This window comes from Aneurinibacillus tyrosinisolvens, from assembly GCF_001015055.1.
Lineage (GTDB): Bacteria > Bacillota > Bacilli > Aneurinibacillales > Aneurinibacillaceae > Aneurinibacillus_A > Aneurinibacillus_A tyrosinisolvens.
Genome location: NZ_BBWZ01000028.1, coordinates 1 through 57,671 on the forward strand (window position 1 = coordinate 1; position 57,671 = coordinate 57,671).

The following is a 57,671-nucleotide window of genomic DNA, read 5'->3' on the forward strand; positions in this document are numbered from 1 at the left end:
TAGATGGGTTTTATAATTTTTTTGCAAACGGTGTGATGGTTATCACATCTTATTTTTCTCTTTTGTCACTATAATAACGTTGTAAAGAAAAGCCAGGGCTTTGCTAGAAATGACAAAGGTGGAGATTGCGGGAGAGGAATATACACATAACCGCCAATACAGCCTATCCGATGCACCTGGTAAACCATACTACCGTATCAGTGTCAAACGCGAGGCTGGAGATGAGGTGAAAGCAGCAGGCGCCGTGTCAAATTATCTGCATACTCGGGTATATTGCTGGATAACATCGAGAATAAATTTAAATATAAAGCTTAAAAGGCACCCTTTGGGTGCCTTGAAAATTTCCCGGCTTTCAGCCTGGATCTACCATTTTGCCTGCTCTTTAAGCAGATTGTTTCCACTCCATACCTTCTTTTTTGATGTTGAAATTTTTTCCATATGCTGCATAATAACACAACGAAACAAAAACTGTACCACCGATGATATTCCCTAGATATACCGCAATAAAATTAGGCAAATATTCCGACCAGGTTGCATGGCCGGCAAAGATGGCAGCGGGGATAACGAACATATTCGCAACAACGTGCTGGAATCCAATCGCAACAAAGGCCATGACCGGGAACCAGATTCCAAGTGCTTTACCGGCAAAATCCTGACTTCCTAGAGCCAGCCAAACGGCCAGGCAGACCAGCCAGTTACACCCGATAGCAGAGATAAACGCCTGTAGAAAGCTATCGTGTAACTTTGCCTGCGCTATCGATACAGTTTTAGCCAGGAAGTGCCCATCTTCCGTTAACCCAACAACATGACCGAATAAGTAAGCAACAAAAACCGCGCCAACAAAGTTACCAATCGTTACGAAAAGCCAGTTTTTCAAAACTTGTGAAAACGTAATTTTTTTAGAAAACCAGGCCATCGAAACCGTCATCATATTACCCGTTACGAGTTCGCCGCCAGCTAGAACGACCAGAACAAGACCCACGGGAAACACGGAAGCTCCCAGGAAGCCAGCAAACGAACCCCACTCTTTAGGCACATTTCCGCTAACTCGAATATCTAACAAAAATCCGAAGGCAATAAAGGCTCCTGCCAGGAATCCAAGAATAAGAACCGGCAACAGAGGCAACTTTGCTTTCCTTTCACCTGATTCCGCGGCAGCTACAGCAATTTGTTGTGGTGAATAAAAGGACATAAATAACCCTCCAAATAAAATAAAAAAATAAAAAAACCACCACAAATGAGCACCATCTTTGTAGATAGGCCTACTTTATGCTGGTTAATTTTCCTACATGGTCCCTATAGGATAATCAATCAAACAAATTTACATTTTTAAATAAAATAAACGCAGAGTTTATACGTTTATTTCATTCGACACGTTCAATCAACAAAATACATCCTAACACTGGCTTTGAAAATTTGTCAAGATTGTGAACGAATAAAAATTTTCTTTTCTCCTTATACGATAGGTTTCTCAAAAATGAAAACAGAAACAGCCATGTCTTCTTCCACTTTAATATCGGAAAACAGATGAACCAATTTAGAACCGACAAGTTCCTCTAACCCGTCAGGCACGTGTTCTTTATATAATTCCTGGATCATGTGGGTTCTTGCATTATGGACCATTTGTCTGCCTTCCGATGTTTTGCCGATGAATTTCTCTACAGGGGTAAAATTTCCATGCATTGTAGTTATTGCCATATTTTCGACAAAATGAGTATAGATTCTCTCGGGTCCTTTTCCAAAGAAATCCTTTCTGACTTTTCGGATAATCTCGTTGAATGCAGCTTCTTTTTTTATCATCGTGTATTCCCTCCAAAATATAATATACAGCATACAGTTAAAATTAAAAAACGAAAATAAAACACTTCTGTCTTGTCTTTTTGGGAGAGAGGAGTATAATCATTTTGGACAATAAATCGACACAAATGGATTTCTTAATAATTTTTTGTTAAGATTCTATTTATTATTTTATGGCGGAATGACAAATTAGTAGGCGGATGCTAATTGATTACTCCACCACAACAAACACCTTTAGGGTGTTTGTTGTGGTGGATTTTTTTATTCCGAAGTAAAAAAGGAGAAACCCACTATGGACCAAAAGACGATAAAAATTTCTTTGAATCAGAAAGAGTATGAAGTAAGGCCAGGCGCAACTCTTTTAGAATCGATCAATCAGGCAGGTCTTGAACTTCCTCAAGTTTGTTATGTTCCGGAAGTGGATCCGATTCAAACCTGTGATACGTGTATCGTTGAAGTGGATGGTAAGCTCATGCGGGCTTGTTCCACCATTGCAATGAATGGAATGAATGTGACCTTATCATCCGATCGTGCAAAAGGGGCACAGACGGAAGCGATGGATCGGTTGTTGGAAAATCATATGCTGTATTGTACGGTTTGCGATAACAACAATGGAAATTGTACCTTGCACAACACCGTTGAAAAGATGGGGATCGAACATCAAAAATATCCGTACGAGCCAAAGGTAGATCCAACCGAAGTGGATATGTCTCACCCCTTTTACCGTTATGATCCAAATCAATGTATTGCGTGCGGCCAATGTGTAGAAGTGTGCCAAAACCTGCAGGTTAATGAAACATTATCCATTGATTGGGAGGCAGAGCGTCCCCGCGTTCTTTGGGATCAAGGATCTGCGATTAACGATTCTTCCTGTGTAAGCTGCGGACAATGTGTTACCGTATGCCCTTGTAACGCCTTAATGGAAAAGTCCATGCTTGGGGAAGCCGGATTTATGACCAAGATTGAAAAAAATCTTCTTGATCCTATGATCGATTTAGTTAAAGAAGTAGAACCGGGTTACAGCGGCATCTTTGCTGTATCTGAGATAGAAGCTGCCATGCGTGAAACAAGAACAAAGAAAACAAAGACCGTCTGCACGTTTTGTGGTGTAGGATGTTCTTTTGAAGTATGGACAAAAGGCCGCAAAATCCTTAAGATTCAACCAACTTCCAACGCTCCGGTAAACGCTATTTCAACCTGCGTAAAAGGGAAATTCGGTTGGGATTTTGTAAACAGTGAAGAACGCATCACAACCCCTCTTATCCGCAAAGGTGATGAATTCGTTGAATCCACCTGGGATGAAGCGTTAGACCTTGTTGCAAGCAAATTGGGTTCCATTAAAGGACAGTACGGCAGTGATGCCCTTGGCTTTATCTCTTCCTCTAAAATGACGAATGAAGAAAATTACTTGATGCAAAAGATGGCTCGCCAGGTATTTGAGACGAACAACGTGGATAACTGCTCCAGATACTGTCAATCACCTGCTTCCTGGGGATTGCAGCAAACAGGGGGGATCGGCGGTGACTCGGGAACGATCAAGGATATCGCATCGGCTGGTCTTGTTATCCTGGTGGGTTGTGCCCCGGCTGAAGGTCACCCGGTACTCGCCACTCGCATCAAACGTGCACATAAATTGCACGGACAAAAGTTAATTTCAGTCGATCTTCGTAAACATGAAATGGCGGAGCGTGCTGACTTATTCATTCGTCCAAAACAAGGAACCGATTATGTGTGGTTAGCTGCGGTAGCCAAATATATGATTGAGCAAGGCTGGCATGACCAAGCCTTTATTGAAAAACATGTGAATTTCTACGATGAGTACGCGCAAGGTCTTGAACGATTTACACTCGAATTTGCAGAAAAAGAAACAGGCATTAAGAAAGAAACATTGATTCAAATCGCTGAAATGATTCGCGATGCAGATGGAACAGCGATCTGTTGGGGAATGGGTGTTACCCAGAACATAGCAGGTTCTCATACCTCGGCAGCGATCGCCAACTTGCTTCTTGTTACCGGAAATATGGGCCGGCCTGGTGCAGGCGCGTACCCGCTCCGTGGCCATAACAACGTCCAAGGGGCTGCCGATATGGGAACGATGCCGAATATCTTCCCAGGATACCAATCCGTTGCCAACGATGAAATTCGAGTGAAATTTGAAGAAGCATACGGTGTGCAGATTTCAGGTACACCAGGTCTTGATAACATTCAAATGCTGGAGGCCATTGACCGTGGAGACTTGAAGGCCATGTATATTGCCGGGGAGGATATGGCCTGGGTAGATGCCAACTCCAACCACACCCAGGAGATGCTTGCCAAACTTGATTTTCTGGTTGTACAGGAAATTTTCTTAACCACAACCGCTCAATTTGCGGATGTTATTTTACCAGGTGCGCCATCCCTGGAAAAGGATGGAACCTTTACGAATACAGAGCGCCGTGTTCAGCGTTTATATCAATCTCTGGAACCACTTGGAGACAGCAAGCCTGACTGGTGGATTTTCTCGCAGGTGGCTAAACGTTTTGCCTATGACTGGAATTACTCTCATCCAGGTGAGATTTTTGCCGAGATGGCGAGTTTAACTCCGTTCTTCAGCCAGTGTAACTATGATGTATTAGAAGGATGGAACAGCTTTAGCTGGGGATCGCCAGATGGGAAAGATACACCCCTTCTTTATACAGACGGATTTAACTTCCCGGATAAAAAGGCACGATTCGCTTTGTTTGATTATGTACCACCGGTGGAATACCCGGCTGAGTTCGATTTGACGTTAAACAATGGGCGCCTGCTTGAGCAATTCCATGAAGGAAACTTAACCGGTAAATCTGAGGGAATTAATAAGAAATTGCCACAGGTTTTCGTAGAGGTTTCTCCGGAATTGGCGAAAGAGCGCGGGGTTGAGAATGGTTCACTCGTTCGTCTTGTATCCCCATATGGTTCAATTAAACTGGCTGCTCTGATTACGGACCGGGTTCGTGGAATGGAAGTGTATGTGCCCATGCACTCTGCAAGCCACGAAAATGCCGTGAACCTTCTTACCGGTAATGGATTTGACGTCGTAACGAATACGCCTGCCTACAAGCAAACCAAAGTTCGGATGGAAGTTATAAGCGTTAAGGGTGCAATTCCACTGCCAAAAACAAATCCACGATATAAAAAACGACACCCTCAAAACGGAGTAGAAGCGAACCGTAAGTGGAACCGTCCGGGATATGTCTCTTTGGTTGATTAATAAATAGGGGGTGTCATCATGGGGAAACCTATAAGCGTGATTAAAAAAACGTGAATGGAATGAAGAAGAAAAAAAGCAGCAATCACTAAACCAGCTAACAGATGGGTTGACAGAGAACGCGGAAGCGATTCAGAAAACAATGGCGATCGTCCGTGAACTTCATGACAGCGGAATTCTTGATGCAGCTGAGTCGATATTGAAAGCAAAGGAAAGTGTTGCAGAAGTTGTTCTAGGGCAGGTAAGTCGTAAAGAAGCCACGTCCCTGATTAATAATCTGATGGCTGCCGCCGGAGTTCTTACTGCAATCGACCCGGAACAAACAAAAAAACTGTTAGCGGGTGTAACGATTGGCCTGGAAGAAGCCAAAGAAAAGCAAGACCAAAAAGTCGGCGTATTCGATCTGGTTAAGGCGTTAAAAGATCCGGATATGAACCGGGCCATTGGTTTCGGGCTTCGTTTCCTAAAAGGAGTAGGGAAAGGGTTAAAGGAATAATCTTTGCTGACAGGAAGGCGGATGTTCCATCTGCCTTCTCTTTATTGGGGGACTTGTGGTGAGAGAATCTGTGACTAAAGCGTTTCAGTGGGTTCTGAATTTATCATTAATTGTTCTTGGGCTTGTTCTTGTTATTTTTATGGCTCGCGAAATTTGGACAATTGTTTACTATGCTTTCGAACCCGTGTTAGATGTTCGGAACATCTTGCAAGATATTCTGATGTTCTTCCTGTTTTTTGCTTTCCTTTCAACCATTGTTACGTATTTTAAAGAAAATTATCATTTCCCAATTCGTTATCTGCTATATATTGGAATTACGGCTACACTCCGCTTTATTATTGCCAATCGCGATAATCCAATCGAAAATTTAATTTTATCGGTTGTTATATTGGTGCTTATGATTAGCTACTCCTTAAAAATTCGTTCCCCTAAATGAACGTAAAAACGATTTTTCACCTGGCTAATTAAGCTACAAATGGGAGGGATTATGATGTCTACAACGGAAGCAGGAATGCCTGCTCTTTTAAAACCCGATTCCGGTGTAACCTTTCTTGCTGTTACAAGCGGAAAAGGCGGAGTCGGAAAGACAACGGTAACGATAAACCTTGCTGTTTCCCTCGCTAAACGCGGCAAAAAAGTGGGGATTTTAGATGCAGATATTTATGGGTTCAGCGTGCCTGTTATGATGGGGATTACGGAAAAACCAGCGATGAAGGGCCAAACCGCAATCCCTGTAATGAGTCATGGTGTTGCGGTCATGTCGATGGGATTCTTCTCGCCTGACAATGGACCGGTAATGTGGCGGGGCCCCATGTTAAATAAATGGATACGAAACTTTTTGGCAAATACAGATTGGGGAGAGCTGGATTATCTTCTGCTGGATCTACCTCCGGGAACAGGGGATGTGGCTATCGATGTGGCGGCCATGATTCCGCAGGCAAAAGAAATCGTAGTAACAACTCCTCATCAGGCTGCATCATATGTAGCGACACGGGCTGGGGTCATGGCCAAACATACGAAGCATGAGGTAGTCGGTGTTGTCGAGAACATGGCCTACCTTGAGGAAAAAGCGGGAACAAAATTATATCTATTTGGCAAAGGTGGTGGGGACCAATTAGCAGAACGTTTGCAGACAGACGTGATTGCCCGCATCCCATTCCAGCCTGCGGACGAGGCTTCCCCAACTTCTATTGCAGATGAAGATAGTCCGGTAGGAGAAGCGTTTGAATTATTAGCAGAAACAATGGATTTTACATTTAAACGATGATACGTAAAGAGAAACTTTTTGCTTTGTTGGATGTTCCGGATGAAGTGCGCGAAAAGTATAAGATGGTTGATTTCCCTACTGTAGAAGAGATAAATAAAGCAGCCGATTACCTGGGTGTATCTGAAGCTGATTTGTATTTTAACCCGAACGGGGATAGTGCAATCTTCCTTTACTATAAGGAGATTGTATTGATCGAGTTACCGGAACAATTAACGATCGAAGATTTAGAGCTGACTAAAATGAAAGCCAAAATTAAGCAGACTCATGCAAGTTTGCAGCAATTCATTAATCGAGATGAATGGAAACGATTGTTTTTATTCATCGATCAACGGATAGCAGCTCCGGCTTTTGATGAATTATTTAGTGAGATTCCAGAAGCTCAAAAGAAAGAAGTATTTCTAGCAATCAAAAAACGCTTAGGAACGTACCCTGTTTTAAGCAATGAGATAGCGCTGCAAATGATATCTAAAGGCTTGATTTAGTCGTGTTTGGCTCAAAGGAAGGTCCTGGCTTAGGCTTGGGGCCTTCTTTGTTACGTATTGTATTCGGAGAGAATAGGCTTGTGCCTAGTTGAATTCTGTATTGACACATACTTTTCTTTGATATATCATTAGCATGCAAAGTAAAAGCGAGATAAAGAAAATGATAAAGGTGATGGTGAAATGGATTTGTTTGAGAGTCATGGTTTTCTTGTAAATAGACTGGCCCATCTTATGGCGAATGAATTGGAAAGAAGGTTTAAAGTGCATGGGATAACACCTTCTCAATGGTCCGTTCTAGCTGTGCTTTGGCAGCATGAAGGGATAGCGCAAGTGGAGCTGCAGCAAAGACTCCGGCTTGAGGGGGCTACTGTAACGGGAATTTTACAAAGAATGGAGAAATCCGGGCTGATCCAAAGGCAAGTTGATAAAGCCGATAAAAGAGTACAACTTGTCTATCTGACGGACCGCGGTAAAAACCTTAAAGGTATATTGATTCCAGAGGCAAGGGCTGTCAATGAAATGGCACTTCAGGGTTTTACCAAAGATGAGCGTACATTTTTCATGAGATTGTTAACACGGGCTCTACAGAACCTAAACTTCTAAATCTCAATATTTTTTTAAGATTATTTAATTAGCATGCTAATTTAAAGATGGAGGGTGAGAATGATGAATAAAACGATATCTACAGATGTGTGCATTGTAGGGGGAGGACCCGCAGGAATGATTCTGGGACTTCTCCTGGCGAGTCAAGGGGTAGAGGTGACCGTTTTAGAGAAAAATGCAAATTTTGATCGGCAGTATAGAGGAGAGATTATGCATCCTCGATTTGTACAGATGATGGAGCAGATTGGGCTGCGCACGTTTCTTGAACAGTATCCTCACCTCAATCTTGAGGAAGGTGGGCTGTACCACAAGGATAAAGTGCTGGTGCCGATTCATTTTTCGGATTTAGTTCCGGAATTTCCCTATGCGTTTTGGATGCCACAGCCAATTTTATTGAATGCATTATACGACAAAGGAAAAATGTATCCTTCTTTTCATTTGCAGTTCCACTCATCGGTAAAGGAACTGGTAAAAGAAGAAGGACGCATTGCAGGAGTAAAAGTGGAAACAAAAGAAGGGCAAATGGAAATTCGGGCAAAAGTTACGGTCGGTGCCGATGGAAGGTTTTCACTCATCCGGAAGCTGGGTGGATTTGAAATGGAGTATGAGCATTATAACAACGATGTAGCCTGGTTTACCACTCCTTTACCAGAAGGAATGCCGAAACAACTGCAACTGGTTCTTACAGATTCTCATTTTTGCTTGGTTCTACCCAAATACCCTGACTCTATTCAAGGCGGCATTACCTTTAAAAAAGGGGAATGGAAAAAAATCCAGGAAAGAGGGGTAGCCCACTTTCGCAAAGAGTTGGCGGAAGCCAGCCCGGCGTTTCGGGAATTTGCTTACTCTTTGCAGAATTTTAAGCCGTTTACGATTTTGCAGGCAAAAACGATGTTTGTGAGGGAGTGGGCAAAGGATGGATGTCTTTTAATTGGTGACGCCGCCCACTGTGCTTCTCCGGCCGGTGGAATTGGAGTATCATTATCCACCGCCACAGCGATTGTAGCTGCCGATGTGATTTACGAAGCCCTGCAAGCAAGCGATGTTTCAGCAAGTAGGTTAGGTCAGGTACAACGCATTCGTGAGAAAGATATCCGTAATGTTCACCAACTGCAGCTAAAGCAAGAAAGTCTTCAGATGTCAAACAATCCCTTTGTAAAACGAATTCGTCCCTATCTCATTACTTTATTGGCAAAAACCTCTATTTTTAAGAAAAAACAGAAGGATGTATTTGTGATGAGCGATCCTCTTCCTATCCATCCACGGTTTAAACTTAATACTTCTTATTAGAAAAAGAAAGGAAAGAGGAGAATGAAAAAGATAAACAGACGGACGGTTACGGTGGCCATGATGGTGGCAACCGTACTGGCAGCGATCGAAAGCACGATTGTCAGCACAGCGATGCCGACCATTGTGAGTGAACTTGGTGGACTGCAGTTAATTAGCTGGGTAGTAGCGGTGTACTTGTTAACGTCCGCTGTAACGACCCCTATTTATGGAAAGCTAGCCGATCTTTTTGGACGTAAAATCATCTTTACGGTAGGTGCGATCCTTTTCTTACTTGGGTCCATGCTTTCGGGGATGGCCCACAGCATGACAGAGCTCATCTGGTTTCGTGCTTTTCAGGGAATCGGCGCAGGAGCCATCCTTCCGATCACCTTCACCATTATCGGGGATATCTATACCCATGAAGAACGCGCAAAAATCCAGGGTGTTTTTAGCGGTATTTGGGGAATTTCTGGTATATTAGGCCCCTTGGCTGGTGGTTTTTTAGTAGACTATGTATCCTGGAGGTGGATTTTCTACATCAATATCCCTTTTGGTATTGTAGCCATCATCATGTTATGGACGTCATTGCATGAGACGGTTGAGAAAAAAAGAAAGTATGTAGATTACCCCGGAGTTCTATCGTTTACGATTGGAATGACGGCATTGCTTTATGCACTATTAACCGGTGGCACCCAATATTCTTGGAGTTCAAACACAATCATAAGTTTATTTCTTCTTTCTGCCATCTCGCTGTGCTTATTTCTCTATATCCAAACGAAATCTCCCGATCCGATGCTGCCGCTGTCTTTATTCCGTATCCGTGTAATCGCCATATCCAATCTTGCTGGCTTTCTAGTCAGTGCCATCCTGATTGCCATTACCGTTTATCTGCCTCTTTGGATACAGGGTGTATATGGGCAAGGAGCGACGAACTCAGGGTTAACCCTTATCCCTCTGTCAATAGGCTGGCCTATCGGAGCTGCCGTTGGGGGACGGATCATGGTGAAGCTGGGAGGAAAAATGACTTCATGTATGGGTACATCAGCTCTATTCATCGGCTCGCTTGTTTTAGGATTCATCGGTAATGATACGCCGCATTGGGTGCTGACAAGTGCAATGTTCGTCATGGGACTTGGCTTTGGATTTGCCATTACCACATTTACGGTATCTGTCCAATCTGCCGTTAGCTGGCAACTGAGAGGGGCTGCTACAGCTTCGAGCACATTTTTGCGTACCTTAGGGCAAACCGTTGGCATTGCTGTATTTGGTACCTTGTTTAATCACAAAATAGCGGAATATCTATCTGCCCACCAAAATGTTTTGAAACAAGGTATGGATATGAATAAGCTTTTTAATCCTCACCTTTCTAGAAATATATCTGAAAAAGCTCTTGAGGTCATGCGAGAAGCCATTGCTGTAGGATTACATCAAATCTTTCTTTTGGTTTTGGGTCTTTCCATCATTGGGCTTGTAGTATGTATGGCACTTCCCCGGAAAGTTTGTTGATTTTTGGGAAGAGCTCAGCCAACTTCCGAATGGGAAAGTAAATATAAACAAGGTTAACGAAATTGGAAAAAAATACGAAAACATAAACGTGGGGGTACCTATTTTTTTGTTTTTACCACCGTACTCCCCAAAAATAAATAAGGGTCAAATCTGATAGTCTGCGATTGGCCGATAAATTAAAAGGGAAATTTTATTGTTCTAATGACGAGAACGCGCTCACTTGATGAGAAACTAACAAGAGCAAAGAAGATACAAGGATTAAGTGAAAAGGTCAGCATCGCAAATAATGCAAATGCAGATCTTTTCTTATCTGTTCATGCTAATACAGGTCTGCCTGATTCCTATGGTACAGAGAGTTTTTATACAACACCCCAAAGTGAAGAATTTGCACAAATGATTCACAAGCATTTAGTAAAGGCAACAAGCTTTGGTGACCGTGAATTAAAAAAAAGAAGTTTAAATGTAACGCGTAATACGAAAATGCCATCCGTTCTTGTAGAGGTCGGTTTTTTAACAAATCAAGTTGAAAATCATAAAATGTTTGATCCATCATTCCAACAAGGTGTGGCTAGAGAGCTAGCAGCTGGCATTACCGAATATTACGACAGAGCAGGTGACCAGGGAAACAACACGGACGTTTCCAGGCGAAATTAAACAGCCTGAGTCCAATTAAATTTCGGACTCGGGCTGCATAGGCGGGCTTCTTCTAACATTCTCTATTTGACAGAAGGAAGTTCAGTAACAACTGGCTGTTTTTTCTATCATTCAGTTCCGGAAGACAATCAAATGAAACAAATAAACGATAAATAAGGTTTTATTTACTATGGGAATGGGTACCCGTACGATCCGTAAGGCCTATCTTTATTATAAATAGTGTTAAGGTATCACCGTGTTTCGCAAACGATCCCGAATTGCTTCGCTCCCCATACGGTGCTTTTATGCATTCAAGCTGAGGAAGATATGACGGGTGAGCCATTGGGCGATTCTGGCCTTTAGAAATAAGAAAAAGGGAGAAAGCATATGCCTTTCTCCCTTCTTAACTGTATGAGTAAATAGGCTTGTTCAAGTATTTTCCATTCTGTGTTAAAATGAGATACTCACAATAGAATGGGCTCCTCAAGGGTGGCCGGCTCACTCCCCGATGAAAGGGGGTGATTTCTTTGACGGTATATCAAGCGTTGACGTTAATGGTTACATTCGCAACTCTTATCGTGGCTATACTGTCGTTTAACCACAAGAAATAGGCCTCCCTTGAGCCTGGCACACGAAGGAGAGGTCTATTTCTAAGGTACCTTATGAGCCGTCCCCATGCGGGAACTACTACTTGTGCGTGGACCGCAGCTGCAACTGCGGTCTTTCTTTTTATTATGTGTGCTCATGATTTACAATATACCATATTTTAAGCTTTGACTCTATAAATGAATATATTTTTATTACCGTATTAGATTACTACCCTTCAGGCTAAGCGGTGTAACCTGCCAGCAAGACTGTTATTTTATAAAAATGTTATTTCATACACAATAGCAGGAAATGCAAGGTTTGTATCGAATTTATCAGTATAGTAAATATTTCAAATTTTCAACCTGCAGTCAGGCAAAGCCGTATCCATGCTAGCAAGGCAAATAAAGCGGAGAGGTGGGCGATGATGTGTAAGGAACTGAATACCGCATTAGCCACGCTAAATGACAACAAAGTAAAGGTGAAAACCGAAAGTAGTTACTATGACGAGGCCAGAGATAAAGAAGACATGGCAGCATACTACCGCGCAATCAACTTTATGGCGGAGGACAAAAGCAGCTTATTTAAGGAACTAAGCGAACTAATCACACGTACGCATACGAATCAGCCTTCCTATGATGAAAGCAGGTATAAGCATTTGTACCTCTGGGTCGATTTGCAGAAGGATGGGAACATACACAGCATCTATTCAGGAGTCGTCCGAGAACCGGAACAGCTATTACAAGAAGACTACGAGACGGAAAAAAAGCGGGGTGAAGCGTATGAAAAGCTTATAGGAGCTTCCTCGTCGCCCGCTGACTTACAGGCGGCACACGAATTGAGCGCAAACATTGAGAGCGAGTATAAGTATAACTGTGAGCATGTGGTCCCGCAATCATGGTTTCATAAAGAGAGCCCGATGCGTGGCGATTTGCATCACTTATTTGCTTGCGAACCGGTATGTAATTCTGCCAGATCCAATCATCCCTACTATGATTTTCCAGACTATGAACCCGGGTCTAGCATGAGTATCATCCGAGACAGCTGCGGCAAGTACGAAGGTGATAGATTTGAACCGGAAAGCGGAAAAGGAGCCGTAGCCAGGGCCACCTTATACTTTCTGCTCCGTTATCCGGGAAAAATCAACCAGTACAGCGAAGAGGACATAAGAGTGTTACTAAGCTGGCATCGGAACTTTACAGTGTCTCCATACGAAAAACACCGGAATCAAGCAATTTTTGATGTACAGCATAATAGAAATCCCCTCATTGATTACCCCCAGTACGCGGACAACATTGATTTTAGCTTAGGCATATAAACTGGCATTTGATATGGCACCTGCTTTGTGAAAGCTAAAAATAAAGGAGTGTACGCTATGTCTTTCCATACCTATAAACCCGTTCAATCGTTTGTTCCTAATTACATTCTTGCCAATCTGTCCAGGGCTGGAGTTGAAGAGGCGAGGCTGAGCATTCACCAGAGCAGCCACAGCCGTGAAGCAAGGCGGAGCAATGCGAAAGAAACGAATGTTGGTGACATTATTACCTTTGCGCAATCTACTCGAAGCATGGGTGCTGTCGCTGTAAAGGTAGCCGCTGCCCGTAAAATTTACGACTGCGAAGGAAAATGGAAATTGAGAACCAAACTCGTACGCGAGGAGGGGGATTCTGCTGCTTCCGATGAATGCGTTAATCAAGTATACGATTTTGCCAGTGTTGTCCGTGAATACTATAAAAACATATTAAATCGTGATTCCATTGACAATCTTGGAATGGATTTAATTTTTAACGTGCACTACGGACAAGATTTTATGAATGCTTTTTGGGACGGGGACGAGATGATCTTTGGAGATGGAGATGGGAAGGTTTTCGTTAACTTCTCCAGTTCACTTGAAGTGATAGCACATGAACTGGCACATGGCGTTACGCAGCATACGGCCAATCTGGAATATATGGGCCAGTCAGGTGCGCTTAATGAGCATTTCTCCGATGTGTTTGGCAGCGCGATACAGCAACACGCGCAAGGGCAAACAGCAGATAATGCCGATTGGCTAATCGGCAATGAAATTATGGGACCGGAACTGTATGGTGAGGCGCTTCGCTCAATGAAAGAGCCTGGCACAGCCTTTGATAATAAGTTAATGGGCAAAGATCAGCAGCCAGCCCATATGAGAGACTATTATGCAGGGCCTGAGGATAACCAGGGGGTGCATATGAATAGCGGCATTATGAATAAGGCCTTCTATCTTACAGCCATGGAGATCGGGACAGATACGGCAGCGCTTATCTGGTACCATGCGCTTGAAAAGCTCTGGCCGACAGCGAAATTTAACGATGCGGTAAGCGTGATTGCAGAATCGGCCCGGCTGCTTACCCGCGATCAAAAGGTTCCGGCAGGCACAACACAAAATGTGCGGGCGGCGTTTAAAGAAGTAGGGCTGCCCCAACTGTAATGCAGATTGATTTTATGTGTACAGGGGGATTTGCTAATCTACGGTTATCATACCGGGCCGATACCGAGGATCTTCCATCGAACATTGCTGCGGAACTTGAACAGCTTGTTTATAATGCGGGTGTTCTAGACACTCAACCGGAGGAGTTACAGTCCGGTGCCCCCACTTTTCCTGACGTATTCGTTTATCGACTCTCCGTAAATAAGGGCAAAAAACGACAGTCACTGTCCTTCAATGATATGACGGCTCCCGATTCGTTTCAGCCGCTGCTGGCATTTTTGCGAGAGATTGCGCTTCAAGAAAAAAGATAGATAACATCCATATGTAAAGGAGTAGCTAGCTTTATTTAGGCCAGCTGCTTCTTTTATCTACATTTTGATTTGGTGTTTAAATTTTTATAATAAGATGATAGAATAAATATAATATTTTGAATAAGTAGATAAGTATACATGATTTACTTTAAGAATGGAAGAAGGTGTAGTAAAAGCAGCCCTATTTCTCGAAGCAGATGAACTACGGTGCGTTACAGGATCACCATTAGTAGTTGATGGCGGATTTACTGCACGATAAAAAATTGGAGGTGCTTATAATGGCTCATACTAGACAAGATGTAACATTTAAAAGCGAAGGACTTAATTGCAAAGGCTGGCTTTATCTTCCTGCTGAGGACCAAGGGCAAGAAAAACCAGCGATTGTGATGGCTCATGGATTTAGCGCTGTGAAGGAGATGCATTTACCCAACTTTGCAGAAAAGTTTACGGACGCGGGTTTTGTGGTTTTAGTTTTTGATTATCGATATACCGGGGAAGGAGAAGGAGAGCCTCGCCAACATGTTATACCTACCGAACAACATAAGGATTACCGGAATGCAATCACCTGGATTTCTCAACATCCAGAAGTGGATGAAGAACGTATTGGTATATGGGGATCATCCTACAGCGGTGGACACGTTTTACATATAGCAGCCATAGATCGTCGTGTAAAGGCAGTTGTTTCCCAAGTTCCATTGGTTAATGGTTGGAAAAATGCCCAAAGACTTATGAGACCAGATGTAATGGTGAATTTTATTAACGACCTCAATAAATATCGAAAATCCAGATACAATGGGGGGGAAGTTCAACACGTCGCTGTGGTTGCACCCGAAGGAGAACCTAGTGCACTGCCTACTCCAGATTCCTATGAATGGTTTACAATAACTGGTGATACTATTGCTCCAAATTGGAGAAATGAAGTAACGCTAGAAACGATGGAAAGTTTTCTAGAGTACAATCCTGCTGGGTTAATTGAAATTATTTCTCCAACACCGCTTCTTATGGTCGTCGCTGAAAATGATGTTTTAACACCCACAGACCTTGCTATTGAGGCGTTTGGAAAAGCACGTGAGCCCAAAGAGCTGGCAATTATTCCTGGCGGTCATTTTGATGCTTATACTGAACCTGGTTTATCTTATTCTGCTACACCAGCTGTGGAATGGTTTAAAAAATATTTGAAGAACAAGAAAGAACAGGGTGCGGAAAAAATGGGGGTATAGTTATGGGGCAGCTTGATGGAAAAGTTTCTATAACTGCAGGAGCTATTATCAGACTAAAAAGCAGTAGATAGGAAAGATCGAAACACCTGCTATTTGGCAGGTGTTTCTTTATATTTTAAAAGTAGGGGGAACTCGTGATAAAAATTTTCTTATCGTTGCTGTCCACAGACAAAATAAAAAAGGGAGCCTAAAATATCCGGCATTATTTCTTTCCATAATTCAATATATCTGTGATGCTCTTACTTCTTTGATGTAACAAATTTACAATTTCCTCTTTGCTTACTTTGTGTGTAATTCGTTCTTTAGGTCCTGACACAGATAGTGCACCTATTTGGTTCTCTGACAGAAAGACAGGAACCGAAATACATGCCAATCCCTCGCTTAATTCCTCATCTTCACTAGCAAATTTGAAGGATCTGATTTTTTGAAGCTCGCGTTTTAGCGTAAACGGATCGGTAATTGTGTTTTGTGTATAAGCCTGTAACGGTCTGTTCAATACGCTTTCAATGACACCCTCATCAGAATATGCCAACAATACCTTTCCCGAAGCCGTTGCATGTAACGGACCTCGCCACCCGACATAAGAAAGCATACGAAATGGGTGTGGTGATTCCTTCTTAGCGATATATCCAACATGGTATCCATCCAAAATAGAGAAGTGAGCGGTTTCTTCCGTTTCTTCAACTAGTGAAACCAAAAATGGATCAACCACTTGCTGTAGGGATGGAATAGCTAATGCTGCGTTTCCTAATTCCATTAAACGCAGAGTGAGCCGGTACTTCTTGTCAGAACCCTGTATCAATATATGATGCAGGATTAAAGTTTTTAAGATTCGATATGTTGTAGCTCGTGGAATCCCAATACGCTGGCTGATTTCGGTGGCATTCAAGCCTTCCCCGTTCTGGAATTGTTCTAGAATACGAATGGCATGAACTACGCTATGAACCCCTTCGGTGGATGACATGTTTCTACTCCCTTGACAAATTATAATAGGAATCTTAACATGATTATATCATTATTGATACTAAAGTGTCCATTATTGATACATAACGTTCATTCCTTCAAATAACATACAGAAAGGACCTGGAAATATGAAACGCGGCATTTTACTTTTGGTACTAGCCACCATTCTCTGGGGTGGCAATTACATTTGTGGACGGTTTTTGGCACCTGCATTACCGGCAACCTTACTTAATACCGTTCGATGGGCGATTTCAACTGTTATACTTTTTGGTTTGCTTTCCTTAAACAAAAAAAACATTCCTATTTTTACAAAATGGAAGGAGTTTTTGATACTAGGATTCTTCGGCGTGTTTGCATTTTCCACGTTAAATTACTTGGGATTACGATCCGTTAGTGCATCACAAGCCGGAATGATATCTGCTGGGATTCCAATCGCAATTCTTGCGTTTACTCCCATTGTTCTTAAAGAGAATATTAAGTTGAAGGCTTGGATTGGAGCTGTGGTATCCATACTGGGTGTCATCCTTTTAGTCCAGGGCAAACATACAGCTTCTTCTCAAAGTTCCCTTCTTGGAGAGATAGAAATTCTCCTCTCATGTTTGGCCTGGGGACTTTATACTGTCCTTGGTAAGCGGTACGGAAAACAGATGGATCCGCTAACGTTGACGGCAGGAGCCTCCTTCTACGGTACGCTTCTCAGTGCCTGAGTTGTATTGGAACGGTACAAGCCGATATGATACACATGACGGGGAATGCTTGGATCTGTGTCATTTATGTCAGCACATTCGCATCTGTGGGTGCTTATTTTGCATGGAACACAGGTGTTAAAATTGTGGGCGCTGGCCGCGCAGCACCTTATATCAACTTGCTTCCTGTTTGGACAGTTATATTTGGTGTGCTTCTGTTACATGAACAAGTTTCCCTGGTGTCCCTTGTAGGGGGAGTCGTAACAATCGTTGGTGCGGTTTTGGCAAGCTTATAGTGCGACTCCGTGGCGTGTTTCGCTATTAACAAGAACGACAGTTTCGTTAGTTACTAAATATTTTACAGCCGCTTGTTTAAGCGGCTCAGACTGTCGAGAAAGTCTCGACAATCTGAAAGTCTTGCTGTATCCAAATAGCAGGGCTTTTTGTCTATTTACTTTCATAAAAATCTGAATAATAATTCCATCATTTCCACATATTTTTCTTGACAATAACACTTTTAAATAATAATATACTTACATAAAGTAATGATGAAAGTCACCTAAACTTCGGAAAAGCTTTTTCATCTAGATTCATCCTTTGGAATCGGAAATCTGTTGTGGTTGGTGGTAAAAGTCTTTGCTTATAGAAAGGAATGAAAGTTAATGATAGAAATAACAGTTACAGTCAACTACCGTGGGCAAGATTACCAAACTAACGTTATTGTCAATAAAAGAGCCAGGAAAGAAGAAGTTTTACGCTTGGCCCAGGAACAAGTTACAAAACAGTGGACAAGGTGAAAAGAAACCAATTGGATTTTACCAATCCAGATTGGTTTTTTTTTAACATAATAAAGCATAATTTTTGGGGAAAGTAGAGTAACGGGGAAATAAAAAGTTTAGTTTATAAAGGTAGATAGAAGTGTAAGTATAACTTTCCCTTACTTTTTTTTATTAACAGGGGATTTGCAATTAAAAAAAGACAAGCAGTACGTCTTCTGGAAAGGAAGGTGCCATATGTACGAGAAATGGAACAAGCAATTTATTGGCGGTCAATGGAGAGAGGGAAACAGCGAGACTGTATATGCAGATAAAAATCCATATAATGATGAAACACTTGCTGAGATTCGGTTGGCTAATGTGGAGGATATTGATGAAGCCTATCGGTCGGCCAAAGAAGCACAGAGGGAATGGGGATTGGCAAGATAAAAAAGACAACCGCATCACTTCATTTCAGGAAAAAGATTTTATTATTTTACGTGCTGACTCTGCCACGGAAGCGTTATTACAAGCAGATAAAGCCTATGAGGTACGAATGATTTTAATCGAAGTTCCTACTGAAACAAATTATCCTCTTTATCCGAGAACATAAGATAGTTAAAAAGTAGGTCTAAGCCCTTACAATTTGATGAATGTTAAGGAATCAGTGATACTGTTTTAAACACCCAGATCTTCCGAAGACATTAATAGGGAATGTTGCAAGCCGGTTCAGAATCCTCTGAAGCCGGCTTGTTTTTCATTTCTGCTACTGTCATACCTGCCATATACATGATGTAACTATTAAATGAAAATAAAGCATGCGGACAATCGAAGTAAACAAAGCATATATTGACCCTGTACTTAGGTACAGGGTTTATAATGTATGTGCGGTGAAAAAAGTGCAATTTCGTATTGGGGAACTGGCTGAAAAGTGTAGCGTTAACAAAGAAACCATTCGATATTATGAACGGATAGGTTTAATCCCATCACTTGAACCTAAAAGAAGAGTGTCCTGAAAATAAAGATATTTATGGATGCCCTATAATTGAGACATTAATGAGAAAGTAATCTATTGTCTTTTGTAATAGGTACCAAACATAGTTAAACAAAAAGATCTATAGCTATAACGGGGGTTACCATGAATAAGCAGGAAATTGAACTACTTTCCCTTCTCTCCAAGATGATTGATGAATATCAGGGGAAAAATGAACCCCTGTATTGTTCCTTGAAAAAAATAAAAGACGATTTTTTCTATATTGATATAAATGAAAATTTATTAAAGGCTACAGGTCTACCAACAGAAATAATCGGGATGAATATATACAATCCTATTTTTCCCGGTACGTTTTCCGATCAACTTTATAAGATATGTGAGGAAGCATGGAGGGGAAAAGAGGTCTTTTATTATGTAATCCCTCCCACAAATAAAGATACTTTTTTCATTTGTGTGGTTAAACCAATCAAAAATGAGGGGAAAGTGACTGAGGTGAAAGGCTATTGTGCTCAAATGAATCGAAATGATTTTGACCAATTTAAAGGGTTGTTTGTCAATACGTGGCTATGTAAAAAGTTCGGTAGTATCAGAGGGCCCGGGTAAGGAGTGTAAGCTATGTTTAATTTCTAATAGTTTTTCGTGAATTCCGAAGTAATTTCTAGGTTCTCCAAAAAATTACGTTCTATAAAGGAATATTCGTTTTCCTCCTCAGTTGTTTAATTCGGTTCATTATTTATAAATCCCCTTGTAACTTCCTTCTTTTTAAGATGATGGTAACTTCTTCCGTTTTATTTTAAACGAAGAAAAATCTCTTTCATTCTCCATACTTTCTTCACAGCTATAAGATAAAAGGTTTTATAAATGAGTTTAATTGACGTTTTATTACGCCGCCTTTTTCTTTAAAAAGAAGGAGAGAAGAAGGGCAGCAATAAGAGCCAATCCACCATTAAAGTAGAAAGACGCTGCAGCTCCAAATCGCTCCCAAATAAAACCAGTAATTAGAGAAGCCGGTAATAACCCGATTCCTGTTATCATTGAGTATGTCCCCATTATTGTACCCTTTAGATCCTGTGGGGCAACATCGGCAACAAGCGCCTTTTCTACCCCATTTATCTGAAAGACTCCCCGCCGGATAAGAAAGAATGGACCCGACAAGATAAAAGGTTAGGTATAAGAGAAGAATATTTGATGTAGAAATCCCTACATTATTTTCCCCTTACAACACGCCTATAACCCTGTAGACTGGTATCCATGTGTTACGATTTGGTAGTTATTATTTAATTATAGAGGGTAAAAGTGATGATTTGTTGTTATTTGGAAATGAATGTGCTATACTACATGTAAAATTTAATTATGTAATGATATTTATCATTCACACATTTTTCTGCCATTACAGGAGAAGGATTCAAATCCCTTGAAGAAGGCCAGCGAGTAAGCTTTGACATTACCCAAGGCAATCGTGGCGCTCAAGTTGCCAACGTTGTTAAGTTATAAACCAATAACAAAAAGCTTACACGATAGATGTATGAGTTCAAGGCTGCTGACAACATCATGTTTGTTAGCAGCTTTTTTTATTATTGAAATGGATTAAATACACGCATTGTACTAAGCAATTCGGTTAAATATAAAAAATATACAACAAAGAGAAGGTGTTTTCGAGTATGACAACATTTCATGAATTAGGTATAAGTGAACCCATTCAAAGAGCGGTTACGGATATGGGTTTTGAAGAAACATCTCCAATCCAGGAGAAAGCCATCCCGGTTGCTTTGACAGGGAAAGATATTATTGGCCAAGCACAGACAGGTACAGGAAAAACGGCAGCCTTTGCTATTCCGATTTTGGAAAAAGTGGATACGACTAAAAAATATGTTCAGGCCCTTGTCATTGCGCCTACAAGGGAATTAGCCATTCAGGTTTCAGAAGAGATTAACCGTTTAGCGAAATATATGGGGATACGTTCTCTACCTATTTATGGGGGACAGTCTATCGATCGTCAAATTAGGGTGTTAAAAACACATCCGCATATTATAACCGGAACACCAGGCAGGCTGCTGGACCACATCAAACGGAAAACTCTGCGGTTAGATCGCACCTTTATGGTCGTACTGGATGAAGCGGATGAAATGTTAGATATGGGCTTTCTAGAGGATATCGAACGAATTCTCAAGGAGACCCCGGTGGAAAAACAAACCTTACTGTTTTCAGCAACCATGCCAAAACCGATTCAAAACCTTGCGGGAAAATTTATGAGCCATCCAGAAATTATTAAAATCCAGGCGAAAGAAGTCACATCTCCAGCAGTGGAACAAGTGTATTACGAGGTAAATGAACGTGATAAGTTTGATGTTCTTTGCCGTCTGTTGGATGTGGAAAATCCAGAATTAGCGGTCATCTTTGGGCGAACAAAAAGGCGCGTTGATGAATTGAGCGATGCCTTAAATAAAAGAGGATATCTTGCAGGTGGATTGCACGGAGACTTAAATCAGCGGCAGCGAGATGTTGTAATGAATAAATTTCGTGAGGGAACTATTGATATTTTAGTTGCCACAGATGTTGCTGCTCGGGGAATAGATGTTTCAGGAGTGACGCATGTCTACAATTTTGATATCCCGCAAGACCCGGAAAGTTATGTTCATCGCATTGGGAGAACAGGGAGAGCTGGTAAGGCGGGGGTAGCTGTCACATTTGTTACGCCTAGGAAAACAGGCCAGCTTCGGGATATTGAAAAAGCCACAAAAGTAAAAATTCATCGCAAATCGATTCCAACAATCGAACAAGCGATGGAGTCTAAACAGCAAATAGCATCAGAAAAGATAATTCAATTAGTTGAGGAAGGTGATTACTTACAGTTTAAGCAAACAGCAAGCGAATTGCTGAATCAGTACGATTCAACTACGTTAGTTTCGGTTGCCTTGAAGCTATTGACCAAGGAACAGACGGATGCAACTGTACAGCTTACTACCGAAGAAACACCACATTCCAAGAAGCCTGAAAGGAAAACAAGAAGGAATTATAATGGAAATAAAGGGTTTGCGGGAAGAAACACAAAAGGTAAGCGAGGGCGAACTTCTAGCCCATCGTTATAATCAAATCGTTGATAAAGTTCTTGGCTATTTGGATTTAATGCTGCTGACAACATCATGACAGCAGCTTTTTTATTGCTAAAACGAGATGAAATAAAAGGGAGGCTATCATATGGCTAAAATAAATGAAGTCAGGTTAACGGAAGCTGAAATGAAGTTAATCGAATGGTTGCGAGAAGAAATGTTTGTTGATACGTTGCTTGATATACATACAGGCATCCAAAACGAAGCCCGGGAACTTGCTCGGCTGGCGCAAGGAGCGTTAAAGAAATTTCCAGACGACGCAGACAAATTGGCAATTAGAAGTGCAAAAATGCACCAGTTTACAGAAATAGTAAAAGAGGTCAGTATTGCCAATATAAATCGGAAAAGCTAAATTACATCCAAATGCCTGTTTTGATTTTATCCATGTATATGCGATACCTTTGGTTCCATGGGAGTAATTGTTCTAATTCTCTATCATGAAAACAAGCAATGAATTTTCCAATGTAAGCCTCTTTTGTCGTGCCCTGTAATCCTGGTTAAGTAAAAAAGCTGCTCATGTGAGCAGCTTTTTATTAGCATCATAATCATACTCAACTCGACAGTGACAGTAAGTACACCTTGTAGTTACTTTGAATTCTTTATTGTTTCCTTTTATGAACCAAGCGTGCCGTAAATCTCTATTCCCTGCGATTTCCTTTTGCATGTCTTTGTCCACTTGGTTATTCAACTCACCTGCCCAATGAAATGTTTGTTTACAATTTGGGCATTTATGACTTCCTAATAAATGTGACATATGTTCCTTTCTGCTCTGTATTGAGCAGGAACAAGTCGATTCACCTATCTAAAAATAAATAAAAACCAAATGCAGATAAGCTTATAGGCAGATACTTATTTAAAGGTAGTGGAACAAAAATGTTCCCCCTTTAGATTTTATTCTTCTTAATCATACCACACAAAGTATAACATTTTAATTAATTTTCTGAATTAAATGTAAGTTAGGGCTGGGTATCCAGTGAACTGCCTTTTGGTATGCGATAATTTTGCTTATATTAATGGCTATGTTATAATATTATAATTATTTTGTTGTTATTTGGAAATGAATGTGCTATACTACATGTAAGACTTAATTATGTATTGATGTTTATCATTCACATGTTATCAGGGGTTATATTTTCAGTGTATATGTGACCCGTGATAATATGTGAATTTTTATTTTCTACGGTAAATATTAGTAACATATTATAGTAAAATTTCAGGAGGTTCTTCATGAACACAGGGACAGTAAAATGGTTTAATGCAGACAAAGGATTTGGCTTTATTGAAGTTGAAGGTGGAGAGGATGTATTTGTACATTTTTCTGCCATTACAGGAGAAGGATTCAAATCCCTTGAAGAAGGCCAGCGTGTAAGCTTTGACATTACCCAAGGCAACCGTGGAGCTCAAGCTGCCAACGTTGTTAAGTTATAAACCAATAAAAGAAAGCTTATACAATAAATGTATGAGTTCAAGGCTGCTAACAAATGATGTTAGCAGCCTTTTTATTACTAAAATGGATTAAATAAAAGGGGAGATTGGGTTGAAAGTAGATACACCAATGAAGGTCCTGCAAAGCTTGGAAAAAGTTACTGCAAGTGGAAAATACAATATGCTTACTGACGAAAATGAAATTCTTAGGGAATTATCAAGAACGGGAGATTATGAAGCCGTTTCCTATTTAACAGATATTACTGGAGCCTATTTAAGGATGAAAAGGAAAGAGTACATTCATGCATTAGAAGACTTAGCGACACTTAAAGAGCAGAATTTGCTTTGAATATAAACTAGGTAGCAGCGTCAGAGATTAAATAAAAAGGTTCTAACCCCCCAAAAAAGAAGGGCTGAGAATAGAAATTCTCAAAATTCCCCAGGTGGGCCCTTGAATTTATTTGCACGCTTCATTAGTCCGAATCCAAGAACATCTTTAAGAGTCCTCCCTAATAAGGGGCTTTTTTTTTGACTAACTAAATTGTACGGTGCTCCTGTTTTGGCTCTACATGAACATGGACATTGGCAATTCCATGCTCTTTCTCTAGCTTTTCCTCGATACGTTCGGTAATACGATGACTTTCAATCACGTTGAGTTCTGGTTGCACTTGAATGACCACATCGACAAGAATATTATTTCCATGACTCCGTGCCTTAATATTGTTGACATTTTCTACACCGGATACACTTTTGATACTTCCCTGCAGTTCATCTAATTCTTCGGGTGCAAAACCATCTGTTAGATTATGGGAAGCCTCTCGAAAGATATCCCAGGCCGTTTTACAAATCATGAATCCAACAATAATGGCTGTGACGGGATCAAGCCAGGGGAAGCCAAACTGTGACCCTATAATTCCAATGGCTGTGCCGATACTTACCCATGCATCCGAAAGATTGTCCTTTGCAGCAGCCATGACAGCTTGGCTGTTGATTTTTTGTGCTAAATTTCGGTTATACCGATAAACGAGATAAATCACACCCGCACAGAATAGTGCTGTCCAGGCAGCCGTTGCATCTGGAGCCTGTGCTTTGAAATCAAGGACAGACTGTCCGGCTTTATAAAGAACTTGAAGCCCTACAGCCATCATGATAAACGAGGCAATCATGGAAGCAACGGTCTCAGCACGCCAGTGTCCGTATGGGTGATCTTGATCCGGTGGTTTTTGCGAAATCCTCAAGCCAACCAGGACAGCAATCGATGCGATAATATCGGTACTGTTATTTAAACCATCCGCTAACAAGGCTTCTGAATTCGCCATATAGCCAATAATAAGTTTTAAAAGAGATAAGACAATATAAGCACCAATGCTAATCCATGCCCCTCTTTCTCCTAGCTTTAAATCACTGTACTGTTTTTCCATTCCTCTAGTTCCTCCATTCGTTGCTATAAACATGCTATCAGATGAAAATCGTGTGGGTCTAGAGAAACCTTTTTGCATGGGACTAGGACTATAGGGGATGCGAAAAAGAATGTGATGAACGAAACAAACTTGCGTTGCTGCAACAAAGTAATTAAGTAAGTTTCTTTCTAAAATGTGATTGGAGTAAACTACAAACGTTTTTTAAAAAACAAATGATTAAAAGAGAGCGAATTATTGGCAGTATAAAAATAAAAAACAAAGGAAACCTACTGTGTAGGAAAGTGACCTATAATTCAAATGTAAAGGAGAATCGAAATGAAAAAAATGGCTGCGTTGGCTTTATCTCTTTGCGTTGTTTGCTCAGCAGCTCCAGCTTTTGCACAACAAATTGCTGCTGGTGTACAAGGTGGTGTGCAAGGTGGCGTTGATGGCATACGGGGTGGTGTACAAGGTGGGATACAAATAGGAAAACAAGGCGGTCAGCAAGGTGGCGCAAGAACACAAGGTAAACAACAAAGTGGCGCAAAAACTCAAGGTAAACAACAAGGTGGCGCAAGAACACAAGGTACACAGCAACCATCAATGCCGCGTACTGGTGAAGGCGGAGCAAGCGATAATTAATCAGAGAGGGAAAAGAGAGAACATCTCTTTTCCCTCTTATCTCCTAGGAGAAGGAATCATGAAACAAAGAATCTACCTTATAGTATGTTGTGTTTTTATTTTTTTATCGGGTTGTAGCGGAACTTCTACTCCCAAAGAGACAAGCCCAAAAAGTAAAAAGCTTATAATTAACCAACAGGGTCAAATCGACCATCAAATACAACACGAGACTCCAAGGACAACCTTAATTAAACCAAATATCAAACCCAAAGGAATTATTCCTACTCGTTTACAAATCCCAGCCATTCATCTTGATACCCAGGTGGAACCAGTGGGCATCCTGAGTAATGGACAAATGGGCGTACCTACGTCCTTTAGTACGGTTGGCGTTTTAAATCCATGGACAATGCCTGGTGAGGAAGGAAACGCCGTAATAGCCGGACATTTTGACCATTATACAGGTCCGGCAATTTTTTATAACTTAAGAAAGCTAAAACCAGGGGATAAGGTGATGGTATCAGATAAAACGGGAGCCAAGTTAACATTTATAGTAAAGGAAGTCCAAGCATTTAAAACCCAGGATGCCCCGCTTGAAAGGATTTTTGGAAACTCCCAAAAAGTTCAATTAAATCTTATTACATGCGCAGGAAAATTCAATAAAAAAACCAGGCACCATGCCAAACGGCTTGTAGTGTTCACTGAACTTGTAAAATAAAATTCATAAGTCGGAACCCTTGAGCTTCCCCCCAATAACATAAAAAAGAACCTCCTTTGGCTGGATGAACAGAGGGAGGTTCTTTGCTTTTCGGATAGGAATGTGGGGTCATACTTTAGTAGACTATGTTAGTTGTTAACTATATAAGTTTGAATTAAAAGCAGGATTTAATCCCATGCTAAGTCAAAAAGGTTTTTTCTGTGCCAAAAAAGGATGATTATACACAATGGAACAACAACATCGGCCTGTCATTCTTCTTACTATTGATTCCCTCATGCATCTGCCCCTGCAGGAAGCCATTCGGCAGGGACGCGCGCCAGCACTGCGCTTTTTTATGGAACGAGGACAATACATTCCAAATGTTGTGAGCTCATTTCCCACAATGTCTGTCACTATTGAAAGTTCTCTTCTAACCGGAACATACCCAGACCGCCACCGGGTACCTGGACTTGTTTGGTATCACGAAACGGAAAAACGCATCGTAAATTATGGAAATGGGAAACGGGAGCTGCTTAAAATTGGCATCAAACAGATATTGCTGGATAATCTATACAGGTTAAACAATAAGCATCTTAGTCAGGACGTCCAAACGATTCACGAAGAACTCGCCTCGCATAAAATATCGTCTGCTTCCATTAACGGTCTAATATACCGTGGAAGCTTTCTTCAGCAATTTAACGTTCCAAAGCTCGCCGTATGGCTCAAGCTTCTTCCTGGAAAGCTGCGAACACATGGACCCCTTTTGTTCTCATTCGGAGCACTTGGGCGTTTGTATTCGGAAAACAGGTACAGACATCTCTGGCAAAGGGGCGGATTTAAAGACAAATTTTCTGCCCAAGAACTGAAATACTTAATTCAGCAGCAAAAACTTCCGCTCTTCACTATTGTGTATTTTCCCGATAATGATCACAACGTGCATAAAAACGGGCCGACGGCTATCAGCGGGATCGAAAAACTAGACCGGCAGCTGCAGGAGATACTGGGCGTATATGCCTCATGGGAAGAGGCGTTGCATCGTGCGGTTTGGGTAGTAATGGGAGACAGCGGCCAGGCTCCCATTGGGGCAAGTCGTAATCAGGCACTGATTTATTTGCGGTCGTTACTTAGCAGGTATAAAATCTCCAAACTAGGAAAACGAATAGAGAAAAACGACCAGCTTTTCGTATGTGTGAATGAAAGAATGGCCTATATTTATGCCCTGCACGATAGCCTCCCGCTTTTTGAAGTGGCTGCCTACCTTCAGGAAGATAAACGCATTGATGTCATCGCCTGGAAAGAAGATGATATGATTCGAGTAAGAGGAGGAGGGAAAGAAAGCACATTAGCGTTTCGCCCACACGGTCCGTATCAAGACCTTTACCGGCAAACCTGGATGTTGAACGGTGATGCATCGCTTTTGGATATTCGGATTACGGGAGATGCGATTGAATACAATGACTATCCAGATGCACTTGCCCGTCTATACGGCGCTCTACATTCTCATTCTGGACGCTATCTTGTCATTACGGCCAAGCCGGGCTGTGAATTTGTCGGCGAGAGTTCACCCGTACACCCGGGCGGAGCCGGGCACGGTGGGCTTCATAAGGAGGACACTTTAGTGCCAATGATCATTGTAGGGACAGATACGGTTCCAAAGCATTTCCGGATTGTAGACATAAAAGAGTGGGTGCTCCAATTAATTCAATAAATGCTTTACAGGAGAGTAGCTGTGCAATACACCAATGGGAGGGGAGCAGATAGAAAACTGAACCTGGAAAGAATCGCCTAACAGATTTACTGAAGACTGTTCGTTATTGGAAATCCACGTACAACTTCATAAGCAGTTACTTAAAATATACGTCACCCACCTGTGTCCTATTAAAGATTAATTAGAAAGAGCCGTTTCTCTGCCGCTGAACGGCTCTTTCTTTTGCCCACATTTCGCATGGGTAACAACTAAATCAAATATGAAGTCGGAGAAGCCCTTTTTTGATCGTTTGCTGATGTCCGCTAATTTTCCTTGATTAAATCAAAGAGGGTAGACGTTACAATCCCTTTTATTCATCTTTCTTGCTGTACAAACAGCCTTTGATTCAACTTTCCTCTTCGTTGCGATGATATCCATATGGAGGCCTGCCATATCCATATGGGTAGTAAGGATAGGGTTGGTAATAAGGGTATGGTTGATAGTAATAAGGCGGATAGTAAGAATATGGTTGATAATAAGGTGGGTAATACGGATAAGGTCTGGGACGTGGGCGAGGGGAATACTGGCGTTGATCTGTTTGATATTCTGTGCTAACCGGCAATACAGGCTCCTACATTTATATTGCCTCTTTTTATTTTTATTGTGATAATTACCTACATTTGTAGGTATATGCCTATGGAGAAAAAAGGTGTATGTTTTGTGTGAACGGTAGTGTCAATGATTTTGTGTAAGTGAGTAGGGCATCCACCGGAAGGTGGATACAAAATTGGAATCAACCTCTTTGGAGACCAAGAAAAAATACAGAATGTTCAGTCAAATGCGAACCAAAAAGCGAGGGGGTACCGAACCCCTTTAGTTTACGGATTAACCATCGTTTCTGTAAGTCTTGTATCGTTAGGGAGACGATTTTCTGTGCTGATTTCATACTAGATAGACTATTCAAAACGTTTAGGTAAAACATTTTGTCCTAGAGAGACTCATTTTGTTTCAGAACTACCCAAAACCAGGAGTGCTAAGATTATGCGCCGTGTCATTCGTGCACTGTATTTAGACGCGGATCCCGGTGATTTATCTTCCCTGGACAATCCACAAGCAATGGAAGAATTTCGAAAAAAGTCTTGGCTGTATAAAAATGAATCAATTTTATAACGTAATACCCTTCAATCATAAAAAGTGTATAGGAAGGCAAAAGAAAGAGGGTGTCCCAAAGTTACTTTTGGAGCGCCCTCATTTCTAAACAACTCTGCACAGACTCGAGGTTCCGTTCGATAACAATCACGCCGAACGGGATTTGCGCATGATGCGAGTCAAAGTTAATTTAAAATAATACGGATGATTATGGTACACGTACGAATTATCAAAATAAGAGACGTATGTTCAATAATGACTTATTTGTGTTTTGGCCTTGATTTCTATTATTAGAGCGATTAATATAGCATTGAAAAGAAATCAACCAATTGGGTGCCATTATGTTATATGGAGAATAGGGAAGAAATTCACACGATGTGTCCATCGCTGTATAGAGGGAGTGAATATACATCATGCCACTGGTATAACTGGGAAGGCGTATATTCATGATGAACTTGAGTCAGAAGACCTGCCAAATTGATGATATATATTTGAGAAATGACACATTCTCAGTCTTATTAAGGCTGGGAATTTTTGTTGTGTTTAAATTTAAAACAAAGGGGAAATGCATCTTGTTAAAAGGCTTACATAAGGAAGGCGTTTTTAGGGCGATATTTGAACGAAGGGATGTTCGACAATTCAATTCGAAACCGATACCAAACGAAAGCTTGGAAAAAATCTTACTGGCAGGTCACCACGCCCCTTCAGTTGGATTTATGCAACCTTGGAACTTTATTTTAGTTACTTCTGAGGAAATAAAAGAGAGACTTGCCTGGGCAGCGGATAAAGAAAGAAGGGCTTTAGCCATTCATTATGAAGGAGAAAGAGCGAACCAATTTCTCAATTTAAAAATTGAAGGAATAAGACAAGCTCCTCTCACGATTTGTATTACCTGTGACCCTACTCGAGGAGGATCTCATGTGTTGGGGAGAAATTCAATTCCCGAAACCGATATTCTTTCCACTGCCTGTGCTATTCAGAATATGTGGTTGGCTTCTTACGCCGAAGGACTGGCCATGGGTTGGGTCAGCTTTTATAAAAAAAATGATGTTAGAGATATCTTGAACATCCCGCCACACATTGAACCGGTGGCTCTTCTTTCTATTGGATATACCGATCAGTATCCTACCGTTCCTATATTAGAGACGGCGAACTGGGAAAAAAGACGGTCCCTTAATGAGCTTATCTTTTATGAAGCATGGGACTCTCCCGATCAAGAAAACTCCACGTTGTTAGAAAAGATAGTAAAAGAGGTTGAACCATTAAATCCAAGCAATCGAGGTGAGGGTTCAAGTGGCGTTTGAACAGGAGCGAAGCTAACGTTCATTATGTTAGGAAGAACCCCTCCCATTTTTGGAGGGGTTCTTCCTTTTATTGAGTAAAAAATCAGCAAATCAAAGGGGATACTATCAGTAGTTAAGGTTTTTAAACGCAAACAGTAATTGCCTAATCAAACACTTGAATTCCATGTTTTCGCAATTTTTCAATGGCGTCTGGCAAATGATCCAGGGAAGCAGATTCAATCGTATGCAAATGATAACCATCGGTTAATTGGGATAGGAGGGTCCCGCTAGAAGATTTGGATTGCTGTAAGAAAAGTTCGACGTCCCGCCTCGAAGACAGAAGCAGCGACCCACGCAGTTCACCATACAACGGATGCTCCACGATAACATCTTTTATATGAAAACCATAATCCACTAATATTTCTAGCTCTCGTCCCACTAATTCTGGAGGATGGGACACAGATAATACATGTTGTTTTTTTGTAAGTTTAGGATCGTCCGGAAGGAGCATATAGCCCCGTGGGGTCGAAACAATAGGTTCTCCTGCGGCCCGGAGGATGGCGATGTCATGGACGACTACCTGGCGGGTGACGTGGCAACGTTCTGCTAATTCGGAACCGGAGACAGCTCCGTTCGATGATGCCAATTCCATTACTAATCGTTTTTGACGTTCGGTACGCTCACTCATTTTCAGCCCTCCTGAAACCTATCCTATCTGAACGTTCCTTCCGAATCAAGAGGAATGCCCTTCGTTTCTGAACCCCAAACCATAACAGACACGGCACCAATTAACGTAGCAATCAAGAACACACCAAAAATTTCATTGAACGAGTAAGAGTTAGAAATGAAGTATCCTACAAACAATGGACCTAAAATTCCACCTATCCGTCCAACGGAAGCGGCAAACCCAGTGCCCGTTGCCCGAATGGAATGTGGATACTGTTCAGGCGTATAGGCATACATGACCCCCCAGGCGCCTAAGTTGAAGAAAGAGAGGAGGATCCCTGCAAGCAATAGTCCGAATAAAGTTTCTGCGGAGCCAAACGCCCAGGCGCTTGCAGCGGTTCCGAATAAATAGGTGACCAGCACAAATTTTCGTCCTACGCGTTCCACCAACCATGCTGCACTAAAATAGCCGGGAAGTTGGGCAAGTGTCATGATCAGGATAAATTGAAAGCTTTTAATAAGAGAATATCCTTTGAACACCATGACCGTGGGCAACCATAAAAACATGCCATAGTATGAGAATACAACACAAAACCATAAAATCCAGAGCATACCGGTTGTTCGAACATAGGGCTTGGACCAAAGCAGAGCCATAGATTGTCTTATAGGAATCTTAGTACTATGTTTCTTTGTCTCTGGCAAAGAAGTTCGAAGAAATACAGTATAGAGGGCAGGTACAGCGCAAATTAGGAGTACTATCCGCCATCCGTAATGAGGAATGACAAAATAAGCAAGGATAGCTGATAGAATCCAGCCGATAGCCCAAAAGCTTTCTAATAATACAACTGCACGACCCCGCGTTTCTCTTGGTTCATTTTCTGAGATTAACGTAGACGCAATAGGTAACTCAGCCCCAAGCCCTATTCCAGCAAAAAATCGAAAAAGCAAGAAGACTGACAAGCCAGTAACAAGTGCGGATAACCCACTCGCCACGGAAAAAATCAGCAAGGATGCCAAAAGGACAGGTTTTCGTCCCCACCTATCTGCAGCTAGACCAGCCAACATGGCTCCCACAGCCATCCCCAATGAATTTATGCTACCTATCCAACCAATCTGTTCTGAAGTTAGATGCCAATCTTTAACTAAAGCAGCTGCAATAAAGGATACAATTCCTACATCCAGTGCATCAAACATCCAAGCTAATCCCGCTGAAAACAGAATCTTTTTATGTTTCATAAATTCCACTCCTTCTGTATACCTAATTGTATATACAGATGAATATACATTATTTTAAACATTTTTGAAATGGAAATTAAAGTTTGAAAGGGGAAAATGAAATCACTACTGTATACTTATAGGTTACATTTATAATGTTTACTTCAAACCATGTAAGTATTCTTGTTGTTTGATAGTAAACTAACAGAGGCTGTTCAAATAGTACCCTTTTACTTTGAAGACGACAGGAAAAGTAGCCAACAGAGAGTCCAAACTTGGAAATGAAAGGGACGGAAAGGTATCGGATCCTCTTCCTCAGCACCGGTTCTATTTCAATTCCTGATTTTGGGCAGACGTATCCCTTGAGCGGTGATTTTCGTTTTTTTACGTTGGTTTCCGCTGCATCATCCCGCCAGCGGCAGTGACAACTGCTCCACTTAAATCTCCTGCAGCTTTTTGAGGGTACCCACATGATTCGGTGGCAGTACGGTTACTCGCTGATGTTGGATCATCCGCTCAATTAATCGGAACGCATCTCTGAGGATGAACCACTTCTCGACGCGTTCGGTTGTCCGAACCGGCACCTTTTTGTGCTTCATGACGGAGGTCAGTTGATTCGATTCTTGCGCAAACGCCAGTTCCACTTGTTTTCGGAATTTCAGCATGTCCGTTTGCAGCATGCTATCTTGCGGCACGGGTCCGTAGAAGAATGGATTTTCTGTAAACGAATAACCAAACTGCTTATCGCAAAGGCCTTGCAGCGGGCAAGCTGCACACCGTTCATCGTCACCGCGAAACCAAGCGGTGTATGTATCTTTATCAAATCCGTCAAACACGAGGGCGTGACCTTGCTCGCATTCCGGTTTTCCTTCGGGGGAGCAGTGCTCGGGAACGACTGTATTCTTCTTGATTTCCGTTACGACCGCCATCCTTGTAAAGTGGAGCGATTTTCTCAATCACAATCGTGTCATCCACATGATTGATGTAGTCAATCAGTTCCGCATCAAAACCGAGTGTGTTATAGTAGTGGTAAGGTAGCAGCTCTAGCTGTAAATCCATGAAAATGCACCTCGCGTTTTTAGTTTAATGGTAGTGGGGATACTTCCATTTTGCTATATTTCGCATAGGTGCGTTTTTGTTTTCTATACCCCTGATGGGTACATTATGAACAGGCTCTAACAGGGATTTAGTTTTAAATATGGTGGCTAAACTCCCCATGGAAGAATCAAAGTATGGACCGGAAAAGTCATACAGTTTCTTTCGTGCATCATTAATGGTAATTGCCGAAATACCAATATCGCGTTTTCCAGTCTTGATATCTTCAAAGGGTGGATAGGCAGCATCGGTGCCGACGTTTATTGTTTTCTTTCCTCTAAGTTAGTTCTTCCTCTACACTTGCGAACCTTGTCTTAGGTGACCCTCTTCTCCAATCATTCTATCCTCTTCCGTCTTGAATTCTGATGTATAGATTTGAAATTTTTACAAATTCTTTATGCGAATTTTGTTTTGAGATTCTGAATATATGTATGGCAGTCATATTATTAAGTTATATAGTGATCTATTTAAGGGGGGGAGCGTTAAAGGGGGTAAAAAGATGAGTAAAGGAAAAAAGAAAACAAGTAGAGGTGCGTTCTTTCCTTCAATACTGGAGAATGTTAACAATCCCAATAGCGTTAACGAAGAAGGAGATGAATTGATGGTAAGACCTATAATTCCTGAGGTTGTAGAGTTAATAGACGGGTTATCCGAACAGGAAAATAGTGATATAGCCGTTAACAGAGAAAGAATCGACTCTAAGGAGGAAAACATGAGCGTTTTTAAGATTAAAAGGTTCAATAAGGACTCCGGAAATTCAATTGAGCAATTTTTGGTGAATGGTTATTATTTTGATATAATAACCAACGTGGTAGAGCTGAGCAAGAAGGAAGCGTATGCCCATTTTACCTCTAGAATTGATGATCCGAAGGAATTTTTAAAAAACATTCTTATTTCATCCACTATGGATGATCAAGAACGTTTCTTCTTAGTAGGGGAGGCAGCAGAAAACCATCAGTTAGGTAACAAACATATTGCTAAACTACATAATAAAGTTGAATCAGACATTCCATACATTTGTTTCTTGGCTGGTGCTGCTTATTATCATGTTCTTCATGCAGAAAATCCAAATCAGAGCGATGTTGAAATTGATTATTTTTCAACCATGCTTCCAATTTGGTTGTTGAAAAAAGGAGATAAGTTTGCGGAGATGCAGGACCAGATGGCTGCACGCTTCCGTGGTGAACATAACGTGATGATTGTTACTCCAGGAGTTGAGCGCACTTTATCGATTAAAGTAGCTACTACGAAATGCCGGATTGAGGGTGCTGATGCACGATGGGCAATTAAGAAAAACTTTAAGTTAGAAGATAATGAACTGGCAAATCAGTTTAATGATTTTCAGACTCTAATGCACGATATCGGGGGAGGAACCTGTGATTTGGCATTTCTTCCAGCTGGATTGAAGGCACCCAAAAACAGAAGTGCGCTGCAGTCTCTTACAGACATTTCTTATTTACAACATATCGAAAAGTTAAGAACCGAAAAGCTATTGGAGTTTTTTCCAGATGTTCGCTCTTTAGAAAAATTCATTTATGAGAATATCAATAATTCTAAATTGAAGATAGTGGATGGAAGCAGTGGGAAAACTACTGACCTTACAAAACTGATTCACGACTCTCTGCGTAGCTATGCAAAAATATACAATGCAAAAGTGGAGAATACATTCCCTTTGCCACAAGGGAAAATATATAAAAATGTGTATCTTGGCGGTAATGGAACGGTACTTCAAAAATTTATTGAAGAAGTAATAATAGAAAAATACGGCAAAGAAATTCAGGAGCAGTATCACATCTTCCTGCCTGATGCAGGTAAACTTAATCTATATGCTTTGGAAATCCTCAGCCTAAATGAGACTGCTGCAGCTACAGCGTAGTTGGATGGTAATACTTCATGAATTCTAAAAGACGATCTCTAATTGGTATTCGAACAAAGTTGCTGAGCGATGAAGTTTATCGAATCCTGAATAGTAAATCAAAAGGTGTTAATGACCTTCCGATTTATATAAATCGCTTAGTTGAGGATGATTTGTTTCGGGTACGTCGGGAAGAGCGGGAAGATCAACTCTTGGCCCTGGTTCGAGAAATGCATAAGGAGCTTAAGGTGCTGCGGACAGAGGTTATGCTTCGCTCAGTCGTTCCCGTCAGTGCTCAAAGGACCATGGCGGTAGAAGTGAAGGCTATGAAAGAAGAAAATTTTACCGAAGGCCAGCTAGTGTATGAAGAGGAAGTAACCGGAAAGATTGAAGAAAAGATTAATCTCGATTTATAGACCGCCCTTGTGGCGGTTTTTTTTTAGAAGAGAGGAGCAGGGAAGAATGGAATTGTACTGAGAGAGAATGGTGATTGAAGGGTATTATAAAACGAAAGGATGTGAAAACATGTCAGAGACAGATATGTCGAAATACGAGAAAAAAATTGTGGTTCGTAACACGCGCATGGAAGACATTAATGAAATTATGGCATTAGGGAGCCGTTGCTTCCCTGCCATGGAGCCATGGAAGCGGGAGCAATTGGAAAGTCACATTCGAATTTTCCCCCAGGGTCAGTTCTGTGTGGAATATGAGGACAAAATTGTTGGTTCCTGTTCAAGCCTCATTGTCAATTTTGACGAATATGACGATCAGCACACTTGGGATGTAATCACGGACAACGGGTATATCACCAATCACGATCCCGATGGATTCAACCTATACGGGATTGAAGTGATGGTTCACCCAGAATACCGTCGAATGAAAATCGGTCACCGTCTTTACGAGGCGCGCAAGGAACTGGCCCATCAATTAAATCTTAAAAGCATTATCATCGGCGGACGAATCCCGAATTACCACAAATACAAGGGGCAAATGACACCACGTGAGTATGTGGCATCAGTTGAGAAGCACAGTATTTATGACCCTGTGTTGTCTTTCCAGCTCCTTGAGGGGTTTACAATTAAACGTATCAACACGCGCTACCTTCCAGATGATGAGGCATCTGATTCTTTAGCGGCCTTGATGGAATGGAACAACATCGATTATCGCCCGAAGTCCCGTCGTGTCTATCGCGCATCGTTCCCTGTGAGAATTTGCGCCGTACAGTATATGATGAAAAAAATTGATTCATTCACGGAATTCACTCGGCAGATCGAATACTATGTCGACGTGGCCGCCGATTTCGGCTCAGATTTTGCTGTGTTTCCGGAGTTATTTACAACCCAATTAATGTCATTTCTCGAAGAAAAACGGCCGGATCAGGCCGTTCGCCGACTTGCAACTTATACAGATCAATACATCGAACTGTTTACGGAACTGGCTGTACGATATAACGTGAACATTGTAGGCGGATCGCATTTTGTGGAAGAAGATGGAGATGTGTATAATGTGGCGTATCTTTTCCGTCGTGACGGTACGATTGAGAAACAATCGAAGATTCACGCAACACCAAACGAACGAAAGTGGTGGGGCATCGCAGCGGGAAACGAAATTCACGTGTTTGACACGGATTGCGGAAAGGTCGCCATCCAAGTTTCTTACGACATCGAGTTTCCGGAACTTGCACGGATTGCTGTCGATATGGGTGCAAACATTATTTTTGTCCCGTTTTGCACGGAAGATCGCCAGGGCTACCTCCGTGTTCGTTATTGTGCCCAGGCGCGAGCGATCGAGAACCAAGTATATACCTGTATTGCCGGAACCGTGGGCAACTTGACTCACGTAGAGAACATGGATATTCAGTATGCACAGTCTGGCATTTTCTCACCATCGGATTTTGAATTTGCGAGGGATGGGATTGTTGGGGAATGTGATGCGAATGTTGATACGGTCGTTGTCGGTGACGTGGACCTTGAGAAACTGAGGCGCTCTCGAAACTCGGGTTCCATGCGACAATTGCGCGATCGACGACGGGATTTGTACAGAATTGAACTGAAAAATTTAAAGTTAGATTAAGTGGACAGGTACTGACAGATATGAGTCTTTCTTACCTTACATGACATTTATCATGTTTGATACATGACGCGTATTACTTTAAATGTCTATTGTATTCCTTCATAATTTGATTTAACAAATGAGGAAGGGACACAAATAAAAATGACCAAACAAAATAATTTGAGGAAGCATATTGCTCCCTATGAAAAACCTAATATACAGAGCAGTATCTGGCAGCTTATCAACACCTTTGTACCTTTTTTTATGTTATGGTTTCTTGCTTATCAAAGTCTATCCATTTCATACGTTCTTACTTTTGGGTTGAGTACGATCGCTGCTGGATTTTTAGTGCGGATTTTCATCATTTTTCATGATTGTTGCCATCAATCGTTCTTTAAAAATCAGCACGCTAATAAAATTCTTGGAACCATAACTGGTATTTTAACTTTGTGCCCTTATGAGCAATGGCGACGCAGCCACTCCATTCATCACGCAACAAGCAGTAATTTGAATAAACGCGGTACGGGGGATGTATGGGTACTGACAGTGGAGGAATATTTATCATCGCCTCTTTGGCTCCGATTGGCATATCGGATGTATCGGAACCCGTTCGTTATGTTTGGTTTAGGTCCAATCTATATTTTTCTTATTTCCTATCGGTTTAACGTAAAAGGCGCCAGGCTTAAGGAGCGCATTAACATCTATATTACTAACCTTTCAGTCGTTGGTTTGGCTGGTTTGCTTTGCTGGACAATCGGATGGGAGCCATTCCTTATGATTCAAGGTCCGATTTTTTTGATTTCAGGCTCAGTCGGCATTTGGCTTTTTTTATGTACAACATCAGTTTGAGGATTCTTATTTTGAAAAAGAAGAAGAATGGGACTATGTGAAAGCTGCCCTGGAAGGAAGCTCATTCTATAAGCTTCCAAAATTACTACAATGGATAACAGGAAATATCGGTTTTCACCACGTACATCATTTGAGTCCAAGGGTACCTAACTATTACCTTGAAGAGGTTCATAACAATCACCTTTCTTTACAAAACGCCCAAACGATTACAATAGCCTCAAGCTTGCGTTTACTCCGATTTCGCTTATGGGACGAACAAAACAAAAAATTTGTAGGATTTAAGGAGATTAAGGATTTTACTGCAAAGCATCAAAAAAACAGTGTCTCCGTTCATGTTAAGTCTGAGTTGTAGATGTATATTTAAGATTTTACAGGCTCCTTCTATGGTAAGATAGCATTAATACTGCAAAAGAGGTTTCAATAATGCCAAAAAGGTATATTAAATCCCTGAAAAACACAGGGATTTCTCCCTATATATGGAGCGTTTTTAGTATTTTACCGTTTTACTTTATATTCGAATCTTCTTCCAATAAAGAAATTATTGTTGGAATTTTGCTGACTATCTTATTCTTCATTTCGTATCGCTTTGCTTTTATTTCAAAGGGATGGCCTGTTTATTTATGGACGTGCATCCTAATCAGCATATCTATCACCATGACCATCCTTTTCCACTATGTTTATTTTGCTTTTTATATTGCCTACTTTAATGGCAATATAAAAGACCGTTTCGCCTTCATCACGTTATACATTATTCACTTAGTCAGTACAACAATCTCGATAAATTATAATGTAGTCCTACAGGAAGAGCTGTTTTTGAAGCAAATCCCTTTTATCATCATCATTTGGATTAGTGTCATTCTTCTTCCATTCAACATTTATAATCGAAAAAAGCAGGGGCAGCTCGAAGAACAGCTCCAGGATGCTAACAAAAGAATTGCTGAGCTGGTGAAACATGAGGAACGTCAGCGAATTGCCCGCGATTTGCATGATACATTAGGACAAAAACTCTCGCTTATTGGGCTGAAAAGCGATTTGGCAAGAAAATTAATCCACAAAGACCCCGAGCAAGCTCGATCTGAATTGAAAGATGTTCAACAGACCGCAAGAACGGCATTGAATGAAGTAAGAAAAATGGTATCACAAATGCGTGGCATTAAATTAAAAGAAGAAATCATTCGTGTCAAACAAATACTTGAAGCCGCTCAAATAAATTTTGTAGTCGAACAAGAAGGACCATTAACAAATGTGTCCCTTTTCCTTGAGAATATCCTGAGTATGTGTGTGAAAGAAGCGGTGAACAATGTCGTCAAGCATAGCGGGGCTTCTTCCTGTTATATTACTATCGGGCAATCGTGGAACGAAATCATCATTACTGTACGGGATGACGGAATCGGCATCGTGGCGGCTGATGACGTTGCGAAAGGGCACGGACTGCTGGGAATGAAAGAACGGCTAGAGTTTGTCAACGGGAGACTGGAAATTATCATCCAGGAAGGAACAACGATTATCATCAAAGTGCCGAATGTCATAAAACAGCCGGATAAGGAGGAGCTTAAATGATTCGAATTGTCATCGCTGAAGACCAACGAATGATGTTGGGAGCTTTAGGTTCGCTACTCAATTTGGAAGACGATATGGAAGTGGTGGGAAAGGCATGTAACGGAGAAAAGGCCATTTCTCTCGTGCATCAATATCAACCGGATGTTTGTATCATGGACATTGAAATGCCTGTAAAGAGCGGACTTGATGCAGCGGAAGAGCTACAAGGGCTAGACTGCAAAGTTATTATTTTAACAACATTCGCCCGTTCCGGTTATTTCCAACGAGCTTTAAAAGCGGGTGTAAGCGGCTATTTATTGAAGGACAGTCCCAGTGAGGAATTGGCAAGCTCAATCCGCAGCGTCATGGCAGGCAGGCGAATCTATGCACCGGAACTAATGGACGATGTTTATGGTGAAGAAAACCCTCTTACCGAACGGGAGAAGGAAGTGTTACTACTCATAGCCGATGGAAAAAACACAAAAGAAATCGCTGATCAGCTCTTTATCAAAACTGGAACAGTGCGCAACTATATCTCGACGATACTCGATAAACTTGAAGTACAGAACCGGATAGAAGCAATTACACGATTCAAAGAAAAAGGTTGGTTTAGATAAGACACAGAAAATTTTGTACATGTAAAAACAGCCTCCCTAGAAAAATAAAGAGGCTGTTTTTCTTTTTATAGAATAGTCAAGAAATGTAGGTGAAACAAAAAATTAATAAGTTATAAATTTAGCTATCCAGGGAAATATAGGGATACATTAGGTAAAGAAGTAGACGCGGAGCCTTAAGCAACGGCGAAGGAGGCCTAGCCATGACTGTATCTGATAGAGAATCTGACGATAAAGAAATGTGTATGCATTTGGCTGATGAACCTGAACGATTTCATGGTGCTGTTGTTCCACCGCTATATGGTAATAGTCTTTTTGTCTACCCCACGTTTGAAAGTATGATACAAGCGTTAGTTGACGAACAGAACCACTACGTATATTGGCGTGGAACTAATCCAACCGTAGAGATTGCGGAGAAGAAGCTGGCCGCTTTGGAGCGTGGGGAACAATGTAAATGCTTTGCCTCAGGTATGGCAGCTATCGCTGCAGCGCTCTTCAACAGTTTGGAGAACGGAGACCATGTAGTGTGCGTGAGCAACATATATTATTCCACGATGAAGCTGATTACTTATATGCAAAAGTTCAATATTGACCATTCTGTTGTCTACTCTACCTCTATAGAGGACATTGAACAGGCCATCTTGCCAAGAACCAAAGTTATCTTTTTAGAAAGCCCGTCCACGATGACGTTTCGGCTGATTGATCTGCAAGCGGTCGCTACCTTTGCCAAGTCAAAGGGCATTCGGACAATACTTGATAATACGTGGCTACCCCCTTTTTTCAAAAACCGTTAACCCATGGTATTGACATTGTCGTTCATTCTGCTTCCAAATATTTGGGTGGACACAGCGATCTATTAGGCGGAGCCCTCATCACTAATAAAGAAATAATGAACAAAGTGTTTTCTCAAGAATATTTGCTTTTTGGCGGCGTGATGGCCCCCTACGAAGCCTCACTGTTACTACGTGGTTTACGAACTCTACCGATTCGCATGAAAGCACATCAGGAGAACGCAATGCAAGTTGCACAATTTCTAAATTGCCACCCGGCTGTTGCAAAAGTAAATTATCCGGGACTGCCATCTCACCCTGACTATAAATTAGGCCAAGAGCAGTTAACCGGTTATTCTGGCTTGCTGAGCTTTGAATTAAAGACACCTACCTTTGATGCGATTAAGAGGGTTATCAATAAACTTAGACTATTTCAAATCGGTGTCTCTTGGGGTTCCTTTGAGAGTTTGGTCCTGTCACCCAATATTGCAAAGAATACTGACAAACTCATCGAACAGCATATAAACCCCGGGCTAATCCGTCTTTCCATAGGGTTAGAAGAAGCTGCGGAATTAATCCGGGATTTAGAGCAAGCATTAGAAGGATGATCCAAATAGTTATCCATGTTTCAGGTATTATCATGCTGATATTTGGTCTTATCCCTCTATATGGACTTAAATAATTTATTGAGCCAAAGAGCTTATTTTCTGTTGTTTTATGAAGCTAGTGTCAATTTTAAATGAAGAATGAGGTAAGTCGATTGTAAATTTTTCTTACGCCTCATATAAACAGTAATAACCTGCCAGTATTTTAGAAGCGCAAAGATAGTGTAGCGGAGGATAAATGCGGCTCATGAGGAGGGGGATAAAATGCGGCTTGCGCTGTTTACGGATACTTATTACCCGCAGGTAAACGGAGTGGCCTTAACGTTGCAAAAACTTGTCAGGCATCTTGAACATCGGAACGTTACCCATCAAGTTTTTATCCCGGATGTTACCGACCAGGATTTATTTGCAAGTAATATCCATCGTTTTGCCAGCCTCCCTTTCTTTTTATATCCGGAATGCCGCATTGCTTTTCCTAATTACTTTTCCATTCGCAATCGCCTTCAAACATTCCAGCCTGACCTCATTCATATTGCTACGCCTTTTAACATCGGATTATGTGGTCTGTCCTACGGCAAAAAGTATAAAATTCCCCATGTCGCTTCCTACCATACACATTTTGAACGTTATTTGGAGTACTACCGACTGCAAGCTGTCTCTCACTGGCTATGGCGCTACATCCGCTGGTTTCACCACTCGTGCGCGATGACGTTCGTGCCTTCCGAAGAGACGAAGAGACACCTGCAAAGCCATGGGATTTTCAGATTGGGACTTTGGAAGCGCGGGGTTGATTGCCATCTTTTTACCCCTGCCAAAAACAATCGGCAGATACGGAAGAAATACAATATTCATGCGCCTTTCCTTTGTCTCTATGTCGGAAGAATGGCGCCGGAAAAAGACCTGGAAATACTTTTGGAAGTAATAAGGCAAATGCCCGCCTCATTATCCGGCAACATTCACTGGCTTCTTGTTGGCGATGGCCCCCTGCTCGCGAAATTGCGTACCCAGTTCCCAACCAACAATGTTACATTCACCGGTTACTTACAAGGAGAAGATTTGGCCGAAGCGTATGCGGCAGCCGACTTGTTTGTTTTTCCTTCCAGTACGGAGACCTTTGGTAATGTGGTGCTTGAAGCGATGGCATCTGGAACGCCGGCTATCGGAGCTCAAGCCGGGGGCGTGCAAGAAATTATTCAGCATAAAGTTACCGGTTTCTTATGTCCGCCGCGTGATGCCCAATCATTTGTCCATGCGATTACGGAAGCAATCAACGATGCGGGCCTTTTAAGAACAATGAAACTACAGGCGCGCCGCTATGCCCGAACCCAGTCATGGGAAGCGATTTTCGACGAGCTTCTTACCTGGTATGAGAAAGTCATTTTCCTGAGTAAATCCCCGGATGATGGAACTATACACTCGGCCTGAACGAAGATAAGGGGGGAACTTATGAGATGAAAGTTACTGTCATCGGAACCGGATATGTAGGTCTGGTTACGGGAGCCTGCCTGGCGAATCTGGGGCACCAGGTCATTTGCGCTGATATTTCCGTCGAAAAAATTGCCACCTTAGCCTCAGGCGGACTCCCCATCTGGGAAATGGGGCTGGAGGGTCTATTAGAAGAAGCGAGGAACAGGCAACGGATTCGTTTTACAACACATATTGATTTTGCCATTGAGGAAGCTGATGTTTTATTCATTGCTGTTGGTACTCCGTCTCAAGCCAATGGAGATGCTGATTTGTCGCACCTTTGGTCTGTGATAAACGAAATCGCAACCTATAAACTGACAAATAAATTGCTTGTCGTAAAAAGTACCGTTCCGGTTGGAACGACAGATGCAATTGATGTTTTTTTACAGCACCTCCCTCCCGATCATCGTCCAATTGATGTGGTTCATAATCCTGAATTTCTTCGTCAAGGGAATGCCGTGCATGACTTTTTTCATCCTGACCGCATTGTCATTGGCTGTGCCTCAGAAACGGCGCGAAACATCATGCATACCCTCTACAAGGAAATTTCCGCTCCGTTTCATTTTTGTAATCGCTGCAGTGCAGAACTTATTAAATATGCCTCCAACGTCTTTTTGGCAATGAAAATTTCGTACATCAACATAATTGCAGACTTAGGCGAAAGGCTAGGTGCGAATATAGAAGATGTCGCAAAAGGGATGGGATTGGATAAGCGAATTGGCGCTTCTTTCCTGCAAGCCGGAATCGGGTACGGGGGCTCTTGCTTTCCGAAAGATATAAAAGCGCTCAAAACCCTTGGACTAAAGATGGAATGCGAGCTTCCACTTCTTGATTCCACAGAGGCAATTAACAATAATCGGCCGCGTACTATTATAAACAAAGCAAAGAAGTATCTGGGAACATTAAAAGGCAAAAAAATTGGTATGCTGGGACTAACATTTAAACCGATGACGGACGATATTCGCGAAGCCCCTTCACTCGCAGTCAGTCGGTTATGTTTAGCCGAAGGGGCAGCGGTACACGCTTATGATCCACTTATTTCTACGTACCCTGTGCAAGGGGTCACCCTGCATCGCGATATGTACCTGGCTGCCGATGCCTGCGATGCGATGTTCATTCTAACCGAATGGGAGGAATTTCGGCATCTTGATTGGAGTATCATCAGTAAAATGCTTCATTTTCCTCTCATTATTGACGGGAGAAACATGTTCTCTTGGGAGTACATGCGGCAGCAAGCAAAAGAATATGATCTTATTTACCTTTCTGTAGGCCGGTCTCCTATCTGCGCGGGAGAGGCAGTAACGGAAAGTTGCCCGGAGAATCAACGCCATCTCTTTTCTTCTAGATAAGCAAGCAACTCCTCCCGCAATTCAGCATGCTGCATGGCGAATTCGATCGTCGTTGTGATAAAGCCGAGTTTTTCACCGACATCATATCTTTTACCATCGAATTCATAAGCGTAAATCTCTTCATGCTCATTCAATTGAGCAAGCGCATCGGTTAATTGGATTTCGCCTCCAGCTCCGGGTTCTTGCAGGCTCAGCTGTTCAAAAATCGCAGGCGTCAGAATGTATCGGCCCATAATGGCCAAATTGGAAGGCGCCTCATCTTGTCCAGGTTTCTCGATTAATGAACCGATATTGTATAAGCCGGGACCAATAGGGTGACCTTCGACAATGCCATACCGCGATACCTCTTCATCACGAACCGTCTGCACGCCGATAACAGAGACCTCATACCGCTCATACACCTCTATTAATTGCTGCAGGATGGTTTATCTGCTCGTACGATGTCATCTCCCAATAGAACAGCAAACGGCTCGTGACCGATGAAGGCGCGGGCGCACCAAATGGCATGTCCAAGACCTTTTGGCTCTTTTTGCCGTATATAATGAATATCTGCCATGTTTGATGCTTTTTGTACTTCTGCTAAAAGAGACATTTTACCCTTCTCGCGTAAGTTGTATTCCAGTTCAAATGAGGTATCAAAATGATCTTCAATGGCCCGTTTCCCTTTCCCTGTCACGATAATAATGTCTTCGATTCCCGATTCGACGGCCTCTTCCACGATATACTGAATGGTAGGTTTGTTGACAATTGGGAGCATCTCTTTCGGCATTGCTTTCGTGGCCGGGAGGAAGCGGGTTCCCAATCCGGCAGCCGGAATGATCGCTTTGCGGATTTTCATTTTCTTTCCCTCCAATATAGATATAATAAAATAATAAAATAATCCAGTCACATAATATGTTAATAACATGTTACACATCTTTTGTTGACAAATAGAACTATTTATCATTTTTGAATTCCCTTGCTATCTCGCAAAAAGCTCGCACCAACGGTGAATGATCGTTTTTTCGCCACGAAACCCCCATATTAGCGACGGGTAATTGACCTTTCATATCCAAATAAACAACATCCTGGGTATGCAGATTTCTTGCTGAATGTGGAATAACTGAAATTCCCATTCCTGCGGCGACTAAACCGATAACCGTTTGAAACTCGAACGCTTCTTGCTGTATGGAAGGATGACACAATCCAAGTACTTCATCATAAAGACCTGCCCACGTTTTTCTGGATAGCATAACAAAAGGGTAGGGCGTAAGGTCAGCAAGGGTAATCTTCTTCTTTTTCGCGAGAGGATGTAATTTTGGAACAGCCAAAACACAAGGCATAGTAGAGACAATCTCGGTATTTAGAATATCGCTGGTAATCGGGGTTCTTAGTACTCCAACATCAATTTTTTCTGTACGTAACGCCTCCATTTGGGCTGGCGTAGGCATTTCAAGGAGATGTACTTTAACATCCGGGTACAAACTATTAAATTTTCTCAGAATGGATGGGAGGACATCGTAAGTAGCTGAACCGACAAAGCCAACAGTTAAGCTCCCCACTTCACCACGATGGGTACGCTGGGCATTTTCGACCGCCCGATTAAGTTCATCTAATATTTTGCGTACTTCATCAGCCAGCAATTTTCCTGCTTCTGTGATTTCTACCTGGCGATTATTCCGATAAAAAAGAGGAATGCCTAACTCTTTTTCTAGATTTTGAATCTGTAAGCTCAAGGGAGGCTGCGTAATTTGAAGGCGTTCCGCAGCACGACTGAAATGTAATTCCTCAGATAAAACAAGAAAATATTGTAATTGTCGAAGTTCCATCTTTATATCACCTTTACACAAGTTATTTAAAAAACATATCATACGTATATTAATAATATATTGTACTTTTTTTCAAAAGCAAGATAAGATCGATTCACAAACGAAATATTGGAGGGTTTATCAATGTCTACTATCGCACAACCAGGAAAACTATCTGTAGGAACGGTAAATGAAAACTGGACAGGAGATGCTCGTTTCTACGAATATGCTACCGCTGCTGATCCAATCGGAAGTGGTATTATCAGTCCGATCCCAGTGAAAGAATTCGGCCCTGAACTGTATAACTCAGGTGAAACTCGTATTGTACCGTTAGACCTCTCTAAAGAATTGAGAACGGAATATACAGCAACCAGCCCATCTCTTCTTGCTCACTTTATCCGCATTAATGCAGGGGATTCTGTTGAAACAAAACCAAACGCAACAAGCGAACTTTATTACATTATTTCGGGTGCAGGCAGCACAGAAGTAAATGGCGAAACAATTAACTGGAAGAAAGGCGATTTCTTAACGCTTCCATCTGGCTCTGTTAGCCGTCATATCGCTGCGGAAGATACAACCATTTACTACATCGTAGATACTCCGCTTCTTGATTATCTAGGTGCTGAAGCAACAGAAGCTCGTTTCCAGCCTACGCTTTTCACAGCTGAGGCAGCTATGGCAAAATTAGAAGAAGTAAAAAATGCACCGGATGCTCATTTGAAAAACCGTATTTCTATCTTGATGAACAATCAAAAGTTTGATCAAACGTTAACGATTACACATGTACTTTGGGCCATGTTTGGTATCGTTCCAGTAGCATCAAACCAAGCGCCTCACAGCCACAAGTCCGTTGCTCTTGACTTCGTTGCTTACGCTGCACCTGGCACCTATACACTGGTTGGAGATAAGGTAGACCCTGTTACAGCACAAATTATCGATCCAATTCGTATCGATTGGGTAACAGGAAAGGCATTCGTTACTCCTCCTGGATTATGGCATTCTCACCATAATGAATCTGGAGAAGATGCTTTCATTATCCCTATCCAAGACGCAGGGCTTCAAACTTACCTTCGTACACTGGATATCCAATTTACGCATTACGAAGAAAAGAAAGAAGACCAAGAATAATAAAGTATCAAAGGCAGAAAAGCACCCTTCGGGGTGCTTTTTCTTACGAAAGAGAGGAACGAAATGAGAATAGCTAAGTTTTGTGAAAAGAACGTCAGAGTGACGGGTTCAAGTGAGACCATCGCTATTCTGGAACGTGAACACAAAGAGGATGTAGAAGTTTGGGTTGACTCCCTTTCTTTTAATAGAAAATGGGGTCATTACTAAGAAGGTTTGCTATTTTTTATTTAATCCATAATTTAAAAGCAATACCGACAATCCTCCTGTAATTTGGGAATACCTCTAACCCATGAACGAATTAAAGAGACTATGAAAAAAAGAAAAAAAGTCCCACGTTTGAGGGTGAAAAGTATACATCCTTTGTCGGGTCTAAGATTTTGAGTTATTAAACTGATTATTTTATAAAATCTATAAAGGTAAAGTGCAACTTAATTTGTTATAATATTTAAAAGTGTCAGTTAATTATGTTATTTTCTGAGATTTATCATACATAATCAAAATAAAGGAGGAGTTCAGATGTATCGCTCGAAGGACCAGTATGAAAAACAAAATCTAAATCTACCATTTACGGGAATTTGTTCTTTTGCTAAGTATCCAATATGTACAAACCTTGATGAATTGGACGCGGATGTCGCAATTATCGGTGTACCTTATGACATGGGAACACAATGGCGCTCAGGAACACGCTTTGGTCCACGTGCTATTCGGGAAGCGTCCACGCTTTATAGTTTTGGACTCGGAGGATCTTATGATCCGGAGCGAGACGAAGTTTTTATTGCACCTCCATTAAAAATCGTAGATTGCGGAGATGTTGATATGGTTCATGGGGATCTTCAGCAATGTTTTGAAAATATCGAAGCGGCTGTAAGGAGGATTGTTTCTAAAGGCGCGTTGCCTGTTGTTTTAGGTGGAGACCATTCTATCACGATTCCCGTCGCACAGGCATTAGATTCACTCGGTCCATTATGTGTTATCCAAATTGATGCGCATTTAGACTGGGCAGGCGAGCGTTCCGGCCAGCGTTATGGTCATGGAAGCCCGATGAGACGTATGGCAGAAATGAGCCATTTTAGCGAAATGGCTCAACTTGGTATTCGTGGAGTTGGAAGCAGTAAAAAGGAGGATTTTGATGCTGCAAGGAACTATGGCAGTATAATTATGAGCCCAAGAGAAATTAGAAAAATAGGCATAGAAGGCGTTTTGAGCCAAATTCCAAAGGGAGCTCACTATTTCATCACCTTTGATGTGGATGGTATCGATCCTTCCGTTTGTCCTGGTACGGGAACTCCATCGCCAGGTGGCTTTTCTTACGATGAAGTAAATGAACTGTTGGAGGCCATAAGTAAGCATGGAGAGGTCGTTGCTTTCGATTTTGTTGAGGTTTCACCTCCCTATGATCCTACAGGGATGACAAGTCAAACGGCTGCACGTCTCATACTAGATTTCATGGGGTTTATTTTAAAGGAGCGGGAGAGGAAAACAAGTAGAGTGTTGAAAAATGAAACAATAAATTTACGAAAGTGAGGGAAACAGGTTGGTAAATAGAGAAGTAGTCATTCCAGGTGGTTCGGGACATGCTTTTAAATTTTGCTCATGCCTTTAAAGACTACGGTTTAGATTATTGGCGGATTCCCGATCCGCTGAATCTATTTCAAAACACTCCAGTTAATCCGGACGGAACCTTTGGCGCTTCTATTGAACCTGAATCGAAAGCTGGAGATTATGTAGTTTTTAAAGCGTTGACTGATTTAATCATTGGGATATCTGCTTGCCCACAGGACATGACATCCTTATGCGGTTATCATATTACGGATATTAAAGCGGAGATTATACCAAAATGGTAAAAAGGGGCATGTGCCCCTTTTTACCATTTTTAATGCTCGAAGGTTGGAATCAAAAACTAGCTTTCTTGGTGAAGCTTAGCAGCCCGTGAAGAAACCCATGCCTGGATGGCGAATAAAGCAATGGTTCCAATAATTAAGATCGTTGAAACCGCAGCAATTGTTGGATCGACTTGGGCACGCAGATTTTCCCACATGACAATAGGCAGTGTTTTCGTTCTTGCTCCCGCGATAAAAATGGTGACGACCAACTCATCAAGCGATGTGATGAAGGCAAACAAACATCCAGAAAGCATAGCTGGGCGGATTAGTGGAAGTGTTATTTTAAAAAATGCCCCTATGGGAGTGGCTCCCAAACTCATGGCAGCTAACTCCAAATTTCGATCGACTCCCCTCAAACTGGCTGTAATAGTTACAAATACTATAGGGATGGCCAGAACTGAATGGGACAATACAAGACCAGTTAGGCTGTTGGTTAACTTTAGCGGGGCAAAAGAATGATAGAGAGCAATGCCTACTATAATAATTGGAATAATCATCGGTGCTACCATTAATGACATAAACAGTTTTTTGCCCCGAAAATTCAAGCGGGTAACAGCTGTTGCGGCCATGGTTCCAAGAATGGTAGAAGTAATCGCGGTAAGTACGGCTACATACACACTTCTAAAAAGACCATCTACCCATTCCTGATTTTCCGAGAAGCTGCTATACCATTGCAAGGAAAAACCCGGGGGTGGAAATCGAAAGAAGCTCACCGATGTAAACGAAAGGGGAATGATTACCAGAATTGGAGCGATTAAAGCGACTAATATGAAACCAACTAGGATGCGCAGCCACATTTTAGTTCAGCTCCTTTAATACTGGATTGTTTCGGGTCAGCAAGTAGGATAGGAATAATAGAAGTAAGGTGACCACAAATAATACAAGGGCTAACGCTGAAGCCAAGTTCCAATTTAAAGTCGTACTCACATTGTTTTGTATGAGCATAGATATCATCATATTTTTGGAACCACCCAGGAGGGCCGGTGTTATAAAATATCCCATCGCTAGGATGAACACCAATAGGGAACCGGATAATACACCGGGTAGAGAAAGTGGAAAAAATATTTGTACAAATGACTTCCAAGGTTTAGCTCCCATACCTTGCGACGCTTGAATTAAACGCTTGTCAATTCCTTCCATGACAGAATAGAGGCTTAGAACCATGTAGGGTATAAGTACATGGGTCATTCCGATAACAACACCAGTCGTGTTATATAGGAGTGGGATAGGTTGATCGATTAAGCCGATGGCCATGAGGAACTTGTTAATCACCCCTTGCTCCTGTAGGATAATCGTCCAAGCAAATGTACGTACCAGAAGACTAATCCAGAAGGGGATGAGTACTGCCGCGAAGATGATTTTTTTCCACGTGCTGGATTCCGTATTGACCAATAAATAGGCCACCGGATAGGATACGATGAGGGCCATAAGTGTAACAATAAATGAAACCTTTAACGTCAACCACAATACCTGCAAATAAACCGTTTCCAAGAAAATGTGAGATAAGTATTCTAATGTAAAACCGTTTTTATCAAAGATACTTAGTTTGAAAAGACCAAACATGGAAAATACCATCAAAAATACGATATAAGCCAATGGAATCAGCAAAAGAAGCCATTGTAGCCCGGGAATTTTGCTCAATTGATAGGGAGAGGGTACCCTGGATATGGGTACCTCAACTCTCTTTTCTGTTTCGATCATTGATTAATCCTCCTTGTTTATTTCAATAACCATTGTTCGAAACGCTCATTTACTTTATCAAAGTTATCCACCCACCATTTGATATCGACAACAATTTGGCTTTTGGCTTTGTCCGGCGATTGTCCCAAACGTTCCTTTACCTCCGGAGACAATAGGTCCAGTGCCTTCTTGTTTACAGGAGCATAATCAATACTGGAAGAAAAGGCAGCCTGCTGTTCAGGTGCTATAGCGAAAGCGATGAATTTCATTGCCAAATCTTTGTTTTGTACCCCTTTCGGTACAACCCAGGAATCACCCATAATTAAGCCTTGATTGAATTCTACATCTTCTGGAGCTCCTTGCTTCTTGGCAGTGGAGACACGGCCATTCCAAGCTTCTGCCAACACAACTTCACCATTGGCCAATAGTTGCGGAGGCTGTGCCCCTGCATTCCACCAAACCTTGACATCCTTTTTGATTTTATCCAAGCTAGCAAAGGCTCTATCTACATCCAGTGGATACAATTTGTCCGGCGCTACACCGTCAGCAAGCAATGCAGCTTCTAATGTTCCTGTCGGATATTTCCATAGGGAACGAGGTCCAGGGAACTTTTTAGTATCCCAGAATTCAGCCCAGTTTTTCGGGTGGCTTCCTGTAGGGAACTTGCTCGTGTTGTAGCTGATAGCTGTGGAGAATAATTCTGCTCCAATCCCGTAATCATCAACCAATTGCGGTATAATGTCATCCTTCTTAATGACGTTGTAGTCCAATTTCTCCAGTAATCCTTGTTTTCCACCACGGATAACAAAATCACTGTCAACGTTCACTACGTCAAATTCCACATTTCCACTCTCCACCATTGCTTTGAACTTTCCATAATCTGTTGGAGAAACAACGGTAATCTTTACATTATTTTTCTTTTCAAACGGCTCGAAAATAGCTTTTTTGTGAGCCTCGGTAATAGCGCCGCCCCAATCCATGATAGCGAGGTTTTGCGTTTTTCCACTAGATACCGAAGATCCCCCGGCTGGAGCTGCTTCATTATTTCCTCCACCTCCGCTGCACGCTGTTAGCGACATAGCTAGGATGAGACTGGCAGAAGCGAGTACTAACCTTTTTAACATTTTTTCTTCCCCCTAGTTTTTTATTTTTAGGCAGTGACTTCATCCGGAATTAGGCTGGCATCTTGGCTGTCCCAACCGAGCATTACTTCTCTGCCGCAATGAACGGAATCGGAAAGTCGAGCCGGTACCTTGACCGTAATTTCTTGTCCGGATTCAGTAACCGTTTTTACTTTAATTGCTTCTCCTACATAGATTAGCTCATGCACTCGCGCCTCAAGGATATTAATATACTGAGAATGATCCTGGGCAATTTGGATATTTTCCGGACGAAGAGCAATCAGTGTGGATGGGTTGTTCAAGCCTTCATTGACACTATCAATGCCAATAGTAGCTACCTTTTCATCCGACATTCTAACTTTGGCTTGCCCAGAATCCATGCCTAGCAATTCTCCTCTAATCAAGTTGATTTCCCCAATAAATTCAGCTACAAAACGATTTCTCGGCTTCTTATAGAGATTTTCCGGTGTGTCGACTTGCTCAATTCGTCCGTGGTTCATGACACAGATTCGATCGGACATGGTTAATGCCTCTTCCTGATCATGAGTTACACTGATGGTCGTAATCCCTACCTTTTCTTGAATGTGCTTAATCTCAAGCTGCATTTGCTGACGAAGGGTTTTATCCAAAGCTCCCAGGGGCTCATCCAATAGGAGGAGTGGAGGATTGAAAACTATGGCTCTTGCCAAAGCCACACGCTGCTGTTGACCACCACTAAGCTGTTTCGGAAAACGGGTTCCATATTGTCCTAACTGAACCATATCCAAAATGTTATGAACAATGCTTTTCATTTTGTCTTTTGGAACTTTCCTTAAACGAAGCGGATAGGCAACATTATCGAATACCGTCATATGAGGGAACAGGGCATAATTTTGAAACATCATTCCAATCTCTCGTTCATAGGCTTTTTTCTTGGTAATGTCATCGTTATTAAGGAGAATAGAGCCGCTGGTCAATTCTTCAAATCCTGCAATCAACTTTAATACAGAGGTTTTTCCAGATCCGCTTGGTCCAAGAATTGTTAAGAACTCGCCCTTATGAACGGAAAGACTAAAATCGTCGACCGCTTTAAATTTTTTTGTAATACTTCGTTGCACCTTTTATTTCTAAACTATCTCCTATAGCCATTGATGTACCACCTTTCCGCAAATGCACAACATCACTACATTTGTTACTCTATAACCTAAATTAACCATCCATTCAAAACTAAGTAAATTTAATATTTTGTCAATAATAAAGATTAGGAAATTTTTTACCTGGTGATGGTTGCAGATTCTTTTTGAAGTTGTTTCTTCTTTTTAAGAGCGATTAGTGTAATAAATTCATATACAATGTTTGCAGCCGCGGCTGCCGTAATTTGTCCGTGATCATAAGCTGGAAGAACTTCCACCATATCAAAACCAACAAAATTAATGCCTTGCAATCCTCGTACTAAGGAGAGAGCGTCGTCGATATTTACACCAGCTACCTCCGGGGTACCTGTTCCCGGAGCATAAACAGGATCAAGAAAATCAATATCAAATGATAAGAATACAGGTCCTAAACCCACGCGTTGGTGAATAACGTTGAGCATGTCAGATACTCCCACTTGTTTAAACTGATTAGTCGTCCATACCTCAAAACCAAGGTTTCTGGCATCTTGAAGATCTTCAGGTCCGTATAAGCCTCCCCGCATACCTACCTGAATGGAGCGGGATACATCCAGTAATCCTTCTTCCACCGCACGACGGAAGGGAGTACCATGGTTGTATTTTTGGCCGAAATAACTATCCCACGTATCCGAATGGGCATCAAAGTGTACCAGCCCTACAGGACCATATTTTCGGGCTACAGCCCGAAGTTCACCAAGCGTGATGGAATGATCACCTCCTAATACAATTGGGATAATTCCTTGATCAACAACTGGAAATAAACCTTGTTCGATTTTCTCATATGTTTCAGCAATATAACCAGGGATTACCGATATATCCCCATAATCCACACCGGATACATATTGATAGAGGTCGATATCCTGTTCAGGATTGTATGGACGAAGCAGCATCGAAAAATCACGGATCGCCTCCGGTCCAAATCGGGCACCTGTACGAAAAGACTGTCCGGAGTCAAAGGGAACACCCGTAACCACAAAATCCATATGTTCATCAAGCTGGTCATTAAATGGAAGACGCATAAATGTGCGTAGGCCGGAGAAGCGCGGTGATTCTAACGAATTTTTCGGTTTGTATTTCCCCATCTTAGTTCCTCCTTGCTAGTTATGTTAAATATAATAAAGTTTAATTCCTTCATTAAATATTTTTTTGTATACATACAAGGTATACAATGCATTCAAGAAAATTCTTTTGCTGCCGGATGTATTCTGTTTTTGTCGAACGACTGTATACGGTTATCGTATACAATGCTACAAAAATTTATCTGTCTATGAAGTGCTGTCTGTAACGAGAAATCACCTGTTCAATAGAAAACGTATGTTTCAATTGTCTTGAAAAGTCTATATCTGCTTGAATAGAATCTACATGCTCATAGGCGAGTTGATACGCGAAATTACTATCTCTATTTTTAATCGCTTCAAAAATTGCTTTGTGTTCGCCCGGTGAATGCGTAGATGCAGCCTCGATAGTATCATAAAATGTGAGAATGATATGGGTCAAATTGACGAGTTCCTTCAAGTAACGAATCAAATAATTGTTACGGGAAGCGTTAATAATGGCCATATGGAAATCTGAAATGATTTTTAAAGCTTTGAGTTCTTCATTTTGCATGTAGTATTGTTTTTCTTTTTGTAGAAAGGTTTCCATCATCGTTAATTCTGCCTCTGTAACATGGATAGCAGCTAATCTCGCAGCTTCGGCTTCTAATAGCTTTCTTACAGCTAAAATTTGTTGAGCTTCCGTTGGGGTAGGGCAGTACACAAATGTCCCTTTATTCGGAATAATCTTTACTAAAGATTCGTATTCCAAACGGTGAAGAACGGAGCGAATCGGTGTACGGCTAACCCCAAATGCCTCGGCCAGAGAGATTTCAATCAGTTGTGTGCCAGGCGTCAGGTGACTGTTAAAGATCGCCTCTTTAAGTATCTCATAAATTTTATTCTCGCTAATCTTGCCTGACAGAAGAACACCTCCTGTTTCAGCTTAATGGTATGCTCATATTGTATACACAGCTGTTAAATTTGATTATCACTTCATTTACTGAAAATTGCGAATAAAATTTAAAAAAAAAGGGATACCCTGTAATTTTTACAACGTTGTTGCTATATTCTTATAACAACATACTATCTTCTTTTTCTGGACAATTTGATATTTATGTTAGATTATTTTACATATTTTTATTTTATTCAAATTTCAGTTGGCTATGATACCCAGTCAAGAAAACGGAAATAAGACCCAACAATGCTTAGGACGATAACTCTCTGATTGTGTAGAGGAACTTCTTTTAAAGGTAAATTCTCCAACACTGTCAAATTTCTGCCTTTTTGGTGGATATTCAGTGCAATAAGTTTTCCCATCAAGGTAGACAATGAAACACCATGTCCACTATATCCGAGAGCAAAATGTATTCCTTCTTCTGTATGACCAATATGTGGGAATAAATCCATGGTTAAAGCAAGTTTCCCTCCCCATTTTAAATCGACCTCTGAATTTTGCAGTTGGGGAAATACTTCTAACATGTTGCCACGGAGAGTATTAAATAGTTCATCGTTTTCCTGTGCACGAAAATCTACACGACCTCCGAAGAGAAGTCTATTATCTTGGGATAATCGAAAATAATAAAGCCACTTCTTTGTATCAAATAAGCCTCTTCGATTAGGAATTAAGCTATCAGCCAATCCTTGATCCAAAGGTTTAGTAGCAATCATAAAGCTTCCTACAGGAATTACAGACTTGTAAAGTTTTTTTACTAGAGGAGTAGTATAGCCATTGGTAGCAACGACCAATTCTTTTGCTTTCACTTGTCCCCCGGGAGTAGTGATAATTACATGTTCTTGTTTTCGAGAGATAGAAACGGCCGGGGACTGCTCATAGATAACCCCGCCACTTGATTCAACAGCATCTGCCAGGCCAATGGCATAGTTTAATGGATGGAAGTAATGGCTATTAGGATCGATTAATCCACCATGATAAAGAGGAGAATCTATTTCCTGTCTTGAATCCTTAGCTTCTACAATATAATTTTCGTAATCGAGATGTTTGAGCATAAATTCCTGTTCTTTTTTTAAACCTTCAAGATGAGATGGCTTAAATGCTGCGCAAAAACTTCCTCTCCTAGTCAAATCACATTCAATCTGATGTTCTTCAACAATCTCCTTCACTAAATTAATACCATCTAATGACATGTGAAGCATTTCTTTTGCTGCGTCGATCCCATATTTTTTTGCAATAGCCACAAGACTGTGTTTGTATCCAACTAACATTAAGCTCCCGTTTCGTCCACTTCCTCCCCATCCTACACAATGCTCATCTAGTACTAGCGTTCTGTATCCCGATTTTTGCAGATAATATGAAGTGGCGAGTCCTGTAAATCCTGCTCCTATAATAGCTACGTCGGTTGTTACATCTCTAGTAAGATGTTCTCTATTTGGTTGGCTGTTACTTGTTTTTGCCCAATAAGACGAGGTATGCACTTGTTATCCCTCCAATAAAAATATTTTATTTACGCTTATTATAAGGACATAGAAACTCGTTTAAAATATACAGTAGGTTAAAACTTACAGGCTGCTCATTTAACATTAACGATTTAGTAAGTTAGAGTTGAAGACTTCACTTTAGAAAATATGTAAAAATCGGTATAAAGGACTTTGGCTCTTCAAAGGGAATCCGGATAAAGCCATTGATAAAGTTTTATAGAAATTTCGATAGACAATCTTTTCTCCGAAGACATAAAATCCTCACCTAATAATTCTTTTATTTTTTCCAGACGATGGTACAATGTTTGCCTTACAATATGTAGTTTTTTAATTGTATGAACTTTTGACCCTTCAAGCTCAAAGTAAACTTTTAATGTTCGCAGGAGTTCACTTCCTCTGGTACGATCATATTCAATTAGAGGTCCAAGGTAATCGTTAACAAATGCTTGAAGAACACTTTCGTTTTCAATATTAATTAAAAGACGATAAACTCCTAGCTCTTCGTAGAAATGAGTATCGAGATTGTTTTGCAGATGTTTTATTTTTAGCACTTTTGTTGCTTCTTTATAACTTAAATGAACATTCAATATATTATCGTACGACCTTCCGATGCCGAATTTTAACAAGGGAATACCAACTTTATTATCTTCATTAATTTCCTTTATGTGATGAATGATATTTAAATATCTTTCTTTTTCCTGTTTACGAGAATTTAAATCAAATAGTAAGGTGACCAACTGGTTGCCTTTAGCCATAAA

55 protein-coding genes, 10 pseudogenes and 1 riboswitch (1 of these 66 running past the window's edge) are annotated in these 57,671 nt (G+C 41.4%); of the genes and pseudogenes, 45 read left to right on the plus strand and 20 right to left on the minus strand.

From position 1 onward, the window contains the following. Positions 1-115: 115 nt before the first annotated feature. Positions 116-271 (plus strand): annotated as a pseudogene (locus tag MBEAL2_RS33025) (nitric oxide dioxygenase); the annotation flags it as partial. 111 nt (positions 272-382) lie between these two features. Here the strand turns inward: MBEAL2_RS33025 and MBEAL2_RS19665 are convergent. Next, complete coding sequence (locus MBEAL2_RS19665) at positions 383-1,192, minus strand: formate/nitrite transporter family protein (RefSeq protein WP_047153968.1); 810 nt, start codon at positions 1,190-1,192, stop codon at positions 383-385. 263 nt (positions 1,193-1,455) lie between these two features. Further along, positions 1,456-1,800, minus strand: coding sequence for a Na-translocating system protein MpsC family protein (locus MBEAL2_RS19670; RefSeq protein WP_047153969.1), 345 nt, complete (start codon positions 1,798-1,800; stop codon positions 1,456-1,458). 289 nt (positions 1,801-2,089) lie between these two features. Between MBEAL2_RS19670 and fdhF the strand changes: the two genes are divergently transcribed. From fdhF to MBEAL2_RS19735, 14 genes and pseudogenes are all read left to right on the plus strand, one after another. Then, positions 2,090-5,026 (plus strand): formate dehydrogenase subunit alpha, encoded by a 2,937-nt coding sequence (fdhF, locus tag MBEAL2_RS19675; RefSeq protein WP_047153970.1) that lies wholly within the window; start codon positions 2,090-2,092, stop codon positions 5,024-5,026. Between the two features lie 40 nt (positions 5,027-5,066). Further along, positions 5,067-5,519, plus strand: a pseudogene (locus tag MBEAL2_RS19680) (helical membrane plugin domain-containing protein); the annotation flags it as partial. A 58-nt stretch (positions 5,520-5,577) separates the two neighbouring features. After that, a complete protein-coding gene (locus tag MBEAL2_RS19685; protein WP_236692944.1) occupies positions 5,578-5,955 on the plus strand; it encodes a phosphate-starvation-inducible PsiE family protein in 378 nt (125 codons plus the stop codon). Between the two features lie 63 nt (positions 5,956-6,018). Then, positions 6,019-6,786 (plus strand): annotated as a pseudogene (locus MBEAL2_RS19690) (P-loop NTPase); the annotation flags it as partial. Further along, on the plus strand, positions 6,783-7,268 hold the full coding sequence (locus tag MBEAL2_RS19695; protein WP_047153972.1) for a hypothetical protein: 486 nt from the start codon (positions 6,783-6,785) through the stop codon (positions 7,266-7,268). The pseudogene MBEAL2_RS19690 and the gene MBEAL2_RS19695, both read left to right, overlap by 4 nt. A gap of 180 nt (positions 7,269-7,448) precedes the next feature. Then, positions 7,449-7,871, plus strand: coding sequence for a MarR family winged helix-turn-helix transcriptional regulator (locus MBEAL2_RS19700; RefSeq protein WP_047153973.1), 423 nt, complete (start codon positions 7,449-7,451; stop codon positions 7,869-7,871). Positions 7,872-7,931: 60 nt separating this feature from the next. Beyond that, on the plus strand, positions 7,932-9,161 hold the full coding sequence (locus MBEAL2_RS19705) for an FAD-dependent monooxygenase (RefSeq protein WP_236692945.1): 1,230 nt from the start codon (positions 7,932-7,934) through the stop codon (positions 9,159-9,161). A 21-nt stretch (positions 9,162-9,182) separates the two neighbouring features. After that, positions 9,183-10,646 (plus strand): MDR family MFS transporter, encoded by a 1,464-nt coding sequence (locus MBEAL2_RS19710; protein WP_047153974.1) that lies wholly within the window; start codon positions 9,183-9,185, stop codon positions 10,644-10,646. A gap of 201 nt (positions 10,647-10,847) precedes the next feature. Next, entirely contained in the window at positions 10,848-11,300 is a 453-nt protein-coding gene (locus MBEAL2_RS19715; protein ID WP_052947851.1) for an N-acetylmuramoyl-L-alanine amidase family protein, read from the plus strand. Between the two features lie 497 nt (positions 11,301-11,797). After that, entirely contained in the window at positions 11,798-11,890 is a 93-nt protein-coding gene (locus MBEAL2_RS34055) for a putative holin-like toxin (RefSeq protein WP_369405517.1), read from the plus strand. Between the two features lie 398 nt (positions 11,891-12,288). Further along, positions 12,289-13,182: an endonuclease I family protein gene (locus MBEAL2_RS19720; protein WP_047153975.1), complete on the plus strand. Its 894-nt coding sequence runs from the start codon at positions 12,289-12,291 to the stop codon at positions 13,180-13,182. 57 nt (positions 13,183-13,239) lie between these two features. After that, positions 13,240-14,316 (plus strand): M4 family metallopeptidase, encoded by a 1,077-nt coding sequence (locus MBEAL2_RS19725; RefSeq protein ID WP_047153976.1) that lies wholly within the window; start codon positions 13,240-13,242, stop codon positions 14,314-14,316. Beyond that, positions 14,316-14,627: a protealysin inhibitor emfourin gene (locus tag MBEAL2_RS19730; protein ID WP_047153977.1), complete on the plus strand. Its 312-nt coding sequence runs from the start codon at positions 14,316-14,318 to the stop codon at positions 14,625-14,627. Before MBEAL2_RS19725 ends, MBEAL2_RS19730 begins: the two co-directional genes overlap by 1 nt. Positions 14,628-14,905: 278 nt before the next feature. Continuing rightward, positions 14,906-15,847, plus strand: a complete 942-nt coding sequence (locus MBEAL2_RS19735) for an alpha/beta hydrolase (RefSeq protein ID WP_047153978.1) — start codon at positions 14,906-14,908, stop codon at positions 15,845-15,847. 202 nt (positions 15,848-16,049) lie between these two features. Here MBEAL2_RS19735 and MBEAL2_RS19740 read toward each other — a convergent pair whose 3' ends face one another. Beyond that, complete coding sequence (locus MBEAL2_RS19740) at positions 16,050-16,811, minus strand: IclR family transcriptional regulator (protein WP_047153979.1); 762 nt, start codon at positions 16,809-16,811, stop codon at positions 16,050-16,052. A gap of 127 nt (positions 16,812-16,938) precedes the next feature. Between MBEAL2_RS19740 and MBEAL2_RS19745 the strand changes: the two genes are divergently transcribed. The 7 genes and pseudogenes from MBEAL2_RS19745 to MBEAL2_RS19765 all read left to right on the plus strand — a co-directional run bounded on the left by MBEAL2_RS19745 (position 16,939) and on the right by MBEAL2_RS19765 (position 19,848). Continuing rightward, complete coding sequence (locus MBEAL2_RS19745) at positions 16,939-17,517, plus strand: DMT family transporter (protein WP_047153980.1); 579 nt, start codon at positions 16,939-16,941, stop codon at positions 17,515-17,517. 35 nt (positions 17,518-17,552) lie between these two features. After that, positions 17,553-17,792, plus strand: coding sequence for an EamA family transporter (locus tag MBEAL2_RS19750; RefSeq protein ID WP_047153981.1), 240 nt, complete (start codon positions 17,553-17,555; stop codon positions 17,790-17,792). Positions 17,793-18,158: 366 nt separating this feature from the next. Then, positions 18,159-18,293 (plus strand): BA3454 family stress response protein, encoded by a 135-nt coding sequence (locus MBEAL2_RS19755; protein ID WP_047153982.1) that lies wholly within the window; start codon positions 18,159-18,161, stop codon positions 18,291-18,293. Positions 18,294-18,509: 216 nt separating this feature from the next. Further along, complete coding sequence (locus tag MBEAL2_RS30445) at positions 18,510-18,701, plus strand: aldehyde dehydrogenase family protein (RefSeq protein WP_082130053.1); 192 nt, start codon at positions 18,510-18,512, stop codon at positions 18,699-18,701. Continuing rightward, positions 18,646-18,864, plus strand: a complete 219-nt coding sequence (locus MBEAL2_RS31215; protein ID WP_047153983.1) for a hypothetical protein — start codon at positions 18,646-18,648, stop codon at positions 18,862-18,864. The genes MBEAL2_RS30445 and MBEAL2_RS31215 overlap by 56 nt, the downstream gene beginning before the upstream one ends. A 286-nt stretch (positions 18,865-19,150) precedes the next feature. Further along, a pseudogene (locus MBEAL2_RS34390) lies at positions 19,151-19,237 on the plus strand (MerR family DNA-binding transcriptional regulator); the annotation flags it as partial. A 152-nt stretch (positions 19,238-19,389) separates the two neighbouring features. Next, positions 19,390-19,848 (plus strand): hypothetical protein, encoded by a 459-nt coding sequence (locus MBEAL2_RS19765; RefSeq protein ID WP_047153984.1) that lies wholly within the window; start codon positions 19,390-19,392, stop codon positions 19,846-19,848. Between the two features lie 279 nt (positions 19,849-20,127). Here MBEAL2_RS19765 and MBEAL2_RS33030 read toward each other — a convergent pair whose 3' ends face one another. Then, positions 20,128-20,295 (minus strand): hypothetical protein, encoded by a 168-nt coding sequence (locus MBEAL2_RS33030; RefSeq protein ID WP_369405518.1) that lies wholly within the window; start codon positions 20,293-20,295, stop codon positions 20,128-20,130. A gap of 321 nt (positions 20,296-20,616) precedes the next feature. On the opposite strand from MBEAL2_RS33030, the pseudogene MBEAL2_RS30455 reads away from it, so the two are divergent. From MBEAL2_RS30455 to MBEAL2_RS19790, 5 genes and pseudogenes are all read left to right on the plus strand, one after another. Beyond that, positions 20,617-20,739 (plus strand): annotated as a pseudogene (locus tag MBEAL2_RS30455) (cold shock domain-containing protein); the annotation flags it as partial. Between the two features lie 167 nt (positions 20,740-20,906). Next, on the plus strand, positions 20,907-22,334 hold the full coding sequence (cshA, locus tag MBEAL2_RS19770; RefSeq protein WP_047153985.1) for a degradosome RNA helicase CshA: 1,428 nt from the start codon (positions 20,907-20,909) through the stop codon (positions 22,332-22,334). A gap of 109 nt (positions 22,335-22,443) precedes the next feature. Beyond that, positions 22,444-22,707: a hypothetical protein gene (locus MBEAL2_RS19775; RefSeq protein WP_047153986.1), complete on the plus strand. Its 264-nt coding sequence runs from the start codon at positions 22,444-22,446 to the stop codon at positions 22,705-22,707. An 875-nt stretch (positions 22,708-23,582) separates the two neighbouring features. Beyond that, on the plus strand, positions 23,583-23,783 hold the full coding sequence (locus tag MBEAL2_RS19785) for a cold-shock protein (protein WP_047153988.1): 201 nt from the start codon (positions 23,583-23,585) through the stop codon (positions 23,781-23,783). Between the two features lie 109 nt (positions 23,784-23,892). Then, positions 23,893-24,129, plus strand: a complete 237-nt coding sequence (locus MBEAL2_RS19790; RefSeq protein ID WP_047153989.1) for a hypothetical protein — start codon at positions 23,893-23,895, stop codon at positions 24,127-24,129. 187 nt (positions 24,130-24,316) lie between these two features. Here MBEAL2_RS19790 and MBEAL2_RS19795 read toward each other — a convergent pair whose 3' ends face one another. Then, on the minus strand, positions 24,317-25,201 hold the full coding sequence (locus tag MBEAL2_RS19795; protein WP_047153990.1) for a cation diffusion facilitator family transporter: 885 nt from the start codon (positions 25,199-25,201) through the stop codon (positions 24,317-24,319). Between the two features lie 315 nt (positions 25,202-25,516). On the opposite strand from MBEAL2_RS19795, the gene MBEAL2_RS19800 reads away from it, so the two are divergent. The 6 genes and pseudogenes from MBEAL2_RS19800 to bluB form a co-directional block, all read left to right on the plus strand. Next, complete coding sequence (locus tag MBEAL2_RS19800) at positions 25,517-25,822, plus strand: hypothetical protein (protein WP_052947852.1); 306 nt, start codon at positions 25,517-25,519, stop codon at positions 25,820-25,822. 58 nt (positions 25,823-25,880) lie between these two features. After that, positions 25,881-26,516 carry a class F sortase gene (locus tag MBEAL2_RS19805; RefSeq protein ID WP_047153991.1) on the plus strand — a complete coding sequence of 212 codons (636 nt, stop codon included), beginning with the start codon at positions 25,881-25,883 and terminating at the stop codon, positions 26,514-26,516. Between the two features lie 226 nt (positions 26,517-26,742). Continuing rightward, complete coding sequence (locus MBEAL2_RS19810; protein ID WP_047153992.1) at positions 26,743-28,203, plus strand: alkaline phosphatase family protein; 1,461 nt, start codon at positions 26,743-26,745, stop codon at positions 28,201-28,203. Positions 28,204-28,641: 438 nt separating this feature from the next. Further along, positions 28,642-28,797: a hypothetical protein gene (locus MBEAL2_RS31940; RefSeq protein WP_161798254.1), complete on the plus strand. Its 156-nt coding sequence runs from the start codon at positions 28,642-28,644 to the stop codon at positions 28,795-28,797. A gap of 426 nt (positions 28,798-29,223) precedes the next feature. Next, positions 29,224-29,352, plus strand: coding sequence for a hypothetical protein (locus MBEAL2_RS33675; protein WP_269082493.1), 129 nt, complete (start codon positions 29,224-29,226; stop codon positions 29,350-29,352). A gap of 293 nt (positions 29,353-29,645) precedes the next feature. Continuing rightward, a riboswitch (cobalamin riboswitch) is annotated at positions 29,646-29,822 on the plus strand. Between the two features lie 81 nt (positions 29,823-29,903). After that, positions 29,904-30,539 (plus strand): annotated as a pseudogene (bluB, locus tag MBEAL2_RS19815) (5,6-dimethylbenzimidazole synthase); the annotation flags it as partial. Positions 30,540-30,777: 238 nt separating this feature from the next. On the opposite strand, the gene MBEAL2_RS19820 reads toward bluB, so the two are convergent. From MBEAL2_RS19820 to MBEAL2_RS33680, 4 genes are all read right to left on the minus strand, one after another. Beyond that, positions 30,778-31,302, minus strand: a complete 525-nt coding sequence (locus MBEAL2_RS19820; RefSeq protein ID WP_047153993.1) for a transcription repressor NadR — start codon at positions 31,300-31,302, stop codon at positions 30,778-30,780. A gap of 23 nt (positions 31,303-31,325) precedes the next feature. Continuing rightward, positions 31,326-32,516, minus strand: a complete 1,191-nt coding sequence (locus tag MBEAL2_RS19825; RefSeq protein WP_047153994.1) for an MFS transporter — start codon at positions 32,514-32,516, stop codon at positions 31,326-31,328. A gap of 416 nt (positions 32,517-32,932) precedes the next feature. Then, a complete protein-coding gene (locus tag MBEAL2_RS19830) occupies positions 32,933-33,451 on the minus strand; it encodes a hypothetical protein (protein ID WP_152667862.1) in 519 nt (172 codons plus the stop codon). 127 nt (positions 33,452-33,578) lie between these two features. Further along, a complete protein-coding gene (locus tag MBEAL2_RS33680; RefSeq protein WP_082130058.1) occupies positions 33,579-33,854 on the minus strand; it encodes a transporter substrate-binding domain-containing protein in 276 nt (91 codons plus the stop codon). A 448-nt stretch (positions 33,855-34,302) separates the two neighbouring features. On the opposite strand from MBEAL2_RS33680, the gene MBEAL2_RS19840 reads away from it, so the two are divergent. From MBEAL2_RS19840 to MBEAL2_RS19880, 9 genes and pseudogenes are all read left to right on the plus strand, one after another. Beyond that, positions 34,303-35,466 (plus strand): Alp7A family actin-like protein, encoded by a 1,164-nt coding sequence (locus tag MBEAL2_RS19840; protein ID WP_047154019.1) that lies wholly within the window; start codon positions 34,303-34,305, stop codon positions 35,464-35,466. 17 nt (positions 35,467-35,483) lie between these two features. Continuing rightward, complete coding sequence (locus tag MBEAL2_RS19845; protein WP_047153997.1) at positions 35,484-35,861, plus strand: hypothetical protein; 378 nt, start codon at positions 35,484-35,486, stop codon at positions 35,859-35,861. Between the two features lie 109 nt (positions 35,862-35,970). After that, a complete protein-coding gene (locus MBEAL2_RS19850) occupies positions 35,971-37,518 on the plus strand; it encodes a bifunctional GNAT family N-acetyltransferase/carbon-nitrogen hydrolase family protein (protein ID WP_047154020.1) in 1,548 nt (515 codons plus the stop codon). Positions 37,519-37,659: 141 nt separating this feature from the next. After that, a pseudogene (desA, locus tag MBEAL2_RS19855) lies at positions 37,660-38,698 on the plus strand (Delta(5) desaturase DesA). Between the two features lie 71 nt (positions 38,699-38,769). After that, on the plus strand, positions 38,770-39,906 hold the full coding sequence (locus MBEAL2_RS19860) for a sensor histidine kinase (RefSeq protein WP_047153998.1): 1,137 nt from the start codon (positions 38,770-38,772) through the stop codon (positions 39,904-39,906). Next, entirely contained in the window at positions 39,903-40,502 is a 600-nt protein-coding gene (locus tag MBEAL2_RS19865) for a response regulator transcription factor (protein WP_047153999.1), read from the plus strand. The genes MBEAL2_RS19860 and MBEAL2_RS19865 overlap by 4 nt, the downstream gene beginning before the upstream one ends. Positions 40,503-40,744: 242 nt before the next feature. Further along, positions 40,745-41,877: pseudogene (locus MBEAL2_RS19870) on the plus strand (trans-sulfuration enzyme family protein). Between the two features lie 261 nt (positions 41,878-42,138). Beyond that, positions 42,139-43,299, plus strand: a complete 1,161-nt coding sequence (locus tag MBEAL2_RS19875; protein WP_047154000.1) for a glycosyltransferase family 4 protein — start codon at positions 42,139-42,141, stop codon at positions 43,297-43,299. Between the two features lie 26 nt (positions 43,300-43,325). After that, positions 43,326-44,690 (plus strand): UDP-glucose dehydrogenase family protein, encoded by a 1,365-nt coding sequence (locus MBEAL2_RS19880; protein WP_047154001.1) that lies wholly within the window; start codon positions 43,326-43,328, stop codon positions 44,688-44,690. Here the strand turns inward: MBEAL2_RS19880 and galU are convergent. Both galU and MBEAL2_RS19890 read right to left on the minus strand, forming a co-directional pair. Next, positions 44,663-45,528, minus strand: a pseudogene (gene galU / locus MBEAL2_RS19885) (UTP--glucose-1-phosphate uridylyltransferase GalU). The gene MBEAL2_RS19880 and the pseudogene galU overlap by 28 nt on opposite strands. A gap of 97 nt (positions 45,529-45,625) precedes the next feature. Next, positions 45,626-46,498, minus strand: coding sequence for a LysR family transcriptional regulator (locus MBEAL2_RS19890; RefSeq protein WP_047154002.1), 873 nt, complete (start codon positions 46,496-46,498; stop codon positions 45,626-45,628). A 123-nt stretch (positions 46,499-46,621) separates the two neighbouring features. On the opposite strand from MBEAL2_RS19890, the gene MBEAL2_RS19895 reads away from it, so the two are divergent. From MBEAL2_RS19895 to MBEAL2_RS19905, 3 genes are all read left to right on the plus strand, one after another. Further along, positions 46,622-47,605, plus strand: coding sequence for a cupin domain-containing protein (locus MBEAL2_RS19895; RefSeq protein WP_047154003.1), 984 nt, complete (start codon positions 46,622-46,624; stop codon positions 47,603-47,605). A gap of 516 nt (positions 47,606-48,121) precedes the next feature. After that, on the plus strand, positions 48,122-49,129 hold the full coding sequence (gene speB, locus MBEAL2_RS19900) for an agmatinase (protein ID WP_047154004.1): 1,008 nt from the start codon (positions 48,122-48,124) through the stop codon (positions 49,127-49,129). A gap of 50 nt (positions 49,130-49,179) precedes the next feature. Then, entirely contained in the window at positions 49,180-49,449 is a 270-nt protein-coding gene (locus MBEAL2_RS19905) for a DUF1989 domain-containing protein (RefSeq protein ID WP_052947853.1), read from the plus strand. A 56-nt stretch (positions 49,450-49,505) separates the two neighbouring features. Here MBEAL2_RS19905 and MBEAL2_RS19910 read toward each other — a convergent pair whose 3' ends face one another. From MBEAL2_RS19910 to MBEAL2_RS19945, 9 genes and pseudogenes are all read right to left on the minus strand, one after another. Continuing rightward, a complete protein-coding gene (locus MBEAL2_RS19910) occupies positions 49,506-50,285 on the minus strand; it encodes an ABC transporter permease (RefSeq protein ID WP_047154005.1) in 780 nt (259 codons plus the stop codon). Between the two features lies 1 nt (position 50,286). Further along, positions 50,287-51,189 (minus strand): ABC transporter permease, encoded by a 903-nt coding sequence (locus MBEAL2_RS19915; RefSeq protein WP_052947854.1) that lies wholly within the window; start codon positions 51,187-51,189, stop codon positions 50,287-50,289. 17 nt (positions 51,190-51,206) lie between these two features. After that, positions 51,207-52,292, minus strand: coding sequence for an ABC transporter substrate-binding protein (locus tag MBEAL2_RS19920; RefSeq protein ID WP_052947855.1), 1,086 nt, complete (start codon positions 52,290-52,292; stop codon positions 51,207-51,209). Positions 52,293-52,318: 26 nt separating this feature from the next. Then, a complete protein-coding gene (locus tag MBEAL2_RS19925; protein ID WP_047154006.1) occupies positions 52,319-53,386 on the minus strand; it encodes an ABC transporter ATP-binding protein in 1,068 nt (355 codons plus the stop codon). A gap of 155 nt (positions 53,387-53,541) precedes the next feature. Beyond that, positions 53,542-54,522 (minus strand): agmatinase, encoded by a 981-nt coding sequence (gene speB, locus MBEAL2_RS19930; protein ID WP_047154007.1) that lies wholly within the window; start codon positions 54,520-54,522, stop codon positions 53,542-53,544. Positions 54,523-54,697: 175 nt separating this feature from the next. Then, entirely contained in the window at positions 54,698-55,198 is a 501-nt protein-coding gene (locus MBEAL2_RS19935) for an FCD domain-containing protein (RefSeq protein WP_161798255.1), read from the minus strand. A 9-nt stretch (positions 55,199-55,207) separates the two neighbouring features. Then, positions 55,208-55,399 (minus strand): annotated as a pseudogene (locus MBEAL2_RS34060) (GntR family transcriptional regulator); the annotation flags it as partial. A gap of 239 nt (positions 55,400-55,638) precedes the next feature. Then, positions 55,639-56,910 carry an NAD(P)/FAD-dependent oxidoreductase gene (locus tag MBEAL2_RS19940; protein WP_047154009.1) on the minus strand — a complete coding sequence of 424 codons (1,272 nt, stop codon included), beginning with the start codon at positions 56,908-56,910 and terminating at the stop codon, positions 55,639-55,641. Between the two features lie 182 nt (positions 56,911-57,092). Continuing rightward, positions 57,093-57,671, minus strand: partial view of a PucR family transcriptional regulator gene (locus MBEAL2_RS19945; RefSeq protein WP_047154010.1) — the 3' end only. Its footprint extends 1,056 nt past the window's final position; 579 of the gene's 1,635 nt are visible here — the last part of the coding sequence; its start codon lies off the right edge, out of view; it ends in the stop codon at positions 57,093-57,095.

Coding starts and splice junctions, on each gene's coding strand:
- MBEAL2_RS19875 (WP_047154000.1), top strand. CDS start 42,139: ATGCGGCTTGCGCTGTTTACGGATACTTATTACCCGCAGGTAAACGGA.
- MBEAL2_RS19715 (WP_052947851.1), top strand. CDS start 10,848: ATGACGAGAACGCGCTCACTTGATGAGAAACTAACAAGAGCAAAGAAG.
- MBEAL2_RS19670 (WP_047153969.1), bottom strand. CDS start 1,800: ATGATAAAAAAAGAAGCTGCATTCAACGAGATTATCCGAAAAGTCAGA.
- MBEAL2_RS19750 (WP_047153981.1), top strand. CDS start 17,553: ATGACGGGGAATGCTTGGATCTGTGTCATTTATGTCAGCACATTCGCA.
- cshA (WP_047153985.1), top strand. CDS start 20,907: ATGACAACATTTCATGAATTAGGTATAAGTGAACCCATTCAAAGAGCG.
- MBEAL2_RS19700 (WP_047153973.1), top strand. CDS start 7,449: ATGGATTTGTTTGAGAGTCATGGTTTTCTTGTAAATAGACTGGCCCAT.
- MBEAL2_RS19665 (WP_047153968.1), bottom strand. CDS start 1,192: ATGTCCTTTTATTCACCACAACAAATTGCTGTAGCTGCCGCGGAATCA.
- MBEAL2_RS19910 (WP_047154005.1), bottom strand. CDS start 50,285: ATGTGGCTGCGCATCCTAGTTGGTTTCATATTAGTCGCTTTAATCGCT.
- MBEAL2_RS19730 (WP_047153977.1), top strand. CDS start 14,316: ATGCAGATTGATTTTATGTGTACAGGGGGATTTGCTAATCTACGGTTA.
- MBEAL2_RS19795 (WP_047153990.1), bottom strand. CDS start 25,201: ATGGAAAAACAGTACAGTGATTTAAAGCTAGGAGAAAGAGGGGCATGG.
- MBEAL2_RS19705 (WP_236692945.1), top strand. CDS start 7,932: ATGATGAATAAAACGATATCTACAGATGTGTGCATTGTAGGGGGAGGA.
- MBEAL2_RS19745 (WP_047153980.1), top strand. CDS start 16,939: ATGAAACGCGGCATTTTACTTTTGGTACTAGCCACCATTCTCTGGGGT.
- MBEAL2_RS19880 (WP_047154001.1), top strand. CDS start 43,326: ATGAAAGTTACTGTCATCGGAACCGGATATGTAGGTCTGGTTACGGGA.
- MBEAL2_RS19695 (WP_047153972.1), top strand. CDS start 6,783: ATGATACGTAAAGAGAAACTTTTTGCTTTGTTGGATGTTCCGGATGAA.
- MBEAL2_RS19865 (WP_047153999.1), top strand. CDS start 39,903: ATGATTCGAATTGTCATCGCTGAAGACCAACGAATGATGTTGGGAGCT.
- speB (WP_047154004.1), top strand. CDS start 48,122: ATGTATCGCTCGAAGGACCAGTATGAAAAACAAAATCTAAATCTACCA.
- MBEAL2_RS19820 (WP_047153993.1), bottom strand. CDS start 31,302: ATGAGTGAGCGTACCGAACGTCAAAAACGATTAGTAATGGAATTGGCA.
- MBEAL2_RS19800 (WP_052947852.1), top strand. CDS start 25,517: ATGAAAAAAATGGCTGCGTTGGCTTTATCTCTTTGCGTTGTTTGCTCA.
- MBEAL2_RS19905 (WP_052947853.1), top strand. CDS start 49,180: ATGCTTTTAAATTTTGCTCATGCCTTTAAAGACTACGGTTTAGATTAT.
- MBEAL2_RS19740 (WP_047153979.1), bottom strand. CDS start 16,811: ATGTCATCCACCGAAGGGGTTCATAGCGTAGTTCATGCCATTCGTATT.
- MBEAL2_RS19775 (WP_047153986.1), top strand. CDS start 22,444: ATGGCTAAAATAAATGAAGTCAGGTTAACGGAAGCTGAAATGAAGTTA.
- speB (WP_047154007.1), bottom strand. CDS start 54,522: ATGGGGAAATACAAACCGAAAAATTCGTTAGAATCACCGCGCTTCTCC.
- MBEAL2_RS19825 (WP_047153994.1), bottom strand. CDS start 32,516: ATGAAACATAAAAAGATTCTGTTTTCAGCGGGATTAGCTTGGATGTTT.
- MBEAL2_RS19860 (WP_047153998.1), top strand. CDS start 38,770: ATGCCAAAAAGGTATATTAAATCCCTGAAAAACACAGGGATTTCTCCC.
- MBEAL2_RS19850 (WP_047154020.1), top strand. CDS start 35,971: ATGTCAGAGACAGATATGTCGAAATACGAGAAAAAAATTGTGGTTCGT.
- MBEAL2_RS19710 (WP_047153974.1), top strand. CDS start 9,183: ATGAAAAAGATAAACAGACGGACGGTTACGGTGGCCATGATGGTGGCA.
- MBEAL2_RS19915 (WP_052947854.1), bottom strand. CDS start 51,189: ATGATCGAAACAGAAAAGAGAGTTGAGGTACCCATATCCAGGGTACCC.
- MBEAL2_RS19765 (WP_047153984.1), top strand. CDS start 19,390: ATGAATAAGCAGGAAATTGAACTACTTTCCCTTCTCTCCAAGATGATT.
- MBEAL2_RS19895 (WP_047154003.1), top strand. CDS start 46,622: ATGTCTACTATCGCACAACCAGGAAAACTATCTGTAGGAACGGTAAAT.
- MBEAL2_RS19755 (WP_047153982.1), top strand. CDS start 18,159: ATGATAGAAATAACAGTTACAGTCAACTACCGTGGGCAAGATTACCAA.
- MBEAL2_RS33675 (WP_269082493.1), top strand. CDS start 29,224: ATGCGCCGTGTCATTCGTGCACTGTATTTAGACGCGGATCCCGGTGAT.
- MBEAL2_RS30445 (WP_082130053.1), top strand. CDS start 18,510: ATGTACGAGAAATGGAACAAGCAATTTATTGGCGGTCAATGGAGAGAG.
- MBEAL2_RS19845 (WP_047153997.1), top strand. CDS start 35,484: ATGAATTCTAAAAGACGATCTCTAATTGGTATTCGAACAAAGTTGCTG.
- MBEAL2_RS33030 (WP_369405518.1), bottom strand. CDS start 20,295: ATGGGGACATACTCAATGATAACAGGAATCGGGTTATTACCGGCTTCT.
- MBEAL2_RS19890 (WP_047154002.1), bottom strand. CDS start 46,498: ATGGAACTTCGACAATTACAATATTTTCTTGTTTTATCTGAGGAATTA.
- MBEAL2_RS31215 (WP_047153983.1), top strand. CDS start 18,646: ATGAAGCCTATCGGTCGGCCAAAGAAGCACAGAGGGAATGGGGATTGG.
- MBEAL2_RS19810 (WP_047153992.1), top strand. CDS start 26,743: ATGGAACAACAACATCGGCCTGTCATTCTTCTTACTATTGATTCCCTC.
- MBEAL2_RS19840 (WP_047154019.1), top strand. CDS start 34,303: ATGAGCGTTTTTAAGATTAAAAGGTTCAATAAGGACTCCGGAAATTCA.
- MBEAL2_RS19785 (WP_047153988.1), top strand. CDS start 23,583: ATGAACACAGGGACAGTAAAATGGTTTAATGCAGACAAAGGATTTGGC.
- MBEAL2_RS19735 (WP_047153978.1), top strand. CDS start 14,906: ATGGCTCATACTAGACAAGATGTAACATTTAAAAGCGAAGGACTTAAT.
- fdhF (WP_047153970.1), top strand. CDS start 2,090: ATGGACCAAAAGACGATAAAAATTTCTTTGAATCAGAAAGAGTATGAA.
- MBEAL2_RS31940 (WP_161798254.1), top strand. CDS start 28,642: ATGGGTAGTAAGGATAGGGTTGGTAATAAGGGTATGGTTGATAGTAAT.
- MBEAL2_RS19920 (WP_052947855.1), bottom strand. CDS start 52,292: ATGTTAAAAAGGTTAGTACTCGCTTCTGCCAGTCTCATCCTAGCTATG.
- MBEAL2_RS19725 (WP_047153976.1), top strand. CDS start 13,240: ATGTCTTTCCATACCTATAAACCCGTTCAATCGTTTGTTCCTAATTAC.
- MBEAL2_RS19805 (WP_047153991.1), top strand. CDS start 25,881: ATGAAACAAAGAATCTACCTTATAGTATGTTGTGTTTTTATTTTTTTA.
- MBEAL2_RS19720 (WP_047153975.1), top strand. CDS start 12,289: ATGATGTGTAAGGAACTGAATACCGCATTAGCCACGCTAAATGACAAC.